Raw genomic sequence first — 56,146 nt, 5'->3', positions numbered from 1 at the left:
GCCAATTGATCCTGCCGGCGGTGACGCTCGCGATCTTCTCGCTGGCGCCGATCGCGCGGATGACGCGCGCCTCGATGCTGGCGGTGCTGGCGTCCGACTTCGTCCGCACCACGCGCGCCAGCGGCTTGTCGCCCGGCAAGGTGATCGTCACTTACGCCTTCCGCAACGCGATGCTGCCGGTCATCACCACGCTCAGCATGGTGTTCTCGTTCCTGTTGGGCGCCAATGTGCTGGTGGAAAAGGTGTTCGCCTGGCCCGGCATCGGCTCCTACGCGGTCGAGGCGCTGATCGCATCCGACTTCGCGCCGGTGCAGGGCTTCGTGCTGACCATGGCGGTCATGTACGTGCTGCTCAATCTGGTGATCGACATCCTCTACGGCGTGATCGATCCCCGCGTCAGGCTGGAGGGCTAGAGCATGAGCACCGTAGCTCCAACCGTCGAACCCGCAGGACCCGCCCGCACGTCGGGGCTTGCCGCTGCTTTTGAGCAGACCCGCTACGTCTTGAGCGAAAACAAGGTCACCGGCTTTGCCTTCGCGCTGCTGGTCCTGATCCTGTTTGCCGCGCTGTTCGGGCCCTACGTGGTGCCGTACGACCCGCTCGCCTCCGACACCGCGGCTGCATTGAAGCCGCCGTCGGCCGCGCACTGGTTCGGCACCGATCAGCTCGGCCGCGACATCTTCAGCCGCGTCATCGTCGCGACGCGGCTCGACACCTTCATCGCGGTCGCCTCCGTGGTGCTGGTGTTCCTGATGGGCGGGCTGGCCGGCATCGCCGCCGGCTATTTCGGCGGCTGGACCGACCGCATCGTCGGCCGCATCGCCGACACCATCATGGCGTTTCCGCTGTTCGTGCTGGCGATGGGCATCGTCGCGGCGCTCGGCAACACCGTGCAGAACATCATCATCGCCACCGCCATCGTGAACTTCCCGCTTTATGCCCGTGTCGCACGCGCCGAGGCCAATGTCCGCCGCAACGCCGGCTTCGTGCAGGCGGCGCGACTGTCCGGCAATGGCGAATACCGCATCCTGCTCGGGCACATCCTGCCCAACATCATGCCGATCATGATCGTGCAGATGTCGCTGACCATGGGCTATGCGATCCTCAACGCCGCGGGCCTGTCCTTCATCGGGCTCGGCGTCCGGCCGCCGACCGCGGAGTGGGGCATCATGGTCGCCGAGGGCGCAGGCTTCATGGTGTCGGGCGAGTGGTGGATCGCGCTGTTCCCGGGCCTCGCGCTGATGATCGCGGTGTTCTGCTTCAACCTGCTCGGCGACGGCCTGCGCGACATCGTCGACCCGCAGCGGAGGACGTGATGATGTGGACCTGGCTAACGCATGCGCGCTTTCTTCGCCTCTCCCCGCGTGCGGGGAGAGGCCGGGCCGCGTTAGCGGACCGGGTGAGGGGGGCGCTCCGCGCACTCCTCAGCCAGTTGTACGTGCCGATAGATGCCCCTCACCCCAACCCTCTCCCCGCAAGAGCGGGGCGAGGGGGCGCACTGGACAGGCGGAGAACATGATGCCTGTCCCGGTCCGGTGCCGTGCTACCGCTCCGCTCCTTTGCATGGGGTTGTTTTGCGGATTTTTGGATGACGCACCCTGTGAGGAGAGGTGCGCATGACCGCCCAGCCGCTGCTCGACGTCGGCGACCTCACGGTCGAGTTCACCACCCGCCGCGGCATCGTCAAGGCGGTGCAGCACGTCAACATATCCGTCGGCAAGGGCGAGACCGTCGGCATCGTCGGCGAGTCCGGCTCCGGCAAGTCGGTGACGTCCTATGCCGTGATGCGCATCCTCGATCGCGCCGGCCGGATCGCCGAGGGCTCGGTGATGTTCTCCGGTATCGACGTCAAGTCGGCCTCGGAGAGCCAGATGCGCGATCTGCGCGGCCGCGAAGTCTCGATGATCTTCCAGAATCCGCGCGCCGCGCTCAATCCGATCCGCAAGGTCGGTCACCAGATCGAGGACGTGCTGCGCCAGCATGTGCAGCAGGCGCAGGTCACCGATCGCGGCGAGAAGGCGGTCGAGGCGCTGGAGCAGGTCAAGATCGCGCGCGCACGCGAGCGCTACCACGCCTATCCGTTCGAGCTGTCCGGCGGCATGTGCCAGCGCGTGGTCATCGCGCTGGCGCTGGCCTGCAATCCGCAGCTTCTGATCGCCGACGAGCCGACCACCGGCCTCGACGTCACCACCCAGAAGGCGGTGATGGACCTGATCGTCGAGCTGACCCGGCGCCGGGCGATGTCGACGATCCTGATCACGCATGATCTCGGCCTCGCCGCCGCCTATTGCGACCGCGTCGTGGTGATGGAGAAGGGCCGTGTGGTCGAGACCGCCAAGTCGGCGGACATCTTCGCCGCGCCCCGGCATGCCTACACCAGGAAGCTGATGCGCGCGACGCCGCGGCTCGGGGTGTCGCTCCGGGATCTGTTGCCGGAGGAGGATTCGCTTGCCTCTCCCCGCGTGCGGGGAGAGGCCGACACGCTCGGCAGCGCACTCGCGCGCCAGAGCGTGGCGGGTGAGGGGAACCCTCCACGGGCCGTGCCTGCGGATGCGGCCCCTCACCCCAACCCTCTCCCCGTAAAGAACGGGGAGAGGGGGCGGATGGAGCCTCTCCTGTCAGTCGAAAAGCTCGTCAAGGAATACCCGCGCCAGGGCGCGGGCGGGATGCTGGCAAAGTTGTTCGGGCGCAAGCCGCCGGTCGAGGAAGACACCTTCCGTGCGGTCGACGGTATCAGCTTCTCGATCGATCATGGCGAGAGCGTCGGGCTGGTCGGCGAATCCGGCTGCGGCAAGTCGACGACGTCGATGATGGTGATGCGGCTGCTGGACCAGACCTCCGGCCGCATCATGTTCGACGGCGAGGACATCGGCGGCATCACGCCGCAGTCGTTCGCGCGGCTGCCGCGGCGCAGCCAGATCCAGATGGTGTTCCAGGATCCGACCGACAGCCTCAACCCGCGCTTCACCGCGGCGCGCGCCATCGCGGATCCGATCATGCAGCTCGGCGACATCCGCGGGCGCGACGCGCTCCGCACCCGCTGCGAGGAGCTCGCGCGGCTGGTCGGCCTGCCGGTCAATCTGCTGGATCGCTTCCCGCACCAGCTCTCCGGCGGCCAGAAGGCCCGCGTCGGCATCGCGCGTGCCATCGCGCTGCACCCGAAGCTCGTCATCCTCGACGAGCCGACCGCGGCACTTGATGTCTCGGTGCAGGCGGTGGTGCTCAATTTGCTGCAGGACCTCAAGCAGTCGATGGGCATGAGCTATTTGTTCGTGTCGCACGACCTCAATGTCGTGCGCCTGCTGTGCGATCGCGTCATCGTGATGCGCGCCGGTCGCATCGTGGAGCAGGGCACATCCGAACACGTCTTGGGCAATCCGCAGGATGCCTATACAAGGGAGCTGCTGACGGCGATCCCGCATCCGCCGCTGCCGGTGTCTTGACGCATGATCCGGAAGAGTGGGGGCCGGTTTTCCTCGCGACAAACGCGGAACGCGTTTGCGCGGAGATCATGCGCAAAATCGTTATTGGGAGCGAAATGACCGATCATCTCGACGACTATATGAACGCCGTCGCCCGCGCGATGGCGTTGCCGCTGGAGGACGCCTGGCGTCCGGCGGTGCGCGCCAATCTCGACGTCTCGCTGCGACTGGCGCGGCTGGTCGATGACTTCCCGCTGCCGGACGACGTCGTGTCGGCCGCCGTCTATTCGACCTGAGACCCCGATGTCCGAAACTCCCGTTCCCATGTCGGCCGCCGAGATCGCGCAGGCCGTATCGAGCCGCAAGATCACGGCTCTTGCCGCGACCGAGGCTGCGCTGGCGCGGATCGCAGCGCATGACAAGGTCCTCAATGCCTTCACCGACGTCACCGCCGATCGCGCGCGCGCCAGGGCCAGCGCGGTCGATGCCGCGATCGCCGCCGGTCAACCGGTCGGCCCGCTCGCCGGCGTGCCGTTCGCGGTCAAGAACCTGTTCGATGTGCAGGGCCTTCCGACCCGCGCCGGCTCGAAGATCAACCGCGACCTGCCGCCGTCGCCGCGCGATGCGACGCTGATCGAGCGGATGGAAGCGGCCGGTGCGGTGCTGGTCGGCGCGCTCAACATGGGCGAATACGCCTACGACTTCACCGGCGAGAATGTGCATGACGGCCCGTCGCGCAATCCGCATGATCCGGCGCGAATGACCGGCGGCTCCTCCGGCGGCTCCGGCAGCGCCGTCGGCGGCGCGCTGGTGCCGATCGCGCTCGGCTCCGATACCAACGGCTCGATCCGCGTGCCGTCGTCGTTCTGCGGCACGTTCGGCCTGAAGCCGACCTATGGCCGGCTGTCGCGCGCGCGGTCCTATCCGTTCGTCGCCAGCCTCGATCATCTCGGCCCGCTGGCGCGCAGCGTGAAGGATCTCGCGCTCGCCTACGACGCCATGCAGGGGCCTGATGCCGATGATCCGGCCTGCATTGTGCAGTCGGTCGAGCCGACCGTGCCGTTGCTTGCCAACGATATTGGCGGGTTGCGGGTTGCGATCGCCGGCGGCTATTTCCAGCAGAATCTGTTTCCGGAGGCGGCAGAGGCGGTCGCGCGTGTCGCGAAGGCGCTCGGTGCCGCGCGGACCGTGGAGCTTCCCGAAGCGGCGCGCGCTCGCGCCGCGGCCTACATCATCACCACCACCGAGGGTGCCGCGCTGCATCTCGATCGGCTGCGCAAGCGTCCCAACGATTTCGATCCGGCGGTGCGCGACCGTCTCATTGCGGGCGCGATGATCCCGGCGGTCTATGTCGACAAGGCGCAGAAATTCCGCCGCTGGTATCGCGCGAAGGTGATGGAGCTGTTCCAGTCGGTCGACGTGATCCTGGCGCCGGCGACGCCGTGCACCGCGCCGAAGATCGGTCAGGCCAGTTTCACGCTCGACGGCGTCGAGCTTCCGGTGCGCGCCAATATCGGCATCCACACCCAGCCGATCTCCTTCATCGGTCTGCCGGTGGTCGCCGTGCCGGTGCCGCTTGAGCCGCTGCCGATCGGCGTGCAGATCATCGCGGCGCCCTGGCGCGAGGACGTCGCGCTGCGGGTCGCCTATGCGCTGGAACAGATGGGCGTTGCGGCCGCGCCGGCGCCGAGAGGACTCTGATATGGAAATCGATATTCCCGACGTCGTCGCCGAGGTCACCGCGCAGTTCCAGCGATATGAGAGAGCGCTGGTCTCGAACGATGTTGCGGTGCTCGACGAGCTGTTCCGCGACGACCGCCGCACGCTGCGTTACGGCATTGGCGAGAACCTCTATGGCTATGCCGAGATCATGGCGTTTCGCGCCGGACGCTCGCCGGTCGGGCTGATGCGCAAGATCGAGCGGACCGTGATCACGACCTATGGCCGCGACACCGCGATCGCCTCGACGCTGTTCTACCGGGACAGCGCGCCGGGCAGAGTGGGGCGGCAGATGCAGACGTGGATTCGCTTCCCCGAGGGCTGGAGAATCGTCGCCGCCCATGTCAGCGTCATCGACGAACCCAAAGGTGCTTGAAGGGCGCTTGAGGATGAGTCTGGAAGATCTGCCGCAGGGCGCAGAATCCGAGATGACGGTGCGCCGCATCGATCGGCCGTCGTCGCTGGTCGACAAGGTCACCCGTGCCGAAGAGCTGCGGCTGCAACTCGCCGACGAGATCGTGCGTGGCACGCTGCCGCCGGGGGCCGGGCTCGATGAAACCGACCTTGCGCGGCGCTTCAACGTCTCGCGCACCCCGGTGCGCGAAGCGCTGCGGCAGCTTGCCGCCAGCGGCCTGATCGATGCCCGAGCGCATCGCGGCGCCGTGGTGGCGCGGCCCTCGCTTGAACGGCTCACCGGCATGTTCGAGGCGATGGCCGAGCTGGAGGCGATCTGTGCCGGCCTCGCCGCCGAGCGGATGACGGCGGCGGAGCGCCACGCGCTGGAAGCGATCCACGAGGAGTTGCGGGTGCTGAGCTACACCGGCAATCCCGAGCGCTTCCATGAGGTCAATGAGCGCTTCCACAACGCGATCTATGCCGGGTCGCAGAACGCCTACATCGCCGAGATCACCTTGGCGACGCGGGTGCGCGTGCAGCCGTTCCGCCGCGCCCAGTTCCGCAACCTCGGCCGTCTGGCAAAATCCCACGCCGAGCACGACCGCGTCGTCGTCGCCATCATGCGCGGCGACAAGACAGGCGCCGCCGCGGCGATGCGCGCCCATATCGAGCAGGTGCGCGGGGAGTACGAGACCTACGCGGTGTCGGTGTAGCTTCTCCTTAGCTCTCCCCCGAGAGAGCGGGGCGAGGGAGTGCGCCGCCGGAGCGGCTAGGCTTTCGCCCTCTCCGCCATGAATGCGCGCCAGCCGCCATAGGCGGAAATGTCCTTCGCGCCCTGGATCGCGGCGGGCTCGACGATGAAGCCCTTGGCCTGCCGTCCGTCGGCGAGCCTGATCGTACCGATCGACAGCGGCGGCGGGATCGCGGCGACGAACGTTCCGAATGCTGCCGGTGACATCGCCCACAGTTCGAGCTTGATCGCTGCGCCGGCATCGGCCTCGATGCGCAGCATGCCGGGCTTCGGCGGCGTGGTGTCGAGCGCGTAGAGCCTGTAGTCCGGTGCGGTGACCGCCTCTTCCAGCAGGCGCGCATCGAGCGTCGTCAGCTCGTGGTTCAGCGCCATGCCGGAGAGATGCGCACCGACCACCGCGATGGTGATGTCGTCGGAGCCGGCCTGCGTCGGCGCGGCGGTGAGCGGCGGCTGCGGAAGTGAATTGGCGCCGAGTGTAAGTCCGGTGTCGGCGTGAAACACGCGGCCGATGCCGGCAAGCTCGGCGTCGCGGCCGGCGCGCGCGAGCAGCGTGATGCCGAACGGCGCGCCGTCGGGCCGCATCGCTGCCGGCAGCGCCAGGCCGCACATATCGAGCAGGTTGACGAAATTGGTGTAGGTGCCGAGCCGCGAGTTCAGCTCGATCGGATTGGCGAGCACGTCAGCGGTAGAATACACGGTCGGGGCGGTCGGCAGCACGATCGCATCGAGTTGCGCAAGGCTGCGCTCGGCGATGCGGCGCAGCGCCTCGAGGCGGTACAGCGCCGAGAAGGTGTCCGCAGCGGTGGGGCGCGATCCGCCGACGGTGATCTCGCGCGTCACCGGATGGACCGCCTCGGGCGACGACGCGAGCAGGTCGCGGATCACGAGATACCGTTCCGCCACCCACGGGCCCTCATAGAGCAGCCGCGCGGTCTCGTAGAACGGCGCGAGGTCGAACTCGACGAGGTTGGCGCCGAGCGCCTGCCAGCGCTTGCACGCCTCGCCATAGGCCTCCTCGGCCTCGCGATCGCCGAAGAATTTCAACTGGCCGGTTTGGGGAATGCCGAGCTTCAGCTTGGCCGGAAAGCTCGCCAGCGGGGCCAGCGCCCGGTCGCGCGAATACGGATCGGACTTATCGGCCCCGGACATGACGGCGAGCGCGGCCAGCGCGTCGTCGACGGTGAGCGAGAAGATCGAGACGCAGTCGAGCGTGCGGCAGGCCGGCACGACGCCGGTGGTCGAGATCAGCCCAAGGCTCGGCTTGAGCCCGACGATGTTGTTGAGCATCGCCGGGACGCGGCCGCTGCCCGCGGTGTCGGTGCCAAGCGACAGCGGCACCAGGCCTGCGGATACCGCGACGGCGGAGCCCGAGCTCGATCCGCCCGGCACTAGATCGCCGCGCACCGGGTTCCTGGGAATGCCGTAGGGCGAGCGCACGCCGACCAGGCCGGTGGCGAACTGGTCGAGATTGGTCTTGCCGATGATGACGGCGCCGGCCGCGCGCAGTTTCGCGACCACGGTGGAATCCTGCTCAGGCAGATAGGAGAACGCCGGGCAGGCGGCGGTGGTCGGCAGGCCCGCGACGTCGATATTGTCCTTCACCGCGACCGGCACGCCGTAAAGCGGCAACGTCGGATCGGCGAGCCGCTCGGCCTCGGCAAGCGCATCCTTCTCGTCGCGCAGGCTGATGAAGATGGCGGGGTCGTTGTGCTCGCGGATGCGCTGGTAGCTGCGCGCCACGGTTTGGGCCGGCGTCATGGTCCCGGCGCGGTGCGCGGCGACGATCGCGGCGAGAGTTTCAGTCACGTGCTTGGCCTCATCTCGTGAGCGGGAGGCGTCGGACGCCATCCGCAAGGGAATTGCAGCCTGATCGAAGCAAGCAATGTGCCATTGTGTACAATTCGCCCGCGTCCGCCGCGAGACGGATTATTGCACAATATCAGTTGCTTGAAATACTCGTCGGGAAGGGACGCAGGCCGCTATGAGAGAGTATCTGCCCAATTTAAAGGCAAATCCGGTCAAAGCCGAAATCTCGTCGCGAGGTCAGGTGAAACAGGCGAGGATCTGCAGCAGCTGTTTGCGATTTTCCTTGCCGATCTTCTCGGCGACATGCCGCTCGTGCTCGGCGGCGAGCCGCTTGAACTGCGCCAGCGCGGTCTTGCCGCGCGCGGTCAGATGCAGCGCATGGGAGCGGCGGTCTGTCGCGGAGGGGACGCGGCTGACGAAGTCGCGGTCTTCCAGGCTGTCGAGCAGATGCACCAGCCGCGCGCGCTCGATCCCGAGCCGCTTTGCCACCGCCATCTGACTGAGGCCCGGATTGGCCCCGATCACGGTCATCACCGAATACTGGGTTGGGCGGATATCGACCGTCGCCAGCGTCTTGATGAAGTCCTGAAAGATCCAGAGCTGGAAGCGGCGCACCGCATAGCCGGCGTGACCGACCAGCGCGTCGAGGCCGATGTTGTCGCCGGCGTCGCCGTTGGGCGCCCCGCCATTTGCTCCATGCGACCTGGGGCGGCGGATCGCCGCTGCCGTTCCTGCCGCCTTGCGCGATGTCTTTTGCTGGCTCGCCATGAGTTCAGGCTAGCGCGCCCAAGGCGAGAGGGAAAGATTGTTGTTGACGACAACAATTGATGTCCGCAACATTATCACCAAAGAGCCCGGCCAGGACCGCGGCGCCGCACCATGTTGCGGCGCGATCCCGCAAAGACACGGGCGAGGAGGAAACCATGACGATGGCCGCCGCCGGCGGAGACAATCCGAGCAGCCTGTTCGCGACGCCCGCGATCGTTGCGGTCAGCCGCGACGACGGCAGCATCCTGGTCCGCTCCACCACGCCGCTGAAGCAAGGCGCCCGCTGCGTCGGCGACTGGCTGGAGCATTGGGCGCAGCAGGCGCCGGATCGCATCTTTCTCGGCGAGCGCGCCAATGCCGATGCGCCCTGGAGCACCGTCAGCTATCGCGACGCGCTCGGCATCGTGCGGCGGGCCGCATCGTGGGTGCTAGCGCGAGGGCTGAGCACGGAACGTCCGCTCGTCATCCTCTCCGACAACGGCATCGATCACGCGTTGTTCGCGCTCGCCGCGCAGCATGTCGGCGTGCCCTCGGCCGCGATCTCGCCGGCCTATTCCTTGATGTCGAAAGACTTCGACAAGCTGAAGAGCATGATCGAGCTGCTCGACCCCGGCGCGATCTACGTCGCAAGCACAAGGCCGTTCGCGGCGGCGCTTGCCGCAATCAAGCCGCTGCATCGCGCAACCATCGTCAGCGGCAATCCGGACGACGCCGACGCATTGTCGTTCCGTACCGTCGCTGCCACGCCGGAAGCGCCCGGGGTCGCCAAGGCGTTCGCGGCGGTGACGGCGGACACGATCGCAAAATTCCTGTTCACCTCGGGCTCGACGGGCACGCCGAAGGCCGTGATCAACACCCAGCGCATGCTGACCTCGAGCCAGCAAGCCAAGGCGCAGACCTGGACGTTCCTGGAGCAAGCGGGCGAGGAACTGGTGATCCTGGACTGGCTGCCGTGGAGCCACACCTTCGGCGCCAACCACAACTTCAACCTGGTGCTGCGCAACGGCGGCACGCTCTATATCGACGGCGGCAAGCCGGCGCCCGGGCTGTTCGCGACCTCGCTGGCCAACCTGCGCAGCGTGGTGCCGACGGTCTATTTCAACGTGCCGCGCGGCTTCGACATGCTGATCGCGGCGCTGCGCACCGACGACGAACTGCGCAGAAAATTCTTCGAGGGCACCAAATTCGCCTTCTATGCCGGCGCGGCGCTGCCGCAGAATCTGTGGGACGCGCTGGAGGACTTGTCGTTGCGGACGGTCGGCCGCCGGCTGCCGATGGTGTCGGCCTGGGGTTCGACCGAGACCTCGCCGCTCGCGACCGATTGCCACTTCCTGGCCAAGCGCTCCAGCAATATCGGCGTGCCGATCCCCGGCACCGAGCTCAAGCTGGTGCCGTCGGGCGACAAGCTCGAGGTTCGCGTGCGCGGGCCCAACGTCACGCCGGGCTACTGGAAGGCGCCCGAGCTCACCGCTGAGGCCTTCGATGACGAGGGCTTCTACAGGATCGGCGACGCCGTCACCTTCGCCGATTCCGCACGGCCCGATCTCGGCCTGTTCTTCGACGGCCGCGTGGCGGAGGATTTCAAGCTCAATTCCGGCACCTGGGTCAGCGTCGGCACCTTGCGCGTCGCCGGCATCGCGGCGCTGGCGCCGCTCGCGCAGGACATCGTCGTCACCGGCCACGGCCGCGACGAGGTGCGCTTCCTGGTGTTTCCGAACCTCGCCGCCTGCCGTTCGCTGGCAGGACTGCCCGAGAGCGCCGATGCGCGGGAGGTGATCGGCCATCCGGCGGTCCGTTCCGCGATCGGGCAGGGGCTGGCGACGCTGAAGGCGCAAGGCGGCCATTCCTCCGGCCATGCCACCCGCGCGCTGCTGCTGGCCGAGCCCGCCTCGGTCGACGGCGGGGAGATCACCGACAAGGGCTACATCAACCAGCGCGCCGTGCTGACGCGCCGCGCCGCAGCAGTGGCGGTATTGGAGGACGACGGGTCGGGTGAGGCGATCCCCTGCGCGGGCTTGTGAGCGATTTGTGCTTCTGACGCGCCAGCAGCGCGCCGCGTACACTGCCGTCGTCCCTGCGGAAGCATGGACCCATATTCCGCTGCTGATATTGTGAACAAAGTTCGTCGTTCCGCCGACATGCGATAATCAGCATTTGTGGTTATGGGTCCCGGCTCGGAGGCCGGGACGACACCGCGTTTGTGGCACGGATCATCCAAGTTTCAGCTGTCCAACCCGCCAGGTCCCCGCTGCTTCCACTTGCCGCGCTGCACGCGGCAGCGTTTTTAGTTGCCATAGCAACTAAGCTGTGCGAGGTTCCGCACCCATAGGGACAGGGCCGGTCAACGGCCACGCGTTTGGGAGGAGAATGTTGCGCAGCACGGCGCGAACGGCACGCATGGAAGATCGGGCGAATACTGTGGGGGCGCAGCGCGGCGACCATGGCACGGCTGCGCCGTCAGGTCGTGCCTTGGCCGGTGACGGCGCCGAGATTCTCGTGCAGCCGGCGCAGCAGCTCGATCAGCACCTCGCGCTCGTCCTTCTTCAGGCACGCCAGCAGCCGCCGCTCGCGCTCCAGCGCCGCGACGATGACCTTGTCATGGACGGCGCGGCCGCGCGCGGTCAGCGTGATCGAATGGGTGCGGCCGTCGTCCGGAGCGGTGCGGATGGTCAGCAGGCCGCGCTTCTGCAATGCCGCGAGGTTGCGGCTGACCGGCCCCTTGTCGAAGCCGATCACTTGGCAGATCCGGGAAGCGGGAATCCCCGGCTCGATCGCCAGTTGCGAGATGATCCGCCACTCGGTGACATTGACGCCGAAATTCTTCTGGTAAAACGCGGTGGCGCTGTTCGACAGCTTGTTGCCGATGAAGGTGATGAACGCCGGCACATAGCGATCAAGGTCCAGCAGCGGGCCGTCACTGGCGTCTGCGGGATCGGCCGGTCTCGGCCGGCGGGGCTTTCGGGGGAGGGGCTGGCTGCTCATCTCTCAAATCATCGCTGCGAAACTGTCCGGGAGCAATAGATATGCGGCCCGTGTTGACAAGATCAAACCTCGGGAGGTCCCGATGACTGCAACAGAAGCTGCGTCCGTCCCGCATCTCGACGTCGATCCGTTCGCGCTCGAGTTCTTCGCCGACCCATTCCCGACCCATGAGCGGCTGCGCGAGGCCGGGCCGGTGGTCTATCTCGACAAGTGGAATGTCTATGGCGTGGCGCGCTACGCCGAGGTCCATGCGGTGCTGAACGACCCCGCGACCTTCTGCTCCAGCCGCGGCGTCGGCCTCAGCGACTTTTCGAAGGAGAAGCCGTGGCGGCCGGCGAGCCTGATCCTGGAGGCCGACCCGCCCGCCCATACCCGGACCCGCGCCGTGCTGAGCACGGTGTTGTCGGCGACCGTGATGAAGCAGCTTCGCGGGCAATTTGCCGCCGCCGCGGAGGCCCGCCTCGATGCGCTGCTGGAGAAGCGCAGGTTCGACGCGATCGCGGACCTTGCGGAAGCCTATCCGTTGTCGATCTTCCCGGATGCACTCGGCCTGAGGCCGGAGGGCCGCGAGCATCTGCTGCCCTACGCCAGTCTGGTGTTCAATGCCTTCGGCCCGCCGAACGAGCTCCGCAAGGAGGCGATCAAGCGCTCGGCGCCGCATCAGGCCTATGTTGCCGAGCAATGCCAGCGCGACAATCTCACCCCGGGCGGCATCGGCGCCTGCATTCACGCCCATGTCGATACCGGAGCCATTACCGCGACCGAAGCGCCGCTGCTGGTGCGCTCGTTGCTGTCGGCCGGTCTCGATACCACCGTCAACGGCATCGGCGCCGCCGTCTACTGCCTCGCCCGCTTCCCCGACCAATTCCAGAAACTACTCGCCGATCCGACGCTGGCGCGCAACGCCTTCGAGGAAGCCGTGCGGTTCGAAAGTCCGGTCCAGACTTTCTTCCGCACCACGACGCGCGACGTCGAGCTCAGTGGGGCCAGCATTCCTGAAGGCGAGAAGGTGCTGATGTTCCTCGCTGCGGCCAATCGTGATCCGCGCCGCTGGGAAGCGCCCGACAGCTACGACATCACCCGTCGTACGTCGGGCCACGTCGGCTACGGTTCGGGCATCCATATGTGTGTCGGCCAGCTCGTCGCCCGTCTCGAAGGCGAGGTGATGATGGCGGCGCTGGCGCGTCGTGTCGCCAGGATCGACATCACCGGCGAGCCGAAGCGCCTTTTCAACAACACGCTGCGCGGGCTCAGCAGCCTGCCGGTCGAGATCACGCCGGCCTGACGAGACGCTCAAGACCAGCAAAAGGTCGATTGAGGAAACATGGGAGGGAGACGATGAGGGGCTTCGGGGTTGGGCGATCTAGGATTGGACTTGCGCTGGCACTGGCCTGCGCCGCGGGCAGCGCACGCGCGGAGATTTCCGGCGACGTGGTCCGCGTCGGGGTGCTCAACGACATTTCCGGCATCTTCCAGGACACCAACGGCATGGGTTCGGTGGAAGCCGCGCGCATGGCCGCGGAAGATTTTGGCGGTGGCGGCAAGGGCATCAAGGTCGAGATCGTCTATGCCGATCACCAGAACAAGGCCGACGTGGGCTCTGCGATCGCGCGCAAATGGCTCGATGTCGAAGGCGTCGATGCCATCGTCGACGTGCCGAACTCGGCGGTCGGGCTCGCCATCAACACCATCCTGCGCGACTCAAGGATGACGTTCCTGGCGTCGTCGACCGCGAGCTCCGATCTCACCGGCAAGGCCTGCTCGCCGAACACCATTCAATGGGTCAACGACGCCTGGGCCACCGGCAACACGACCGCGGCCGCGATGATGCAGCGTGGCGGCAAGGATTGGTACTTTGTGACCGTCGACTATGCCCTCGGCAAAGGCATTGAGGCCGAGGCGACCAACTACATCGAGAAGCACGGCGGCAAGGTTTTGGGCTCGAGCAAGCATCCGCTCGGCACCTCGGACTTCGCGTCGTTCCTGCTGCAGGCGCAGAGCTCGAAAGCAAAAGTGATCGGGCTTGCCAATGCCGGCGGCGACACCATCAACGCGGTGAAGCAGGCGGCCGAGTTCGGCATCCAGCAGGGCGGCCAGACCATGGTGGCGTTCCTGCTGTTCGTGAACGACATCCACGGCATGGGCCTGAAGGTCGCGCAGGGCCTGCAGCTGCTGGAAGCCTTCTACTGGGACATGAACGACGACACCCGCGCGTTCGCAAAGCGCTTCGCCGCCCGTCCCGGTATGAACGGCAAGATGCCGAGCGGCAACCAGGCCGGCGTCTACGCCTCGACGCTCGCCTACCTCAACGCGGTTGCCGCCACCGGCAGCGACGACGCCAAGGCGGTGGTGCCGCAGATGAAGACCTTCAAGGGCAAGGACAAGCTGTTCGGCGACACCACGATCCGCCAGGACGGCCGCGTCATCCATCCGATGTATCTGTTCGAGGTGAAGAAGCCGGAGGAGTCGAAGTACCCCTACGACTATTACAAGCTGATCGCGACCATCCCGGCCGACCAGGCGTTCCGCCCGCTGGCCGATGGCGGCTGCTCACTGGTGAAGTGAGCTCTTCGCCGCGAATGCTGCTGCGCTCCCTCTCCCCTTGTGGGAGAGGGCTGGGGTGAGGGGTATCTCTCCACGCGGCGTACGGACCGGAGAGACCGCAACCCCTCACCCGGATCGCATTGCGCTTCGCTTCATGCGTTCCGGCCTCTCCCACAAGGGGAGAGGCGGACCGAATGTGCGATGCGCTGTTCGTGAACTCGCTACGCCGCCTTCGAGCCCGCCACCTTCACCCGCGCCAGCATCTCGGCCGCCGTCATCACATGTGCCGTTGAGAATGCGAGGATCGTCAGCGTGGCGCGGTGTACTTCGTCGGCGGACAGCGCGCCCTGGCCGACATCGGGATAGTCGAACGTGCCGGTCGCGTCCGACAGGAAGACGACCTTGTAATTGTGGAACATGGCGTCGCGCGCGGTGGCGTGGCAGCAGTTCTCGGTCGTGGTCCCCGAGATGATCACCGTGGTGATGCCCCATTCACGCAGGATGAGATCGAGATCGGTGGCGAAGAACGCGCTGTAGCGGTGCTTCTTGATGACGTGCTCGCCGGGGGCGGGGGCGAGGTCGTTGAAGATCTCGACGCCCTCGCTGCCGTCGACCAGCGACGACCGGTCGGCGATCGGCGAATAGAGATCGTCATAGAGCCCCATGTCGCTGCCGTCGCGGCGATGCACATGCGCGGTGTAGATGACGCGGATGCCCTTGTCCCGGCAGGCCTTCAGGGTCTGCGCCAGCCGTGGCACCATGGCGGCGGCCTGCGCCGAACGCAGCTTGGCGCCCTCGGCCACGAAATCGTTCTGCATGTCGACGACGATCATGACGGTTCGCGCCGGATCGATGGTTTCGCATTGGTAGCCCATGTGGTGTCTCCTCCTGGTGAGAGACAATTTCTACGCCGGTTCCCGCGATCGTTCTTGGCTGCGCCGGCCAGTCGCTGGTCTCTGCTTGCCAGAAGGGAGGGCTGGACGCAGAATGTCGCGCTGCCGGGTTGGGCGGGAGCAAGGTCCGATGCAGACCCCAGATCACACAGTCGTCGCGCAAACGCTTGTCGCGCCGGGTGACAGTTTCGACCGCTGGCATCACGTCACCTGCCGCGAATTCTCGCTGACCGAATGCCGCCGCGTCGCCGACGAGGCGTTCCAGGCATCGATCTCGATCCGCCATCTCGGCCCGCTGGCCATCAACGACATCTGGTCTTCGACGCCGGCCGCCGACCGCATCCGGGTGATGCGCAGCGCGAGCGACGTCCGCAGGGATCCGCGCGACTATTTCATGCTGTGGCTCACGCTGCGCGGCGAGGTCAGCTTTGCCCAGGGCGGCCGCGACGTGCGCATGCGCCGGGGCGATCTGATGCTGCATGACCAGGCGCAGCCGTTCACGCTCGAATTCGCCCCGAGCGCGCGCGCGATCATGGTGTCGATCCCGCGGCCGCTGCTGCTCGTGCGCCTGCCGGATGCGCAGCGCCTGACGGCGCGGCGGGTCGGCAACGCGTCGAAAGTGGGAGCGCTGGCGGGATCGCTGATCCGCCGGCTGACGCGGCTCGATGACGCGGCCGGACCTGCGGCGATACGGCTTGGCGCGGCGGCGCTCGATATTTTCGCAACCACGCTGCAGACCGAGCTGACGGACGAAGGGCCACAGCGCGGCGACGAACGGCTGGCGCGGGTCAAGGCCTACATGCTGGCCAATCTCGACGATCCTGGGCTCGATCTCGATGCGATCGCCACGGCGCACAACTTGGCGCCGCGCACGCTCAATCGCCTGTTTGCGCGCGAAGGCACGACGCCGATCCGCTGGCTCTGGCAGCAGCGCCTCGCCGCCGCCTATCAGGCGCTGGCCGAGCGGCGCTTCAGTCATGTCACCGATGTTGCGCTGAGCTTCGGCTTCAGCGACGTCTCGCATTTCAGCCGCGCCTTCAAGGCCGCGTTCGGCCGCTCGCCGCACCAGGTGATGGGGTGAGAATGCGTACAGCGCTGAGAGGCTAAGACAGATTGTTATCCGTCATCCCGATGAGGTGCGAGCCTTGCGGCGCAAATTGCGGCGCTGGGCGAGCCTCGAAGGATGCACGGCCACTAGCGGGGCCGTCGATCCTTCGAGACGCGCGTGCCGCGCTCCTCCAGCGACAAAGGCGGAGCCTTTGCGCGGGGATGACGGATAACAGGATAGCGCAGTGCCGAGTCACCTACTGCGCGACCTTGCTGCTGCCTTGCGTGATCAGCCGTGCTGCGCGCTGGTCGCGGGTGTGGATCCAGAGCCAGTTCATCGCCACCGCAATCCGATGGCGCACGCCGATCAGGAAGTAGATGTGGGCGAGGCCCCAGATCCACCATGCCAGCGAGCCGCGCAGCTTGAGCCAGCCGAAATCGATCACCGCCTTCTTCTTGCCGATCTGGGCGAGGCTGCCGGCATGCTTGTAGCGGAACGGCGGCAGCGTCTTGCCGTCGAGCCGGGCCTTGATCAGCGCGGCGACATAGCGCCCCTCCTGCTTGGCGGCCGGAGCGATGCCGGGCACCGGATTGCCGTCGGGGTCCTTGATCGTGACGGTGTCGCCGACGGCGAAGACATCGGGATGGCCGGGCACGGTCAGATCCGGCTCGACCTGCAGCCGATGGGCGCGATCGGCCGGCGCGTTCAGCCACTCGGCGGCGCGCGAGGCGCGCACGCCGGCGGCCCAGACGATGGTGCGCGCCTCCAGCCTCTTGCCGCCGAACACCACGCCGTCGGCCGAGCATTCGGTGACCGGCTCGCCCAGCATCACCTCGACGCCGAGCTTTTCCAGCGACGCCTGCGCATAGGCCGAGAGATCGTCGGGAAATCCGGCCAGCACGCGCGGGCCGGCCTCGATCAGCACCACGCGCGCCTTGCGCGTGTCGATGTGACGAAAGTCTTGCGGCAGCGTGTCCTTGGCGAGGTCGGCGATGGTGCCGGCCATCTCGACGCCGGTCGGCCCGGCGCCGATGATGACGAAGGTCAGCAGCGCCGCGCGCTTGTCCGGATCGGTCTCGCGCTCGGCGCGCTCGAAGGCGACCAGGATACGCCGCCGCAGCGTCGTCGCGTCCTCCAGCGTCTTCAGGCCGGGCGCGAACGGCTCCCATTCGTCGTGGCCGAAATAGGCGTGGCGGGCGCCGGTGGCGAGGACCAGCGTGTCGTAGGGAATGCTGCCGCCGTCGTCGAGCTGCACCTGCTTCGCCGTGGCGTCGATGCCGCAGACATTGGCGAACAGCGTCGTCACCTCGGGCCGGTCGCGCAAGAGATAGCGGATCGGCCAGGCGATCTCGCTGGTGGCAAGCGAAGCGGTCGCGACCTGATAGAGCAGCGGCTGGAACAGATGGTGGTTGCGACGGTCGATCAGCGTGATCTCGACCGGCGCCCCTCTGAGACCGAAAGCGGCTTCCAGGCCGCCGAAGCCGGCGCCGACGATCACCACGCGATGAGGTTTGGCCGGCGCTTGCGTCATCTGATGTCGCTCCCGGTTTCGAACGGCTTCTTCGTTTGATTATGTATTCATTCGCAGCCCCATTCCAACACGAAATGCCTGATCGCCCGATAGCAAAACCCAATCGCCGCAAGCTTCACGCATCCTGCGGCGCGGCCGCGGCCACGGCCCGCCGCCGCATCGGCAGGAACAGTCCTGCGACCGCGCCGGCGAATGACAGCGTTGCGGCAAGGCTCATCGCCGACGCGAATCCGTTGGTGAAATGACCGGATGAATCGGCTGCGCCATTGGCGGAGAAGCTCGCCACCAGCGCCGCGATACCGAACATGCCGCCGAGGAAGCGGCCCATGTTGAAGACGCCCGACGCCTTGCCCATCTCGCTGACGGCGACCGCACCCAGCACCGCGTTCTGCGCGGCCGGCATCGCCATCGATACGCCGACGCCGGCGAGCACCAGCGGCGCGACCAGCGCCGAATAGGGCACTGCGGGGCTCACGATCTCGCTGATCCAGCCGAGCCCGATCGCCTGCATCAGCAGGCCGGTGACGACCAGCGTGCGCTCGCCGAACCGGTTGACCGCGGCGCCGGCGATCGGCGCGGTGACGAACAGCGTCGCCGTCCACGGCAGCAGACGAAGCCCGGCGCCGAAGGCGTCGAAGCCGAGCGCGATCTGCAGGAACTGCGGCAGCAGGAACAGCACGCCATACATCGCGGCGTAGAACAGCACGCTTGCGGCCATGCCTGACGCAAACGGCCGTGCCGCGAACAGCCGCATCGGCACCATCGGGCTTGTGGCACGCAGCTCCCACAGCACGAACAGCGCCGCCAGCGCGACGCCGGCGATCAGCGCGCCCGTCACTTCCGCGCTGGCCCAGCCGACGCCGTTGCCGCGCAGCAGGCCCCAGACCAGCGCCAGCGCCGCGAGCGCGACCAGCGTGAGGCCGGTGATGTCGAGCGGCGCCGTCGGCCCAAAACTTTCGCGCAGGCGCGTGATCACAAGGGCGATCGCGATCAGGCCGACCGGCAAGTTGATCCAGAAAATCCAGCGCCAGCCGAGATGCTCGGTGATGAAGCCGCCGATCGCGGGACCTATGATCAGCGCGCATCCGGTGATGCCGCTGAAAATGCCGAGCGCGCGGGGGCGCTCCTCCCGGCCGAACGCGCCGCTCAGGATCGCCATCGCCAGCGGCATCACCAGTGCCGCGCCCGCGCCCTGCAGGGCGCGGGCGGCGATCAGGGCCGCGGCGTTGCCGGCCAGCGCGCAGGCCGCCGACGCCACGACGAACAGGCCGATCCCGGCCGCGAACATCCTGCGCCGCCCGAAACGGTCGCCGAGCGCCGCGCCGGTCAGGAGCAGCACCGCGAAGGTCAGGTTGAAGGCATTGACGGTCCATTGCAGCGTCTCCACGGCGCTTCCGAAATCGGCGCGGATGGTGGCGAAGGCCGTGGTCATGATCATGGCGTCGAGCGCCATCATGAAGGATGCCAGCGCGGTGAGGCCGAGCACCCAGCGCTGTTCGGCGCGCTGCTGAGGGGTCTGCATGGTCGTTCTCCGTTGCCATGCCGCGAGATTGCGGCGCGCTTCGCCGGCAAGGACGAACCGGAACGGGCAAAGGATGCGGCCGAAGTTTATTTTTGCCGGACCGCATCCTTTGGCGGTTCGCGAACGTCCTTGGGTCTGAGGCGGCCGGTTCAGGCCGCAGAACCAGGCCAAGGAGGCTGCGATGAGACGGACCCTGATCAGGTACAAGGCGAAGCCGGAGATGGCGGAGAAGAATGCCGCGCTGGTGTCGGCCGTGTTCGCCGAGCTGAAGGCGGCGAGGCCCGACGGCGTGCGCTATCTGACCCTGCGGCTGGAGGACGATACCTTCATCCACATGGTCGAGACCACGGCCGAGGACGGTTCGAGCCCGATCCCGAAACTGGCCGCGTTCCAGGCGTTCCAGGACGGCATCCGCGATCGTTGCGCCGAGCCGCCGCTGGTTCGCAGTGCGGTGATTGTCGGGAATTATCGTATGCTGGATGAGCCGTGAACCGGCGGGCAGTGCACCGATCTGGCGGAGCCATCATGACGTCACCACACCAAGCGCCGGCCGCGACCGACGTCGACACGCTGTTGGCGGCGATGCGGCCGAGGCTGCATCGCTACTGCGCCCGCATGGTCGGATCCGTCATCGACGGCGAGGATGTGCTGCAGGACGCGCTGATCAAGGCGGTGGAAGCCTTCGGGTCCGCCGCGCCGATCCAGAATCCGCAAGCCTGGCTGTTCCGGATCGCGCACAACACCGCGCTCGATTTCCTCAGGCGGCGCAACCGCCAGGAAGCGCTCCACGCGCCGGAGGAGGTGGACATGATGGCCGGAGAGCTCGATGATTTGGGCCGCCGCGAGATCGCCGCGACCAGCCTGCGCACCTTCATGCGCTTGCCGGTGGCGCAGCGTTCCAGCGTGATCCTGATGGACGTGCTCGGCTGCTCGCTGCAGGAGATCTGCGGCATCATGGATTTCAGCCTGCCCGCGGTGAAGGCCGCGCTGCACCGTGGACGCACGCAGCTGCGCGAGTTTGCCAGCGAGCCGGACGACGCGCCGCGGCCCGGCCTGTCGCCGGCCGATCGCGTCAGGCTCAACGCCTATGTCAGCCATTTCAACGCCCGTGACTTCGACGCCATCCGCGCCATGATCGCCGATGACATCAGGCTCGAGCTCGTTAACCGCACGCGGCTGAACGGCAAGGCCGAGGTGTCGCGCTACTTCGGCAATTATTCGAAGATCGACGACTGGCACCTGGTGACCGGACAGGTCGAGGGACGGCCCGCGATCTTGGTGTTCGACCCGACCGCTCTGGACGCGCCGCCGCGATCGTTCATGCTGCTCGACTGGTCGGCCGACAAGGTTGCGACGATCAGGGATTTCCGCCACGCGTCCTATGCGATCGACGGCGCCGAATGGGCGGTGGACAAGGGGTAATCGGCCCTCGCCGCCAGCCTTTGGCTCAGTGATCGCGCGGCAAATTCCGCGTCGTCCCGGACAAGCCAACGGGTCGGCGCGAAGCGCCGCCCGATGACAGGCTCCGCGCGATCCGGGACCCATAACCACCAATGGGAATCGTCTTGGTCGCTGGGGCCCCAGCGCTCTTCAACAATCTGATCCTGTGGTTATGGGTCCCTGCTGTCGCGACGACGGCTGCTACCGCGTCTTGCCGCCGAACTCGCCGTTGGCGATCCGTGCGACGCGGCTACCGCCTGCGGCCGGCGTACTGCGTCTTTCAAACAGACCATCGCCGGTCTCGCGCGGCGATGGCGGGGCTTCTTCGTAATAGCCGCCGCTCCGCCAGACCAGCAGGACGATGTTCATTGCGCCATTGACGGCGGCGCCGACCACCGTTTCGGTGTGCTGATAGGTCAGCGCATATTCGGGAAATCGTCCGGCAATCGCCCTGTCGAGCACGAGGAGGGCGATCCATGCCGCCATCACGCAGACCGGATCCCAGCCCATGTCGCGCACCCGCATCGATTGCAGCATGAAGCAGATGACGAGCATGCCGTAGAAGGCAATGACCAGCACGGAGTTGCTCGATGCCTGCGCCAGCAGCACGTCCATACTGCCGCTCGCCGGTGCGTTGCCGGTGACGCCGTAGACCAACATCATAAAGCCGAGGCCCACCACGAAGGTGCAGAAGAAGAAAGCCAGTCGGCCCATCCGGGCATTGAAGCCGAAGATGTAATTCAGCATGTGACGCACCCCTTTGGCGGCAGCGTCGGCCAGGGATGCTTTCCGGACCATGAAGCCCGCAGGCGCTTGCCGGCCTGTGGTTTCCGGGTGCTTTACCGGATCGTTAAAGCCTGCTGCAGTGCGGGCGTGGGTCGTTGCGGAAGGCCGGTGCCTGCGACAATCGTTGCCCACGCAACCGGCATTATATTTCTTGCCATGGTCGATTTAGACGAATTATGATGCAAGGTGCTGGGGTATGCGCCGAAGGTTCTAAGTCAGCGCCGTCGGTTCATGCTTGCTGCAGACTTGCGATATCGCGCACAAAATACGTCACAGAACGACGCGCGCAAAGCGTGACCCCCCGGGCCCTCGTGATCGAGCCTCGTGGGATCTTTGGTTGAGGAGGGGAGTGAATATGAAAAAGGCATTTTGGCTGGCAGGCGCCATGGCTATGGCGCTGGCGCAGCCCGCGATGGCGGCTGACAGCGTCAAGATCGGCTTCGTCTCGACCTTCAGCGGTCCGACCGCCGTGATCGGCAACGACATGCGCAATTCCTTCGAGCTCGCGCTCGACCATCTCGGCCGCAAGATCGACGGCAAGCCGGTCGAGGTGATCTACGAGGACGACCAGCAGAAGCCGGATGTCGGCAAGCAGAAGACCGAGAAGCTGGTGCAGTCCGACAAGGTCGACTTCATCGTCGGCTACATCTGGTCGAACGTGCTGCTGGCGTCGCTGAAGACCGCGGTCGATTCCAAGACCTTCCTGATCTCGGCCAATGCCGGTCCGTCGCAGCTCGCCGGCGAACTGTGCTCGCCTTACGTGTTCTCGACCTCCTGGCAGAACGACCAGACCCCGCAAGCGGTCGGCACCTACATGAACCAGAAGGGCGTCAAGTCGGTGTTCCTGATCGGCCCGAACTACGCCGCGGGCAAGGACATGCTGGCCGGCGTCAAGAGCACGTTCAAGGGCCAGGTCGTCGGCGAGGAATATACGGTGTGGCCGAGCCAGCTCGACTTCTCCGCCGAGCTCACCAAGGCGAAGAACTCCAAGGCCGAGTCGATCTTCGTGTTCTATCCGGGCGCGGCCGGCGTGCAGTTCCTGAACCAGTATGCGCAGGCCGGCATCAAGCAGCAGATTCCGCTCTACACCGCCTTCACCATCGACGAATTGTCGCTGCCGTTGCAGAAGGACAATGCGCTCGGCGTTCCCGGCGCGCAGCAATGGGTCAACGACCTGCCCAACGAGGAGAACAAGAAGTTCGTCGCCGACTACCGCAAGAAGTATCCGGGCCTGCGGCCGACCTTCTACGGCGCCCAGTCCTACGACGCTGCCAACCTGATCAACAGCGCCGTGGTCGCGGTGAAGGGCGACCTGACGAAGAAGGACGCGATGAAGGCCGAGATGGAGAAGGTGAACTTCAAATCGGTGCGCGGTCCGTTCAAGTACGGCAACAACCACATTCCGATCCAGAACTTCTATCTGCAGGACGTGGTCAAGGACGCCGAGGGCCAGCTCTCGCTGAAGACGGTCGCGACCATCGTCAAGGACGACCAGGACCGCTTCCACGACAAGTGTCCGATGAAGTGATTGTCGGGCGTCTTTTTGGCGCGCGGCTTGCTTCTCTTTACCTCGCCCCGCTCTTGCGGGGAGAGGTCAATCGCGAAGCGATTGGGTGAGGGGCTCTTTCCCGGCATTCGGTTTGCGGAAAGAGCCCCTCACCCCAACCCCTCCCCGCAAGAGCGGGGCGAGGGAGAACCCGCAATGTGCAATGCGGCGGCGTGCTTGCGCTGCCGCTGTTTTGTTTCAGCCCGGTATGAAGGATCCATGTATCTCGTCGTCGAACAACTGCTGAACGGCCTGCAATTCGGCCTCCTGCTGTTCCTGCTGGCGGCCGGGCTGACGCTGGTGTTCGGCATCATGGACTTCGTCAATCTGGCGCACGGCTCGCTCTACATGATGGGCGCCTATTTCGCGGCGACCTTCGTGGCCTGGACCGGTAGCTTCGTGCTCGGCGCGCTGATGGCGCTGGGCGCCACGCTGCTGCTCGGCATCGCGCTGGAATATGTCGCGCTCAGGCATCTCTATGGCCGCGACCATCTCGACCAGGTGCTGGCGACGTTCGGTCTGATCCTGTTCTTCAACGACGCCGTCCGGCTGATCTGGGGCCCGGCGGGCCTCGCGCTGCCGCTGCCGGCCTGGCTCACCGTGCCGGTGCAGATCATTCCCGGCGTTTACTATCCGGCCTACCGCCTCATGATCATCGTGGTCGCGCTGGCGGTCGCAGCAATGCTCTATCTCGTCGTGATGCGTACCCGCATCGGCATGCTGATCCGCGCCGGGGCCTCCAACCGCGAGATGATCGGGGCGCTCGGCATCAACATCAAGCTGCTGTTCACGCTGGTGTTCGGCCTTGGCGCGGCGCTCGCCGGCCTCGCCGGGCTGATGCAGGCACCGATCCTCACCGTGCAGATCGGCATGGGCGAGAACATCCTGATCCTGGCCTTCGTCATCATCGTGATCGGCGGCATCGGCTCGATCCGCGGCGCGTTCATGGCCGCGATCTTCGTCGGCATCATCGACACGATGGGCCGCGCCTTCCTGCCGGACCTGCTGCGCAAGGTGCTAAGCGGGGCGGCGGCGTCCACCGCGGCGCCGGCGCTGTCCTCGATGCTGATCTACCTCCTGATGGCCATCATCCTTGTGCTGCGGCCCGAGGGGCTGTTCCCGGCGGCCAAACGATGATGCGAAAGCTCAACGTCTCCAATGCGGTCGCGGCGCTGATGTGTGCCGCCCTGATGCTGCTGCCGTTCTATTCGGCGGTCACGGGCAATATCTTCATCCTCACGCTGTTCACCCGGATCGTGATCTTCGCGCTCGCCGCCGCGAGCCTCAATCTGATCATGGGCTATGGCGGCATGATGAGCTTTGGCCACGCCGCCTATCTCGGCATCGGCGGCTATGCCGTCGGCATCCTCGCCGCCGAGGGGGTCGGCTCCGGCTTCATCCAGTGGCCGGTGGCGCTCGCCGTCTCGGCGCTGTTTGCGCTGCTGATCGGCGCGCTCTCGCTGCGCACCCGCGGCGTCTACTTCATCATGATCACGCTGGCCTTTGCGCAGATGGCCTACTACATCGCCTCCGCGCTGTCGCGCTACGGCGGCGACGACGGGCTCACCGTCTACAAGCGCAGCGATTTCGCCGGTCTGATCAACCTGTCGGATCGCAACCAGTTCTATTACCTCTGCCTGGCCTGCCTGTTCGGTGGCCTTTATCTGATCTGGCGCATCGTCAATTCGCGCTTCGGCCTCGTGGTGCAGGGCGTCCGCTCCAACGAGCAGCGCATGCAGGCGATCGGTTTCCATGCCAATCGCTACCGCTTGGTCTGTTTCGTGATATCAGGCACGATCTGCGGCCTGGCCGGCGCGCTGCTGGCCAACAACACCGATTTCGTCAGCCCCGCCGTGATGTACTGGACGCGCTCCGGCGATCTCATGGTGATGGTGATCCTCGGCGGCATGGGCTCGCTGTTCGGTCCCGTCATCGGCGCGATCGTCTATCTCCTGCTCGAGGAGCTGCTATCGCAGTTCACCGAATATTCGGGGCTGATCCTGGGCCCGGTGCTGCTCCTGATCGTGCTGTTCGCGCGCGGCGGCATCATGGGCCTGCTCGGGAGGATGCGCCGTGGTTGATTCCTTGCCTGATCCCTTGCTCCGCGTCGACAATCTGGTCCGCCGCTTCGGCGGCATCACCGCGACCGACAACCTCTCGATGGAGGTGGTGCCGGGCGAGTTGCACGCCATCATCGGCCCCAACGGCGCCGGCAAGACCACGCTGATCAGCCAGCTCACCGGGCAGGTGATGCCGAACTCCGGCACCATCCGCTTCGCAGGCCGCGACGTGACAAACCTGCCGTCCTACAAGCGCAGCCGCCTCGGGCTGGCGCGCTCGTTCCAGATCACCTCGCTGCTGAAGGATTTTTCCGCGATCGACAATGTCGCGCTGGCGGCGCAGGCGCATGACGGCCACTCGTTCCGCTTCTGGGGCAATGCGCGCAAGGAGCGGCATCTGCGCGAGTCCGCGCGCGCGGCGCTGGAGCGCGTCGGCCTCGGCACGCGCGCCGATATCGTGGTGTCGCAATTGAGCCATGGCGAGCAGCGCGAGCTCGAGCTCGCGGTCGCGCTCGCCACCAGGCCGCAGCTGTTGCTGCTGGACGAGCCGATGGCCGGGCTCGGCGTCACCGAATCGACGCGGATGGTTGCGCTGCTGAAGGAGCTGCGCAAGGAAGTCACCATCGTGCTGGTCGAGCACGACATGGAGGCGGTGTTCGCGCTGGCCGACCGCATCACGGTCTTGGTTTATGGCCGCGTCATCGCCTGCGACGTGCCGGACGCGATCCGCAAGCACGACGAGGTCAAGCGCGCCTATCTCGGCGAACAGCATGCGGTGACGCGCCATGGCTGAGACCAGGATGGCTAATACCAAAACGGCTGAAACCCTGCTTGAAGTGGATGGCATCGAGACCTGCTACGGGCTGAGCCAGGTGCTGTTCGGCCTGTCGCTCCAGATCAAGTCGGGCGAGATGGTCGCGCTGATGGGCCGCAATGGCATGGGCAAGACCACGACGATCCGCTCGATCATGGGCCTGACGCCGGCGCGGTCAGGCGCCATCCGCTTCGCCGGCGAGGCGGTGCGCGGCCTGCCGTCCTACAAGATAGCGAAGCTCGGGATCGGCCTGGTGCCCGAAGGCCGCCAGATCTTCCCGAACCTCACGGTGCGCGAAAATCTCGTCGCCGCGTCAGGCAATCGCTTCAGTGCCTCCGATCCTTGGACCATCGACAAGATCCACGCGCTGTTTCCGCGGCTCGCCGAACGCACGAACAATATGGGCGTCACGCTGTCCGGCGGCGAGCAGCAGATGCTGGCGATCGGCCGCGCGCTGATGACCAATCCGAAATTGCTGATCCTCGACGAGGCGACCGAGGGTCTTGCGCCCCTGATCCGCGACGAGATCTGGAGCTGCCTGTCGATGCTGAAGGAGCGCGGGCAGTCGGTGCTGGTGATCGACAAGAACGTCGGAAACCTCGCCCGCATCGCCGACCGCCATTACATCATCGAGCGCGGCCGCACCGTGTGGAGCGGCACCAGCGAACAGCTGGTCGCCGAGCCGGAGCTGCAGCACAAGTATCTCGGGATTTGAGCAGCAAGCATTGCCGTATCGCCGTCATCCTGAGGAGCCTGCGTAGCAGGCGTCTCGAAGGATCGATGGCCCGGCTGGTGGCCGTGCATCCTTCGAGACGCGCTACGCGCTCCTCAGACTCTCAGGATGACGGATCAGAGAGGCGGGCTGCCGCGGCTTATCGTGAAGAGCCTCGCAGCAGTCGTTTCGCTGCGTCGGCCGCTGCTGCGGCATAGGCGCGATCGCCATGCACCAGCATCAGGGAGATCGCGCCCTCGGACAGCAGCCAGATCTCGCGTGCGCGGCGGTCAGCCTCGCGGACGCCGGCGCGCTTCAGCAGCGCGCCGAGATGGGTTTCGAGCAAGGCCTTGTGCCGGCGCGCAATTGCGCGTGCGGGATGGCCGGGGAGATCGGCCAGCTCGATGACCAGCCTGGTGAATCCCGAGCCGGCCCATCGCGGCCTATCCGCCCAGACCGCGAGGTCGCGGAACAGGCCGTCGATGATCGCCGCCGGCGAGCCGGACAGCTTGTCGCCGAACGTCGCGAACGCGGCCAGGGCCAGTTCGTTCTGAGCTTCGAGCACGAAGGCGAGCAGCTGATCCTTGCTTTGAAAATGATTGTAGAGCGTGCGCTTCGTCACCCTCGTCGCCGATGCGATTTCGTCCATGCTTACGCGGCTATATCCGCGCTGTCGAAACAGGACGTATGCGGCAGCAAGGATGCGCCGCCGTGTCGGTTCTGCAGATCGCGCCATGCAGTCACCTCTTAAATATACCGGGTAGTGAATTTACATCGGTTGAAAAACCAATTGGAATGGCTTCCGGGATTTTTCGGCCCGCGCCAGCCAGCTTCCTCGCGCTGCGAAAGCCATTGCCATGCCCGATTCGTTGACGCTCAGGGAAATCAAAGCTCGTCCGGTGGTGCTCAAGCTGAAGCGGCCCGTGGTCGCGCGCATTGTCACGATATCGGAGTGGCCGCTCGTCCTCATCGATCTGGTGACGGAGGAGGGCATTGTCGGGCGAAGCTATCTCGAGCCTTACATCGTGAAATCGCTGCGATATCTGGTTCCGGCGTTGCATGATCTCGGCGAATTGCTCAGAGGTCGGAGCGTGGCGCCCGTCGAGTTGTTCGAGGCGGCGCGCAAATCGCTTCACTTTGTCGGCTATGAGGGATTGTCGATGATCGCGGCGTCGGGCCTCGACATGGCCGCGTGGGACGCGTTGGCGAAAGCCGCAAACAAGCCGCTGTGCGTGCTGTTGGGGGCGACGGTCGGCGCCGTGAGATCCTACAATAGCAACGGCCTTTGGCTGAAGGAGCCGGCCGCCGTCGCGGCCGAGGCTTTGGAATTGCGCGACGAAGGAGGGTTCTCAGCCCTGAAATTGCGCCTCGGCAGAAGCGATCCGCGCGAGGATCTGACGACCCTCGACGCCGTTCGAAAAGCAGTCGGGGATCGGATGCATTTGATGGTGGACTACAACCAGGGGCTAAATCTCGCCGAAGCCATCGAGCGGTGCCATGCGATCGATGATTATGGCCTCGACTGGATCGAAGAGCCCGTCGTCTATGACAATCTCGACGGACACGCCCGACTGGCGGCGGAGCTGAAGACGCCGATCCAGATCGGCGAGAACTTCTATGGTCCGAGGGAGATGCATAAGGCGATCGCGAGAAAGGCCTGCGACCTGGTGATGCCGGATTTCATGCGTATCGGCGGAGTGACGGGCTGGATGCGGGCGGCTGCGATCGCCGGCGCCGCGGGTATCCCCATCTCAACGCATCTTTATCCGGAAGTCGCCGCTCACGTCATGCGCGCAACCGAGACCGCTCACTGGTTGGAATGGCAGGACTGGGCCGATCCGATTCTCGAACGGCCGTATGAAATCAAGGATGGTCTTTTGCATATTCCCGACACGCCTGGTGTCGGTCTGGAATGGAACGAAGCGGCCGTCGCGGCTCACCTTGCAAGCGTCTAAAGCGCGATGAGATTGGGTTGAATCGTCATCGCGCTTTAGCTCTTTGTTTGAGCATGATCTTTGCGGAAAATCGCTTCACACTTTTCCGGATCATGCTCTAGAGCGGCGGAGCGCCTACGCCGACGCTTCCGTCAAAACATCTCGAAATATTCGCGGTGCTCCCAGTCCGACACCTCGGCCTGGAAGCGTTCGATCTCCGCGTTCTTGATGAAGACGTAATAGTCCACGAACTCCGGCCCCAGCGCCTGACGGAAGAACGGATCGTCGTTGAGCGCGAACACGGCCTCGCGCAGCGACTTCGGCAGCAGCGCGGCCTTGGCCTCGTAGGGCGTGTCGGCCGACGGGCCGGGGTCGAGCTTGCGGTCGACGCCGTCGAGGCCGGAGAGGATCTGGCTTGCCATGTAGAGATAGGGATTGGCGGCTGGTTCGCCGATCCGGTTCTCCAGCCGGGTTGCCGGATCGCCGGCGCCGCCGAGCACGCGGATCATCACGCCGCGGTTGTCGCGGCCCCAGATCGCGCGGTCCGGCGCCAGCGAATAGGAGCGGTAGCGCTTGTAGCCGTTGATGGTCGGCGTCGTGAACACGGTCGAGGCCCGGGCGTGCTCGATCAGGCCGGCGAGCCAGCCGCGGCCGAGCGCACTGAGCGGCTCGCCGGTCTCCTTGGCCATGAAGACGTTCTCGCCATTGGCGCGCGACACCAGCGACTGGTGCAGGTGCCAGCCGCTCGCGAACACGTTCGGCAGTTTCGGCCGGCACATGAAGGTCGCGTGATAGCCGTGGCGGCGCGCGATCTGCTTCACTGCCGAACGAAACAGTACCATGGTGTCGGCCGGCGCAAGACCGACAGTCGGTGCGAAAGTGAATTCGCACTGGCTCGGACCGAATTCGACCTCGACCGAGCGCAACGGCAGGTCGAGCGCGATGATGTCGCGGCGGATGATCTCGAGCGCCGGCTCCATCAGGTCGTAGCGCTGCTCGGTGAGGTATTGATAGCCGTGCGATAGCAGGCTGACCGACGGCGGCCGTCCGGGCTGGCCGGCATCCTCCGGCGCCATGTGGGCGTCGTCGAGCTTGAACAGGTGGAATTCGACCTCGAGGCCGGCGACGAAATCGTAGCCGCGGCCGGCGAGCTGATCGAGCACCTTGCGATAGAGGTTGCGGGTCGCGAACGGCACCGGCCGGCCGTCGCTGAAATAGAGGTCGCAGAGCAGCCAGCCGGTGTTTTGCGCCCAAGGCAGCACGCGGAAGGTGGTGGGGTCGGCGACCATCAGCACGTCGGCCGCGCCTTCCATCTCCTTCATGCCGAAGCCGCCGCCTGATGTGAACACCGGAAACACCGTCTTGTGCGAGGTGTCCTTGGCGAGCATCGTCGTGGTGATGGAGCAGCCGCTTTCCAGCGAGCGCACCGCTTCGCCGGCGATCAGCGTCTTGCCGCGCAGGATGCCGTGCTGGTCGGGGAACGACAGGCGGATGACTTCGAGGTTCTTCTCCTCGACGATGCGGCGGAGGCGTTGTGCGGCCTCCTTCTGCTCATCCGACCACAGGCCGTGACGCTCGACGAAGCTCACCGCGTCACTCCTTCACTTCTCCCTCGCCCCGCTCTTCGCGGGGAGAGGGTCGGGGTGAGGGGCTCTCTCCGCCGACTCGATATGCCGATAGACCTGTACCCCCTCACCCGAATCGCTAACGCGATCCGACCTCTCCCCGCAAGCGGGGCGAGGTGAAGGATACAATGCGGAGCCATTGATACCATCTTCACTCCGCCGCCGTCAGATGATGCACCTTGCCGGCGATCTCGCGCGGCACGGGAGCTGCCCATGGTGCGCCGCGGCGGCGCTTGACGTCGACTTCCATCCAGTAGAGCTCCCAGCCCTGGGTCGGGCCGATGCCGTCCATCGTGGCCGGGCCCTGGATACTGCGCGCGGAGGCGTCGTCGAGGAACAGCATCGGCTTCTCGCCGCCGGAGACCTTCTCGATCTCCTGCCGCAGCAGGCGGCGGTACTGCACGATCGCCTTGTCGCTCTGGCCGAGATGCTCGTTGGTGCGGTCCTGAATCGCCCCCATCGACTCCACTGCCCACTGGTCGTGGACATTGATGTCGGTGCCCATGCCGGTATAGGTCTCGGTCGCCTGCTCGTGCGGATCGAAGCCGTAATCGTTGCTCTTGTTCTTGCGCGACTTGTAGTCCGGCAGCGTATAGAGCTCGAGCCGCTGGTCGCGCATCTTCTGCTTGTCGACCGGCGCCGCATAGCTGGTGAAGATCGCGTACCAGTAGCAGTTCTCGTCGTCGACCGGCACGTGCCACTGTGTGATCGTCATCTCAGTCGACATCGGGATGACGAAGCCGTGCGGGAACAGCTGGTTGGTGACGCGCACATGGGTGCGCTCCGCGTCGAGCTCGCGCAGCGCAATCAGGCGCAGGCCATATTCGGTGTGCTCGACATTGATGATCGGCCGGTCATATTCGCGCAGGATCTTGGTCATCGGCATGTCGCTGCCGGCCGAGGCGCCGCGGAACTGCTTGCCGTAAGCCGCCGAGGTGTCCTCGTCCTCGAAGAAGCGATGCAGAAAGGAGGCGTGCGCCGGATCGATGCCGACCTCGAGCGCCTGCAGCCAGTTGCAGTTCATGTGGCCCTTGAACGCAAACGTATGGCTTCCGGGCGCAACGAAGCAGTCGAGCTCCGGAAAGGCGGGCGGGGCGCCTTCGCCGAGCCAGGCCCACAGGATGCCGCTCTTCTCGACTACCGAATAGGAGCGCTGCCTGATGCCCTTGCAGAGCTGCGAGCCGGCTGGCTCCGCCGGCGTCTCGATGCATTGGCCTGATGTGTCGAACAGCCAGCCGTGGAAGGCGCAGCGCAGCCCGCCATTCTCGAGCCGGCCGAAGGCGAGATCGGCGCCGCGATGCGCGCAGTGGCGATCGATCAGCCCGTAGCTTCCGTCCTCGCCGCGGAACAACACCAGGTTTTCGCCAAGCAGCCGCACCGGCCGAACCGGGCGCGGTCCTTCCAGCTCGTCGACCAGCGCCGCCGGCTGCCAGTAGCTCCGCATCAGCTTGCCGCACGGGTCCTTGCGCCCGGTGCGGGTGATCAGATCGTTCGCTTCCTGGCTCATCATGGCGGCATCTCCCGGATTTGGATTTGTTCGCCTATTGAACGAATGTGCGAATTATGCCATGTCTGTTTTGGACAGCAAGCGCAATTTTTGAACCGTTCAAAGCCGAGCCCCAATCTGAAACGCCATGCCCAAGCAGAAGCGGACCGATCAGGACGAGCGCGCCACCGACTTCGTCGAAGCGCTCGATCGCGGCCTGCGCCTGCTGCAGGTGTTCGGCACCGTGTCCGGCCCGGCAACGCTGAGTGATCTGGCGCGTGCCGCCGATCTGCCGCGCGCCACCGCGCGCCGCATCCTGTTCACGCTCGCGCATGGCGGCTTCGTTGCCACCGACGGCAAGCTGTTCACGCTGACGCCGCATGTGCTGACGCTGGCGGGCTCGTTCCTGCAATCCAACCAGGTGGTGACGGTGCTGCAACCGGTGCTCGACCGCATCGCGACGGCAGCGCAGGAGATCGCCTCGCTCGCCTTGCTCGACGGCGACGACGTCGTGTTCGTGGCGCGCTCGAGCCCGACGCGCGTGTTCTCCGCCGGTCTCGACATCGGCTACCGGCTGCCAGCGTTCTGCACCTCGGTCGGTCGCGCGATGCTCGGCCGGCTCACTGATGCCGAACTCGCGACGCGGCTGAAGGCGATGCGCCGCGATCCGGTGACGCCGCAGACCACGACCGATCCGAAGAGGCTGCTCGCCACCATCATCGCCGATCGCGCGCAGGGTTATTCACTGGTCGACCGCGAGGCCGAGCCGCATTTCCGCTCCATCTCGGTGCCGGTGCGCCGCTACGACGGCACCATCGTCGCCGCGATCAACATGGGCGCGCATGTCGATCGCGTACCGATGCAGGAATTGATCGACCGCTTCCTGCCGCTGCTGCGGGATGGTGCTGATGATGTGAAGAGCCGGCTGCTCTAAGGTAGTCCAACTTCGCTGACGATTTTCGTCATTGCGAGGAGCGATAGCGACGAAGCAATCCATGCATCCACGCGCGCGGAGAGATGGATTGCTTCGCTTCGCTCGCAATGACGGGGGTAGTGTTTCTTTTTGTGCTGTGAGATTACAGCGCCACGCTGCGCAGACCGAACGAGCGCGCCTCGTTCTGCAGTACCGGCCGCACGGAATCGATCAGCCGCGCGGCGGCGGCGTCGACCGAGAGGCCGGCGGTGTCGACCACCGCCGATGCGCGGGCGTAGAGCGGCTCGCGGCTGACCAGGATGTTGCGCAATTCCGCCATCGCCGAGCGGTCGTCGGCCATCGGGCGCAGATCGCCTTGGCGGCGCACGCGCGCCATGTGCTCCTCCGGCTCGGCCTTCAGCCAGATCGTGTAGAACGACGACAGGATCAAATCGAAGGTCAGCGCCTCGGAGACGATGCCGCCGCCGGTCGCCAGCACCATCAATTCCTTGCGCGCCAACAGCTGCGTCAGCGCGGCCTGCTCCATGCGGCGGAAGCCTTCCTGGCCGTACAGCGCGATGATCTCGGCGACCGAGAGGCCGTTCTGCGCCTCGATCTCCTTGTTGAGCTCGACAAAGCTCCAGCCGATCTTCCTCGCCAGCATCCGGCCGAGCGTGGTCTTGCCGGCGCCGCGCAGGCCGATCAGCGCAATGCCGGAGAACGAGGCGCGCCGCGGCGCCAACGGGCTGCTGCCGGCGAGCATGTCCTTGGCCTGCGCGATCTGGTTCGGCGACGCCTTGCGCAGCAGGTCGCGGATCACGGCCCAGTCCGGCACGGGCTCGCTGGAGGGGATCAGGTCCTCGAGATGCGCACCCATCGCGCCTGCGACACGGCGCAGCAGCACGATCGAGACATTGCCTTTGCCGCTTTCGAGCTGGGCGATGTAGCGTTCGGAAATGCCGGAAACCTTGGCGAGCACCTTGCGCGACATGCCGCGCAGGGCGCGCATCGTGCGCACGCGCTGGCCGAGCTGTTCAAGGAAGTCGGTTTCCGGGTCGTTGGCTGCGGTCATGATCCCTGTGCGACGCGCGGTCCTGACTGAATCAGACCGAGGTTCTAGGAAACATAGTGCCGATAAGGATTGACAGCAAGCCAACGTGGTGGCTTTGTATGAATTATAATTCTTAAATTCACAGGAGAGGGAAGCGTGGCACGTCCGGGTCCGAGGAGCGGAGCATGACTTACAACGCGGTCTCCTGGCTGCTCGACCGCAACGTCGATGAAGGCCGCGGCGACAAGGTCGTGTTCGACGATACGGTGTCGCAAATCACCTATGGCCAGTTGCAGCAGCAGACCCGCCGCGTCGGCAACATGCTGCGCCAGCTCGGCGTCCGCCGCGAAGAGCGGGTCGCCATGATCATGCTGGACACGGTCGATTTCCCGATCGTGTTCCTCGGCGCGATCCGCGCCGGCGTGGTGCCGGTGCCGCTCAACACGCTGCTGACCGCGGAGCAATACGCCTACATCCTCGGTGATTGCCGCGCCCGCGTGCTGTTCGTGTCGGAAGCGCTGCTGCCGGTCGTGAAGGACATCATCGCGCGGATGCCCGACCTCGAGCATGTGGTGGTCTCCGGCAAGGATGCGCATGGCCACAAGAAGCTGTCCGATGAGATCGCGCGCGAGAGCGACGTGTTCGCCACCGCGCCGACCCATGCCGACGAGCCGGCATTCTGGCTCTATTCGTCGGGCTCGACCGGCATGCCGAAGGGCGTGCGCCATCTGCATTCCAATCTCGCGGCGACCGCGGAGACCTACGCCAAGCAGGTGCTCGGGATCCGCGAGGATGATGTCGGCCTGTCGGCGGCCAAGCTGTTCTTCGCCTACGGGCTCGGCAATGCGCTGACCTTCCCGATGTCGGTCGGCGCCACCACGGTGTTGAACTCCGAGCGGCCGACGCCGGCGGTGATGTTCGCGCTGATGAACAAATATCACCCCAGCATCTTCTTCGGCGTGCCGACCCTGTTCGCGGCGATGCTGAACGACGAGGCGACCAAGGCGCAGTCCGGCGGCAATCGCCTGCGCGTCTGCACCTCGGCCGGCGAGGCGCTGCCGGAGTCGGTCGGCAATGCCTGGAAGACGCGGTTCGGCGTCGACATCCTCGACGGCGTCGGCTCGACCGAGCTGCTGCACATCTTCTTGTCGAATGCGCCCGGCGACATCAAATACGGCTCGTCCGGCCGTCCGGTGCCCGGCTACAAGGTGCGGCTGGTCAACGAGATCGGCGCCGACGTCGCGGACGGCGAGGTCGGCGAACTCTTGGTCGATGCGCCCTCGGCCGGCGAGAGCTACTGGAATCAACGGGCCAAGAGCCGCGCCACCTTCGAGGGCGCCTGGACCCGCACCGGCGACAAATACACGCGCGATGCCGACGGCCGCTACACCTTCTGCGGCCGCGCCGACGACATGTTCAAGGTCTCCGGCATCTGGGTGTCACCGTTCGAGGTCGAGAGCGCGCTGATCACCCATCCCGCGGTGCTGGAGGCGGCGGTCGTGCCGGAGGCCGATCCGGAAGGGCTGCTCAAGCCGAAGGCGTATGTCGTGCTGCGGCCCGACAGTTCAGTCGCCGGCCTGCACGAGGCGCTGAAGGAGCACGTCAAGCAGAAGATCGGCCCGTGGAAATATCCGCGCTGGATCGATGTGGTCGACAATCTGCCGAAGACGGCGACCGGAAAGATCCAGCGGTTCAAATTGCGGGAACACGAGCACTAGCTCCCCGCGTCGTCCCGGCCTAGTGCGCAATTGCGCACGGGAGCCGGGACCCATACGCCGCGGCCTTCGTTTCGAGAGGCGCTGTTCAACAGCTTTGCGCAACAACTAACGCCTGTGGTTATGGGTCCCGGCTTTCGCCGGGACGACGATGAGGAAGGCCTACCATGACAAACTTGAAACCCTCCGGCTTCCTCAGCATCGACGGCGCCGATCTCGAATACCGCATGATCGGTCCCTCGCCGGACGCGGCGCCGACCATCGTGATGCTGCATGAAGGCCTCGGCTGCGTCGGGCTGTGGGGCGACTTCCCCGAGAAGCTGCAGGCGGCGACCGGCGCCGGCGTATTCGTCTATTCGCGATCAGGCTATGGCGCCTCGTCGCCGGCGAAGCTGCCGCGTCCGGTCGACTACATGCATCGCGAGGCGTTCGACGTGCTGCCGAAATTGCTCGACCGGATCGGCTTCCGCCGCAGCTTGCTGCTCGGTCATTCCGACGGCGCGTCGATCGCGGCGATCTATGCCGGTGCGCATCAGGACCATCGCCTGCACGGCCTGGCGCTGCTGGCGCCGCACTTCATCGTCGAGGACATTTCGGTGAAGTCGATCGCCGAGATCAAGACGGCGTATGAGACCACCAATCTGAAGGAGAAGCTGGCGCGCTGGCACAAGGATGTCGACAACGCCTTTTATGGCTGGAACGGCGCCTGGCTCGATCCGGCATTCCGCGACTGGGATATCTCCGACTATCTCGCCTATATCCGCGTGCCCGTGCTGATCGTGCAGGGCGCGGCCGACCAGTACGGCACCATGCGCCAGGTCGAGATCGCCCAGGAGGAATGCTACTGCCCGGTCGATGTCACGGCCATCGATGGTGCCGGCCATTCGCCGCATCGCGAGGCGCCCGCGGTGACGCTCGAGGCGGTCGCCGAATTCGCTAAAGCGGCGCTGCGCGACGACCCGGCACTGGCGGCCTGACCTTTGGTGCCGATGCCAGGTCATTGGCCGAGCGTGTGAATTTCGCGAACATGAAACAAAATGCATGTTTTTGCGTTTTGAACTAGACCAGATCAAAAACATGCATTATTGTGCATGAAGACCTCGACGACGAACCTTCAAACGAACAACAGCAAGACAACAGATAAGGGTGGCCCATGGCTGGTGACGAGCGCGTCCTTGCAGGCGGGGCGAAGTACATCGACTTCCAGACCGACCCGTCGCGCTACCGGCACTGGAAGCTCGACGCTGCGGGCGACGTCGCGACGCTGACCATGGACGTCGACGAGAACGCCGGCCTGTTCGAAGGCTACCAGCTCAAGCTCAATTCCTATGACCTCGGCGTCGACATCGAGCTTGCCGACGCCGTGCAGCGGCTGCGCTTCGAGCATCCCGAGGTCAAGGTGGTGGTGATGCGCTCGGGCAAGAACCGGGTGTTCTGCGCCGGCGCCAACATCCGCATGCTGGCGGGCTCGACCCATGCCCACAAGGTCAACTTCTGCAAATTCACCAACGAGACCCGCAACGGCCTGGAAGACTCCAGCGAGAATTCCGGGCAGAGCTTCATCACCGTCGTCAACGGTACCGCGGCCGGCGGCGGCTATGAACTGGCGCTCGCGACCGACCACATCATGATGGCCGACGACGGCGCTGCCGCCGTCGCGCTGCCGGAAGTGCCGCTGCTCGCGGTGCTGCCGGGCACCGGCGGGCTCACGCGCGTCGTCGACAAGCGCAAGGTGCGCCGCGACCATGCCGATTTCTTCTGCACCATCGAGGAAGGCATCAAGGGCAAGCGCGCCGTTTCCTGGCGCCTGGTCGACGAGATCGCGCCGAACTCCAAGCTCGAGGGCAAGCTGGCCGAGCGCGTCAAGGAATTCGCCGCGAAGTCGAAGCGCAACGGCGCCGGCAAGGGCATCGCACTGGCGCCGCTGACGCGCACCATCGACGACAGCGCCATCCGCTATGGCTTCGTCAGCGTCGACATCGATCGCGCGGCGCGCATCGCCACCATCTCGATCAAGGCGCCGGAAACCACGGCGCCCGCCGACATCGACGGCATGATCGCGCAGGGCGCTGCGTTCTGGCCGCTGCAGGTCGCCCGCGAGCTCGATGACGCGATCCTGCATCTGCGCATCAACGAGCTCGAGATCGCGATGCTGGTGTTCAAGAGCCATGGCGACCGCGCCAATGTCGTGTCCTATGATGCGTTCCTGGAGGCCAACAAGGCGCACTGGCTGGTCAACGAGGTCAGGCATTACTGGAAGCGCGTGCTCAAGCGCATCGACGTCACCTCGCGCACGCTGGTGACGCTGGTCGAGCCCGGCTCCTGCTTCGTCGGCACGCTGGCCGAGCTCGTGTTCGCCGCCGACCGCTCCTACATGCTGATCGGCCAGAAGCAGGGCGACAACCGCCCGCCGCCGGCGATCGAGCTGACGGCGATGAATTTCGGGCCCTATCCGATGAGCCACGGCCTGACCCGGCTGCAATCGCGCTTCCAGGCCGATCCGTCGGATCTGGAGCGCGCGCAAGGCTCGATCGGCAAGGCGCTCGACGCGGAGGAGGCCGAGGAGCTCGGTCTCGTCACCTTCGCGCTCGACGACATCGACTGGGACGACGAGGTCCGCGTGTTCTTCGAGGAACGCACCTCGTTCTCGCCCGACGGTCTCACCGGCATGGAAGCCAATCTGCGCTTCGTCGGCCCGGAGACCATGGAATCGAAGATCTTCTCCCGCCTCACGGCGTGGCAGAACTGGATCTTCCAGCGGCCGAACGCGGTCGGTGAGGACGGCGCGCTGCGCCGCTACGGCACCGGCCAGAAGGCGCAATTCGACATGACGCGAGTTTAGGGGAGCACGGCCATGAACATCATGAACGTCGATTACTCGACCAAGATTCCGAACAATGTGAATCTCGCCGAGGACCGCCAGGTGCTCAAGGCGCTGGAAGGCTGGCACCCCGGCTACATGGACTGGTGGAGCGACATGGGTCCGGACGGCTTCCAGGAATCGCTGGTCTATCTGCGCACCGCCTATTCGGTCGATCCGCGCGGCTGGGCCAAGTTCGACTATGTGCGGATGCCCGAATATCGCTGGGGCATCTTGCTCGCGCCGCAGGAAGAGAACCGCGTCATCCCGTTCGGCGAGGACTATGGCAAGCCGGCCTGGCAGGAAGTCCCCGGTGAGCACCGCGCCATGCTGCGCCGCCTGATCGTGATCCAGGGCGACACCGAGCCGGCCTCGGTCGAGCAGCAGCGCCATCTCGGCAAGACCGCGCCCTCGCTCTACGACATGCGCAACCTGTTCCAGGTCAATGTCGAGGAAGGCCGCCATCTCTGGGCGATGGTCTACCTCTTGCAGAAGTATTTCGGCCGCGACGGCCGCGAGGAGGCGGATGATTTGTTGCGCCGCCGCTCGGGCGACGCGGATTCTCCGCGCATGCTAGGGGCCTTCAACGAGGCGACGCCGGACTGGCTGTCGTTCTTCATGTTCACCTACTTCACCGACCGCGACGGCAAGATGCAGCTGCACTCGCTGGCGCAGTCGGGCTTCGATCCGCTGTCGCGCACCTGCCGCTTCATGCTGACAGAAGAAGCCCACCACATGTTCGTCGGCGAGACCGGCATCACCCGCGTTGTGCAGCGCACCTGCGATGCGATGAAGGAAGCCGGCATCACCGATCCGAACGACATCGCCAAGATCCGCGCGCTTGGCGTGATCGACCTGCCGACCATCCAGAAGAAGCTGAACCTGCACTATTCGCTGTCGCTCGACCTGTTCGGCTCGGAAGTGTCGACCAACGCGGCCAATGCCTTCAACGCCGGCATCAAGGGCCGCTACAAGGAGACCACGATCGACGACGACCACCAGCTCAAGAGCTCGACCTATCCGGTCATGAAGATGGTGGACGGCCAGATCAAGATGGTCGACGAGCCGGCGCTGACCGCGCTCAACATGCGGCTGCGCGACGACTACACGCAGGATTGCGTCAAGGGCATGCTGCGCTGGAACAAGGTGATCTCGACCGCCGGCATCGACTACAAGCTCGCGGTGCCGAACACCGCCTTCCACCGCCAGATCGGCGAGTTCAAGGACGTCCATGCGACGCCCGATGGCCTCTTGATCGACGACGCCACCTGGGCCAAGCGCAAGAACGACTGGCTGCCGTCGACCGCGGACGGCGACTTCATCGCCTCGCTGATGAAACCGGTGACCGAACCCGGCCAGTTCGCCTCCTGGATCTCGCCGCCCAAGGTCGGCATCGACAATAAGCCGGGCGACTTCGAGTATGTGAGGATCGAGAGCTGATCGGCGCGAGCATGATCCGGAAAAGTGTGAAGCGGTTACCGAAGAGATCATGCTCAAACAACGGATAGGTCATGATGCGAAAATCGCATCGTGACCTAACAGTTTCTTTCCGCAGGGAGAGAACAGGAAGGGGCGAGCCGAAAAGGTCCCGGGGCTCGTCCCTTTCTTTTTGGTCAGATGCCGGTACGGAGGCGCGGCCTCAATCGTCATTTGTAAGTTCGTCGGGCCACATCTGCGCACCGTGAAGCACGCGCAAGATGCGAACAGTCTCACCGTCAACAAGGTACGCCGTGACATAAGGTGTGCGCGGGATGACCAACTCGCGCGTGCCGGCAACACGCCCGGGCCGGCCACAGGAAAGTCGAGCAGGCGCCGCGCAGCATCGGCAATCTGTTCGTCAACATGGACCGCCGCGCGAGGATTCTCGGCCTCGATGTAGCTGAAAATGTCGTCGCGATCGGATAACGCGAAGCGCGACCAGACGAGTTTCACCGCTTACGCCTTGTCGCTTTTCGAAGCGCGGCGGCGCGGCGTTGCGCGAAATGCGCTTCGACCTCGGAATCATCGAGACCGGGCCGGGCATCCGCCAACGCCTGGTGCACCTTCTCGCGAAACCAGCTGTCGTAAGCCTGGCTGTTGCTCACGAGTTCCAGTGGAAGCATTCCTTCATTGGCCGTGCGTGTCAGCAGAATCCGCACGGCGTCGGATACCGTGAGACCCATGTTCTCCAGAACCTCGGTGGCCTTTTCCTTTACGTCCGCATCGATGCGGGTTTGGACCAGGGCATTCGAAGCCATAGCGATCTCCTTCACTCATCCAATGTAATGCATTTGAATGACAAGCGCCAGAGGTGTCACAGCCCTATGGAAGCAGGTGAGCCAGCGACGAAAACGGCCCCGCCCTCCGGCGGAGCCGTTGCCGTAGGTCGGTCGCGCGGCTGCTTAGCCCGCGATCTCCAGCCCCGCGGTCGCGTAGACCACGCCGCCATCGACCGCGATGGTGTTGCCCACGACATAGTCGCCGGCGCGGGAGGCGAGGTAGATCGCGGTGCCCGCCATGTCCTCGTCGGTACCGACGCGCTTCGCCGGCACGCGCTTGGCGACTTCGTCGGCGTGGTCGCGCGCGGCGCGGTTCATGTCCGACTTGAAGGCGCCCGGTGCGATCGCGGTGACGTTGATGTTGTCCTTGATCAGGCGGGTCGCCATGCGGCGCGTCAGATGGATCACCGCCGCCTTGCTGGCGGCATAGGAATAGGTCTCCATCGGGTTGACGAAGATGCCGTCGATCGAGGCGATGTTGATCACCTTGCCTGGCTTGTCGTGCGTCGCCGCCGCACGCAGCGGCTTGGCCAGCGCCTTGGTCAGGAAGAAGATCGACTTGACGTTGAGGTTCATCACCTTGTCCCAGCCGCTCTCCGGAAATTCGTCGAAATCCGCGCCCCATGCCGCGCCGGCATTGTTGACGAGGATGTCGAGCTTCGGCTCGCGCTTGATGATCTCGCCCGCGAGCTTGTCGCAGCCCTCGACGGTCGAGATGTCGATCGGCAGCGCGATGCATTCGCCGTCATAGGCGGCGGACAGCTCCTGCGCGGTCGCCTCGCAGGGACCTGCCTTGCGTGCGGTGATGTAGACCCTGGCGGCACCCTGCGCGAGGAAGCCGGCCGCGATCATCTTGCCGATGCCGCGCGATCCCCCGGTCACCAATGCGACGCGGCCCTTCAGCGAGAACAGATCCTTGAACATGCGCTCCTCCATTGCGTTGCCAGTGGTTCTGGGCGCGCCCGGGGAGCGAGTCAAGGAGAGGGAAGGGATCGGTAGCCCGGATGCAGCGGAGCGAAATCCGGCAAAATGCTATCCGCGGATGCGACTGTCCCGGATTGCGCTTCGCTGCATCCGGGCTACGAAGAGTAGGTTACGCCGCGTCGATGCGGCGAAAGCCGTTCCACACTGCGGTGGCGGCGCCTGATGTCAGCACCGGCAGCAGGCGCGCGTCCTGGTAATTGCCGTTCAGCGAGACCCGCTGCAAGGCGGTCAGATGGTCGGCGCTTTCGGGAAACAGCATGCCCGGCCGCGTCGTCACCGCGGTCCGAAAGCCGATCGACCGGGCGAGGGCGAATTCACGCTGCCCGGCGGCGATCCGGTCGCCATAGGGATAGGCGAGATGCAATGCCGGCCGCTGCAGCGCATCCTCGATCCGCGCCCGGCTGGTCGCGAGCTCGAACGATGCGATGGTCTCGCTCTGCTTGGCGAGATTGCAATGGGTGATGGTGTGCGCGCCGATCGTCACCAGCGGATCCTCGGCGAAGCCGCGCAACTCGTCCCAGGACATGCAGAGCTCGCGCACGATGCCGGTCTCGTCGACCCCGTGACGGGCGCACAGCGCGGATATCTCGGCCTGCATCGCCTGCTCGCCGGGCAGTGAACGCAGCCAGTCGTGGATGCGGCCGAAGGCAGTCCGCTTGGCCTGCGCTGTCGCGGTGTCGATCCGCGTCATGGTGCCGTCGATCGGCACCTCGATCGCGGACGCCGCCGCGATCACCCGCTCCAGTGCGATCCACCACAATCTGCCGCAGCCCTCGGCGAAATCGCTCGCGACATAGACCGTGAACGGGGCGCCGAACTCGCGCATCACGGGCAGCGCGAAATCGCGGTTGTCGCGATAGCCGTCATCGAAGGTAAAGCAGGCGAAGCGCCGTGCGAAATTCCGTTCGGCGAGACGGCGATGCGCCTCGTCGATGCTGATCACGTCGACGTCGAGCGCGCGCAGATGTGTCAGCATCGCGCGCAGGAAGTCCGGCGTGACCTCGAGATGATGGTTCGGCTGGAACGCGTCGCCGCGCCGCGGACGGACGTGGTGCAGCATGAAGATGGCGCCGACGCCGGCGAAGATCGGCCGCAGCAGGATATGCGCACCCGAGAAATACAACGCCTCCATCCCGGCACGGATCACGGTGTTGCGGAGTTGTTTCATGAGGGCGCGGGCCGGCCGATTTGCATTCCGCGGCAAACTTAGCGAAAGACCACTGAAGAAACTGTTATCCCGGTCCGACATGGCGCCCCCGCCATGGCGCGTCATTTGGGGTTTGACAGTCAGCCAAGGGTTTGTTTTCTCTCTGGTTCCCGACCCCGCAGGACGCTGAATGCACGGACTTTTCAAGTGGAGTAGCAAGTGGTGGCCGGGGGTGATTCCACTGGTCGTGCTTTGGGGTATCGCGGCCTGGACGAGCACCACAACGGTCGAAGCGGACCTTGCCGCGCGCTCCAATGCCGCACTGAAGGACACAGTCCTCGACAAGCGCCGCATCAGCGTCGACGGCCGCGACGTTACGTTCGCGGCCAACGCCTTCTCCGAAGACGGCCGCCTCAGCGCGGTGGCGTCGGTCGAAGCCGTGCCCGGCGTGCGGCTGGTCAACGACGAGACCCGCCTTGTTCCCGAAGCCAAGCCCTTTGTCTGGTCCGCCGAACGCGACGTCGTGCGGGTCACGCTCGGCGGCAATGCGCCGCTGCCGTCGAGCAAGGGCAAGTTGACCGAAGCCGCGAAGGCCGGTCTCGGCGGCGTTGAGGTGGTGGATCAGATGGTGCTCGCCCGCGGCGCGCCGCTGCGGTTCGACGCGGCGGCGCTGCTGTTGCTCGACCAGATCGGCAAGCTGAAGGAAGGCAAGATCACGCTGACCGACAACAAGGTCAATCTCGCCGGCATGGCGCGCGAGCTCGGCGGACGCGAAGCGGTCGCCGCGGCGCTGAAGAACCTGCCGGAAGGCTATTCGATCGCCGCCAACGACATCAAGGCGCCGCCTTACGTGTTCCAGGCCTACAAGGACCCGGTTGCGGTGACGCTGACGCTGACCGGCTACGTGCCCGACAACAACGTGCATGCCGCGCTGGTCGCCGCCGCCGGCCGCAAGTTCTTCAGCGAGAAGGTGGTCGACAATCTCAAGGCCAGCATCGGCGCGCCGTCGGGTTTCGCGGCCGCGGTGGTGCCCGCGCTCGGCGCGCTGTCGCGGCTATCGACCGGAACGCTGGTGGTATCGGACCGCGAGGTGAAGCTGTCGGGCGATGCGCTCTACGATGCTGCCGCCGGCCAGATCCGCGACGGGCTCGGCAAGGATTTTCCGCAGGGCTGGCAGTACAAGGCCGAGGTCACGGTCAAGCCGGCGGCTGCCCCGGTCGATCCCACGGTGTGCCAGCAGCTGTTTTCCGAAATTCTCTCGAAGGGCAAGATCCGCTTCGAGTCCGGCAAGGCCGACATCGTGCCGGATTCCGCCGGCCTGCTCGACCGCCTGATCGAGACCGCGTTGCGCTGCCCCAATGCGACGATCGAGATCGCCGGCCATACCGACAGCGACGGCGAGGAGGCCGCCAACCAGGCACTGTCGGAACGCCGCGCGCAGGCCGTGGTGGATTACCTCGTGCGCGCCGGGCTGCCTGCCAGCCGCTTCACGCCGATCGGCTATGGCAGCACGCAGCCGCTGGCCGGCAACGAGAGTGAAGACGGCAAGGCGCAGAACCGCCGCATCGAATTCGTGGTGAAGTAGCGATGACCGTGCTCGCGACATTCTTCTGGGGTTGGCTGCTCGGCGCGGCGCTGCTCGGCTTTTGCATGGGCTGGATCGCGGTGGTGCATCGGGCGCGGGGGGTCTCGAAGGTCTGGATGCGCTGGCTGGCGCTGCTCGCCGCCGCGCTGGTGGCGGCGTCGTTCGCGCGAATCGTGCCCGGCCGGTTCGGCTACTGGCTCGATCTCTTCCTGGTCATGTTCGCGCTCTATCTCGTCGGCTGCGCGATCGGCTCCTGGCTGCGCGACTGGGTGGTTTCGCGCAGCAAGCCCGCGAGCTGACCTCAATCCCCTGATCCGACAGGCCTGAGCGGCGTCGCCAAGCGCAGGGCGAACTGCATTCGTTTTAGCGCTTGACATCAATACGTACGTACGTATTAAATCCTGTCCATGCCAAAACCCTCTCTCCGCGATGCCATCCTCGACGCCGGCCTGACGGAAATGTTCCGGACCGGCTATCACGGCACCAGCGTGCGCGACGTCACCGCCGCCGCCGGCGCGCCGCAGGGCTCCTTCACCAACCATTTCCGCTCGAAGGAGCTGTTCGCATCCGAGGTGCTGGACCGCTACTTCGTCTATGTGCGCGGCCTCGTTGCCGAAGCGCTGGGCGACACGACGCTGACGCCGCGCGAAAGGCTGAGGAGCTATCTCGATCTGATCACCGGCAAGCTCGCGCATGACGGCTTCACCCGCGGCTGCCTGATCGGCGATTTCAGCCTCGAGGCGTCGGGCTCGAGCGAGATGCTGCGCGAGCAGCTCGACGACATCTTCCGGGAATGGCGCGCGCCGTTTGCGGCCTGCATCGCCGAGGCTCAGGCCACCGGCGAGATCGCCTCCGACTTCGATCCCGATCAGCTGGCCGATTTCCTGCTCGCATCCTGGCAGGGCGCGATGCTGCGCATGAAGGTCGAACGCAGCGAAGCGGCGCTGACGCGTTTCAAGACGATCGCATTCCAAACCGTGTTCAAGGAGTTGCCATGACCAGATCCCCCGATATCAGCCTGCATCATCGCGCCGTGCTTGGGTCTACGATGGCCTATCGCGAGACCGGCCGCAGCGACGCGCCGCACGTGCTGTTCCTGCACGGCAATCCGACGTCATCCTACATCTGGCGTAACATCATGCCGCTGGTCGCCCCCGTCGGGCACTGCATCGCGCCCGACCTGATCGGCTACGGCCAGTCCGGCAAGCCCGACATCGGCTATCGCTTCCTGGACCAGGCGGACTATCTCGACGCGCTGATCGACGAGCTCGGCATCGCCTCGGCCTATCTCGTCGCCCAGGACTGGGGCACGGCGCTCGCCTTCCACCTCGCGGCACGCCGTCCGCAACTGGTGCGCGGGCTCGCCTTCATGGAGTTCATCCGCCCGATGCGCGATTGGTCGGACTTCCACCAGCACGACGCCGCGCGGGAGACGTTCCGGAAATTCCGTACCGCGGGCGTGGGCGAAGCGATGATCCTCGACAACAATGCGTTTGTCGAACGCGTGCTGCCCGGCTCGATCCTGCGCACGCTCGGCGAGGAGGAGATGGCCGCCTACCGCGCGCCGTTTGCGACGCGAGAGAGCCGCAAGCCGACCTTGATGCTGCCGCGCGAGCTGCCGATCGCCGGCGAGCCGGCCGATGTCGCCGAGGCGCTCACGGTGGCGCATGCGGTGCTCGCGGCATCGACCTATCCGAAGCTGCTGTTCGCGGCGACGCCCGGGGCGCTGGTGTCACCGGCCTTTGCCGCCGAATTCGCCAAGACGCTCAAGCATTGCGCGGTCATTCAACTCGGTGCGGGCGCGCACTATCTGCAGGAGGATCATCCGGAGGCGATCGGCCGCTCTGTGGCCGGCTGGATCGCCGGCGTCGAGGCTGCCTCCGCGCAGCGCCACGCCGCATGAGGGGCACGGAGCGCGTGACATGAGGGATGTCTCGATCACCTATTGCCGGCCGTGCGGCTACGAGAAGCGTGCCAAAGAGGCCGCGGCGCTGTTGCGCGAGCGCCTCGGCGTCGATGCGACGCTGATCCCCGGCAAGGGCGGCATCTTCCAGGTCAAGCTCGGCGACGAGGTTGTCGCCAGGCGCACGAAGGGACATTTTCCCGATGCCGCCGAGATCGTCGCCGCGGTCACGGCCGCGCGGGATTGATGATCGGCGGAGCGCCTCCCGGCGAGTACGGAAGATCATTCTCTATTCGGCCGTGCCGGTACTTCACCGTAGTTTTCCGGATGGCCTTGCGGACCGTTCGGCGGGCTAACTGCCGCACGCGCATGTCAAGTCTTGTCGAAGGCGGCGGGAAACGCGCATATTTGTGCACCCGCTGTCATGAATCATCCGTAATATCTTGAAGATGCGCGTTTTATTGTCTTTTGACGAATTCCACTCCGGTTTAAAACGCGCTACACGGGCCAGGGCACAGCGAAGCGCCGGCGGAGATCGCCCGGGAGCCGTCGTCGCGGGATCGCAATTCGAGGTCTAGATGCTGGAAGCAATACGCAGGGCGATGGCGTTTCTGCGCCAGAAGCAAATCCTGCATCGGCTGGGTGTTGTCATCAGCATCGCCGTCATCGGCATCGCCTGCTACGTCCTTTATCACATGCTGCGCGGCATCGACACCAACGAGGTGCTCGAGGCCATCAAGAGCACCGAGCCGCGGCAGATTGCCCTGGCGGGACTGTTCGTCGCGGCGGGTTACTTCACGTTGACCTTCTACGATCTGTTCGCGGTGCGCGCGATCGGCCACGCCCATGTGCCCTATCGCATCAACGCGCTCGCGGCCTTCACCTCCTATTCGATCGGCCACAATGTCGGCGCCAGCGTCTTCACCGGCGGCGCGGTGCGCTACCGGATCTATTCGGCGTGGGGGTTGAACGCGATCGACGTCGCCAAGATCTGCTTTCTCGCCGGGCTCACCTTCTGGCTCGGCAATGCCGCGGTGCTCGGGCTCGGCATCGCCTACCACCCCGAGGCCGCCGCCAACATCGACCAGCTGCCGCCCTGGCTCAACCGGGCGCTGGCATTCGCGATCATCACCGCGCTGGTCGCCTATGTGGTCTGGGTCTGGACCCAGCCGCGGGTGGTCGGCCGCGGCCCCTGGACGGTGACCCTGCCGGGTGGCCCGCTGACGCTGCTGCAGATCGCGATCGGCATCCTCGACCTCGGCTTCTGCGCGCTGGCGATGTACGTGCTGGTGCCGGACGAGCCAAATCTCGGCTTCGTCGTGGTCGCCGTCATCTTCGTGTCGGCGACCCTGCTCGGCTTCGCCAGCCACTCCCCCGGCGGCCTCGGGGTGTTCGACGCCGCTATGCTGGTCGGCCTCTGGCAGATGGACCGCGAGGACCTGCTCGGCGGTATGCTGCTGTTCCGGCTGCTCTACTATATTGCGCCGTTCGTCATATCTGTAATCTTGCTGACGTTTCGGGAGGTTATTGTCGGCGCCCGACTCAAACGGCTGCCGCAGGCTGATTCGGGTCCCCGCGCCGAGCCGCACCATGAGGCGGTTCTGGTTCGCAAGCGCGGTGACTCCGGGGTCTGATGAAGCGGCCCGATGCCTCCCGAGGGAAGGTCGCTATGACCGCGCCTGGGCGAGACATGAACCGACGGGATGAAAGCCGCCGCGATGGCAATTGACGATTCGCATTCCTCCATCTTCTCGCCCTGGCCCGACCGGTTGCGCCACTCCGCGCTGATCCTGCTTGCCGCAGCGCTGGCCTTGAGCGTGGTGGTCGCGCTCGGCGAATTGTCGCTGGTGCGCGCCTGCGCCGTGTTCGTCTGCATCGCGGCCGCGGCGCTGGTGCCGTGGCGGCTGCATGATGCCGGAACCTCGCGCGAGGATGTCCGCGGCGTCAATCCGGTCGAGGCCGCCGCCGTCAGCGCGGTCGTCGCCGGCATGCCGGATCCGGCCGTATTGCTCGATCGCGCCGGCCGCGTCATCCATCTCAACGCCGCAGCGGCGCAGCTCGCGCCTGCGCTGCGCAAGAACGAACTGGCGCAATTTGCCCTGCGCTCGCCGGAGATCATCACCGCGCTGCGCGAGGCGATCGCGACCACCGAGCCACGCCGCGCCACCTACACCGACCACGTTCCGGTCGATCGCTGGATGGAACTGGTGATCACGCCGGTGCCGGTGCCGACCCAGTTCGGCGGCACCGAGAAGTGCATGCTGATGACCTTCCACGACCTGACGCCGCTGCGCCGGGTCGAGGAGATGCGAGCCGACTTCGTCGCCAATGCCAGCCACGAGCTGCGCACGCCGCTCGCCGCCTTGTCCGGCTTCATCGACACGCTGCAGGGGCCGGCGCGCGAGGACGCGCGGGCGCGCGAGCGCTTCCTCGGCATCATGCACACCCAGGCGACCCGCATGGCGCGGCTGATCGACGATTTGCTGTCGCTGTCGCGGGTCGAGCTGTCGGCCCATGTGCGGCCCGAGGCCTCGATCGACATCGTGCCGATCATCCGCCAGGTCGCCGACGGGCTCGAGGCACTGGCCAGCGAGCGCCAGGTCGAGATCGAGGGCGACCTGCCTCAGGCTCCGGTCATGATCGCCGGCGACCGCGAGGAACTGCTCCGCCTGTTCGAGAACCTGATCGAGAATGCCCTCAAATACGGCGCCTCCGGGGGGCGCGTCATAGTGTCGCTGAATCAGGCCGTTTCGGGTGCATCGGGCGAAGGGGCCCCCGAAATCCGTGTCATGGTACGGGATTTCGGCCCCGGCATCGCCCCCGAGCACCTGCCGCGGCTGACCGAGCGCTTCTACCGGGTCGACGTCGGCGACAGCCGCAACCAGGGCGGAACGGGCCTCGGATTATCGTTGGTGAAACATATTCTTAACCGTCATCGCGGGCGTCTTTTGATCGAGAGCGTGCCGAAGAACGGGGCCACTTTTACCGCCTGTTTTCCCCGGCCGAAGACCCCGTTGCCAACTCAAAGCTAAGCGTTTTCAGAAGCTTAGTACTGTCATCCAACTGTCATCCAACCTTCGTAAAAGCAGCACCGACCGCTCCTAGATGGACCGGCGTGAGCGCGATCGGGCGCATTCGGCGCTTCGCTCACTGGATGGAGACCACCCATGAATTTCATCAAAGCAATCGTCGCAGCCGGCGTGATCGCCGCTTCGACGTCGGCCTTCGCTGCCGATATTACCGGCGCGGGCGCGACGTTTCCGTTCCCGATCTATTCGAAGTGGGCTGACGCCTACAAAAAGGAGACCGGCAACGGTCTGAACTACCAGTCGATCGGCTCCGGCGCCGGCATCAAGCAGATCCAGGCCAAGACCGTGACCTTCGGCGCCACCGACGCGCCGCTCAAGCACGAGCAACTCGAGAAGGACGGCCTCGTGCAGTGGCCGATGGTGATGGGTGCGATCGTCCCGGTCGTGAACCTCGAAGGCATCAAGCCGGGTGACCTGATCCTGTCGGGCGAAGTGCTCGGCGACATCTATCTCGGCAAGATCACCAAGTGGAATGACGCGGCGATCGCCAAACTCAATCCGAAGCTGACCCTGCCGGGCGATGCCATCACCGTCGTGCGCCGTTCGGACGGTTCGGGCACCACCTTCAACTTCACCGACTATCTCTCCAAGTCGAACGCCGACTGGAAGTCCAAGGTCGGTTCCGGCACCGCGGTCGAGTGGCCGGTCGGCGTCGGCGCCAAGGGCAACGAAGGCGTTGCCGGCAACATCAGCCAGACCAAGAACGCTATCGGCTATGTCGAGTATGCCTACGCCAAGCAGAACAAGCTGACCTACACCGGGCTGGTCAACAAGGCCGGCAAGACCGTGCAGCCGACCATGGCTGCCTTCCAGGCTGCCGCCTCGAATGCCGACTGGGCCAAGGCTCCCGGCTACTACGTGATCCTGACCGACCAGCCGGGCGAGGCCTCCTGGCCGATCACCGCGGCGACCTTCATCCTGATGCACAAGGACTCGACCGACAAGGCGGCCTCGCAGGAAGCGCTCAAGTTCTTCAAGTACGCCTTCGAGAAGGGCGACAAGGCGGCCGAAGAGCTCGACTACATCCCGATGCCGGACTCGGTCGTCAAGCTGATCGAGAAGACCTGGTCGTCGGACATCAAGAGCTAAGTCCGACGCTGCGACAGGGCCTGTGCCGACTCGATCGCGGCACAGGTTGAGCGACCAAGACCCGGTCTCCATCACCGCGGCAATAAGCGCGCGATCGAGGCCGGGTTCGCGCCTCAAGGGGCGTGGCTGGAACGACGACGCCCGGCCAAATGCGTCAGTGAAGATCGCTTCGGGGCGTAGCGGTTTGCGTGGCTTTTGCATACTAAAGAGGGGATTGGCGTGGCAGACATGGCTGTTCAGAGCGATGTGATGGAAGCCGCGGGACCTTACGATCGCGCCAAGGCCCTCAGCGCCTTCAAGCTCGGTGACCTCACCTTCTATTGGATCACCCGTATCTCGGCGATTTCGGTTCTGTTGATCCTCGGCGGCATCATCCTGTCGCTGATCGTCGGCGCCTGGCCGGCGATGAAGGAATACGGCTTCGCCTTCCTCTGGACGCAGCGCTGGGCGCCCTCGGCCGATCCACCGGTGCTCGGCGCGCTCGGCCCGATCTACGGCACGCTGATCACCTCGGTCATCGCGATGCTGATTGCCATTCCGGTCGGCATCGGCATCGCCGTGTTCCTCACCGAGCTCTGCCCGCAAATGCTGCGCCGCCCGATCGGCATCGCGATCGAGCTGCTCGCCGGCATCCCCTCGATCATCTACGGCATGTGGGGCTTCTTCGTGCTCGGCCCGTTCCTGGCCAACACCTTCCAGCCCTTCATGATCCGGATCTTCGAGGGCGTCCCGGTGCTGGGCGCGGTGTTCGCCGGCCCGCCGTCCTATCTCAGCCTGTTCAACGCTGCGCTGATCCTTGCGATCATGGTGCTGCCCTTCATCACCGCGATCTCGGTCGACGTGTTCAAGACCGTGCCGCCGGTGCTGAAGGAGGCCGCCTACGGCATGGGCTGCACTACTTGGGAAGTCGTTCGCAGCGTCGTGATCCCCTACACCCGCGTCGGCGTGATCGGCGGCATCATGCTGGCGCTCGGCCGCGCCCTCGGCGAGACCATGGCGGTGACCTTCATCATCGGCAACTCGTTCCGGATCTCGTCGTCGATCTTCGCGCCGGGCACCACGATCTCGGCGGCGATCGCCAGCGAATTCGCCGAGAGCGACGGCCTGCACCAGTCCGGCCTGATCCTGCTCGGCCTGCTGTTGTTCGTGCTGACCTTCTTCGTGCTCGCCGGCGCGCGGCTGATGCTGATGCGGCTTGAAAAGAAGGCGGGGAAGTAACGCCATGAACCCGATCTACAAATCCCGCCGCCGCAGCGACATCGTCATCCGCGCACTCTGTGTCGGCGCTGCGCTGTTCGGCGTTACCTGGCTGGCGCTGATCCTGATCACGCTGCTCTATAACGGCCTTGCCGGCCTCAGCGTGCAGCTGTTCACCCAGAACACGCCGCCGCCCGGCTCGACCGAAGGCGGCTTGCTCAACGCCATCGTCGGCTCGGTCATCATGACCGTGATCGGCGTCGGCATCGGCGCGCCGCTTGGCCTGTTCGCCGGCACCTACCTCGCCGAATACGGCAAGCACGACAAGCTGACCTCGGTGATCCGCTTCATCAACGACATCCTGCTCAGCGCGCCCTCGATCATCATCGGCCTGTTCATCTATGGTGCGGTGGTGGTGCCGATGCGCGGCTTCTCGGCGATCGCAGGCAGCCTTGCGCTCGCGGTGATCGTGATCCCAGTCGTGCTGCGCACCACCGAGGACATGCTGCTCTTGGTGCCCAATCCGCTGCGCGAGGCCGCCTCCGCGCTCGGCCTGCCGCGTTCGCTGGTGATCAAGCGGATCGCTTATCGTGCCGCGCGATCGGGTCTGATCACCGGTGTGCTGCTGGCGACCGCCCGCGTCGCCGGCGAGACCGCGCCGCTGCTGTTCACCGCGCTGTCGAACCAGTTCTTCAGCCTGGATCTGACCAAGACGATGGCCAACCTGCCAGTGACCATCAACAACTTCGTGCAGAGCCCCTACGCCTACTGGAAAGAGCTGGCGTGGAGCGGCGCGCTGCTCATCACATTCACCGTGCTCGCGTTGAATATCGGCGCGCGTATCCTTGGTGCCGAAAGGGCCGCAAAATGACCGAGCTTTCCGTCTCCACGACTGCCGCAGGCCACATTCCCCAGGTTCCGCTGCCGGAAGCGCCGCCGAAAGTCACGGTGCGCAACCTCAACTTCTATTACGGCGAGCACCACGCGCTGAAGAACATCAACCTGACGCTCGGCACCAACCGCGTCACGGCGTTCATCGGCCCGTCCGGCTGCGGCAAGTCGACCCTGCTGCGCATTTTCAACCGGATGTACGACCTGTATCCGGGTCAGCGCGCGGTCGGCCAGCTGATGCTGGACCAGACCAACATTCTCGACCCCAAGCTCGACCTCAACTTGCTGCGCGCGCGGGTCGGCATGGTGTTCCAGAAGCCGACGCCGTTCCCGATGACGATCTACGAGAACATCGCCTTCGGCATCCGCCTCTATGAGAAGATCTCGAAGTCCGAGATGGACGACCGGGTCGAGAAGGCGCTGCGCGGCGGCGCGCTGTGGAACGAGGTCAAGGACAAGCTGAACGCCTCCGGCCTGTCGCTCTCCGGTGGCCAGCAGCAGCGCCTGTGCATCGCGCGCACCGTGGCGGTGCGCCCCGAGGTGATCCTGTTCGACGAGCCGTGCTCGGCGCTCGACCCGATCTCGACCGCCAAGGTCGAGGAGCTGATCCAGGAACTCTCCGAGGACTACACGATCGCGATCGTCACCCACAACATGCAGCAGGCGGCGCGCGTCTCCGACAAGACCGCCTTCATGTATCTCGGCGAGCTGATCGAGTTCGACGACACCAACAAGATCTTCACCTCACCGGGCGATCGGCGCACCCAGGACTACATCACCGGCCGGTTCGGTTGACCGGCGCATGATCCGGAAAAGTGGAAACCGGTTTTCCGATCAGGTCATGCTAAAATTCAGGACACGAAGCCATGATCCCCGGGATCATGGTTGAGGGAGACAAGCGATGGCTTCTGAACATACCGCCAAGGCATTCGACAGCGACCTGCAGGAGTTGACCCGCCTGGTCGCCGAGATGGGCGGCCTGGTCGAACGAATGATTACCGAGTCGGTCGACGCGCTGATCCGTCGCGACGTCGCGCTCGGCAAGCGCGTGGTCGCCGCCGACATCGAGATCGACAATCTGCAGCGCAACATCGAAGAGCGCGCGGTGCTGACGATCGCGCGCCGCCAGCCGATGGCGATCGACCTGCGTGAGATCGTCAGCGCGATGCGCGTCGCCACCGATCTCGAGCGGATCGGCGACCTCGCCAAGAACATGGGCAAGCGCGTCGCGGCGCTGGAGAGCGATTTCCAGCCGCTGAAGTTGATCCGCGGCCTCGAGCACATGACCGACCTCGTGCTGTCGCAGGTCAAGTCGGTGCTCGACGCCTATGCCGCGCACGACCTGCCGGCGGCGATGAACGTCTGGAAGGGCGACGAGGAGGTCGATGCGATCTGCACCTCGCTGTTCCGCGAACTGCTCACCTACATGATGGAAGATCCGCGCAACATCTCGTTCTGCATCCATCTGATGTTCTGCGCCAAGAACATCGAGCGGATCGGCGATCACGCCACCAATATCGCCGAGACCGTGTTCTACATGATCGAGGGCCAGCAGATCACCGACAAGCGCCCGAAGGGCGACATGACCACTTTTGCCACCACGGTGCCGGGCAACTGAGGCATGATCGGCAAGCACGGAACCGGCAAGAGCGAAACTGGACGATCCTCGCGACAAATCGTTTCCGCGGGGACTATGCTCAAGGAAGTAAGCGTTTCGGTTTGCGTCTGGGCAACGGATCACCACAGAGAAAGAACTTAAACCGATGAGCGCACGCATTCTGGTAGTCGAAGACGAGGAAGCGCTGACGACGCTGTTGCGCTACAATCTCGATGCGGAAGGCTACGATGTCGAGACGGTGGGGCGCGGCGACGATGCGGATACAAGGCTGAAGGAGCGCGTTCCCGACCTCGTGGTGCTGGACTGGATGCTGCCGGGCCTGTCCGGCATCGAACTGTGCCGCCGCCTGCGGGCGCGGCCCGAGACCAAGCAGCTTCCGATCATCATGCTGACCGCGCGCGGCGAGGAAAGCGAGCGCGTGCGCGGGCTTGCCACCGGCGCCGACGATTACATCGTCAAGCCGTTCTCGGTGCCGGAGCTGCTGGCGCGGGTGAAGGGCCTGTTGCGCCGCGCCAGCCCGGAGCGGCTTGCGACCGTGCTGACCTACGGCGACATCGAGCTCGACCGCGAGAAGCGCCGCGTGGCGCGCTCGGGCCGTCCGATCGATCTCGGGCCGACCGAGTATCGCCTGCTCGAATTCTTCCTCGAGCATCCCGGCCGCGTGTTCAGCCGCGAGCAATTGCTCGACAGCGTCTGGGGCCGCGACATCTACATCGATGAGCGCACCGTCGACGTGCATATCGGCCGCCTGCGCAAGCTGCTCAATCCGGGCCGCGAGCAGGATCCGATCCGCACTGTGCGCGGCGCCGGCTACGCGCTCGACGACCGCTTTGCCAAGGCCGAGCCGCAGCCGTAACGGCCATGCGGCATTCATAAACCGCAACACGGCGTCGTCCCGGCGAAAGCCGGGACCCATACGCCGCGGCCAGCGCAATCGGCACGCGGCCAGACGGCTTTCTAACAACACCCATTCGTGGTTATGGGTCCCGGCCTGCGCCGGGACGACGCTGGTGATATAGCCGGGCTGGGTCACACAAAAAAATCCCCGCTTTCGCGGGGATTTGTCTTTGAGGTCTTCCGTCGTTTTCCCGAGTGCTCACTTGATCTGCGGTTTCGCCGACGGCCGGCGGCGATCGGCGGCGGGCTGGTAGGCGACGCGCGAGTGATGCGCGCAATAGGGCAGGCCGCCGAGCGCTTTGCCGCCGCAGAAGAAGAATTCCGGGCTCGAGGGATCGCCGACCGGCCAGTGACAGGTGGCCTCGTTGAGCTCGAGCAGCGACAGCCGCTGGCTCATCGGCACCACATTGTCGTAGGAGATCGGATCGGGCTCCATCTCGGCCTCGAAGGCGTGCGCCAGCGCGGTGTTGCCGCGCGAGACCGGGCGCGCCACCCGCATCATGTGCTGGGCGGGGCGGGCCTTGCGCTGCCGCGGCGCGGCCGTGGAGGGTGCCTTGGCGCGGCCGGAGAGGCCGAGCCGATGCACTTTGCCGATCACGGCGTTTCGCGTCACATTGCCAAGTTCCGCCGCGATCTGGCTGGCCGACAGGCCGGACTCCCAGAGCTTCTTCAGCTGCTCGACGCGATCGTCGGACCAGGTCAATACAGTCATCGCATTCTTCCCTTCGCGTAGCGCCGGCCAATCATTGGAGCGGCGCTGCGAGCCAATCTGGACAAATATCCCTGCGGCCAGAATCCCTTAGCCCTCGCCGGGCACGGTGTTGCGCCCGAACGTTTACGCGAGACACAAAGGCTACTTAGAGGGTCCAGTACCGCCGCACGAGATGTCGTACCCGACAGGCCAAACGCTACAATATGGCGTGACTCTGGCGCAAGAGTCCGCGGTCGTGCGTCCACATGTTCCCACACAGTTAAGCATCGCGATGAGGCTTTTCCACCGCACCGGAATGCTCCGGATTGCGCTCGTTTCGCATTGCAGGAAGGCCACTTCGTGGCGATTGACACTTACCGACCGCAGCATAGAATGCCCGCCACGTGCCGCCCGCAAAGGCGGCCGTTTTGTTTTCCGAAGCTGGCCGTTGCTGCGCTGGCGTCAAGGCGCGC

General features: G+C 65.5%; 51 protein-coding genes and 2 pseudogenes (1 of these 53 running past the window's edge). 37 read left to right on the top strand and 16 right to left on the bottom strand.

Annotated features, from left to right (window positions below):
- From ACVMIH_RS24200 to ACVMIH_RS24170, 7 genes and pseudogenes are all read left to right on the top strand, one after another.
- Positions 1-413: pseudogene (locus tag ACVMIH_RS24200) on the top strand (ABC transporter permease) (it extends 602 nt beyond the left edge of the window).
- A gap of 3 nt (positions 414-416) precedes the next feature.
- Positions 417-1,316, top strand: coding sequence for an ABC transporter permease (locus ACVMIH_RS24195; protein WP_253588692.1), 900 nt, complete (start codon positions 417-419; stop codon positions 1,314-1,316).
- A 300-nt stretch (positions 1,317-1,616) separates the two neighbouring features.
- On the top strand, positions 1,617-3,443 hold the full coding sequence (locus ACVMIH_RS24190) for a dipeptide ABC transporter ATP-binding protein (RefSeq protein ID WP_456863569.1): 1,827 nt from the start codon (positions 1,617-1,619) through the stop codon (positions 3,441-3,443).
- Positions 3,444-3,538: 95 nt separating this feature from the next.
- The gene (locus ACVMIH_RS24185; RefSeq protein WP_018269566.1) at positions 3,539-3,718 is read left to right on the top strand and encodes a DUF4089 domain-containing protein; all 180 of its coding nucleotides are present in this window, start codon (positions 3,539-3,541) and stop codon (positions 3,716-3,718) included.
- Positions 3,719-3,725: 7 nt separating this feature from the next.
- Positions 3,726-5,123, top strand: a complete 1,398-nt coding sequence (locus ACVMIH_RS24180) for an AtzE family amidohydrolase (RefSeq protein ID WP_229189673.1) — start codon at positions 3,726-3,728, stop codon at positions 5,121-5,123.
- A gap of 1 nt (position 5,124) precedes the next feature.
- On the top strand, positions 5,125-5,517 hold the full coding sequence (gene hpxZ / locus ACVMIH_RS24175; RefSeq protein ID WP_168859043.1) for an oxalurate catabolism protein HpxZ: 393 nt from the start codon (positions 5,125-5,127) through the stop codon (positions 5,515-5,517).
- Positions 5,518-5,530: 13 nt separating this feature from the next.
- On the top strand, positions 5,531-6,250 hold the full coding sequence (locus ACVMIH_RS24170) for a GntR family transcriptional regulator (protein WP_057019483.1): 720 nt from the start codon (positions 5,531-5,533) through the stop codon (positions 6,248-6,250).
- A 56-nt stretch (positions 6,251-6,306) separates the two neighbouring features.
- Here the strand turns inward: ACVMIH_RS24170 and atzF are convergent, their stop codons facing one another.
- Positions 6,307-8,136 (bottom strand): allophanate hydrolase, encoded by a 1,830-nt coding sequence (gene atzF, locus ACVMIH_RS24165; RefSeq protein WP_456863566.1) that lies wholly within the window; start codon positions 8,134-8,136, stop codon positions 6,307-6,309.
- A gap of 195 nt (positions 8,137-8,331) precedes the next feature.
- Entirely contained in the window at positions 8,332-8,862 is a 531-nt protein-coding gene (locus tag ACVMIH_RS24160) for a MarR family winged helix-turn-helix transcriptional regulator (protein ID WP_057019481.1), read from the bottom strand.
- Between the two features lie 155 nt (positions 8,863-9,017).
- Between ACVMIH_RS24160 and ACVMIH_RS24155 the strand changes: the two genes are divergently transcribed.
- Positions 9,018-10,883, top strand: coding sequence for a feruloyl-CoA synthase (locus ACVMIH_RS24155; RefSeq protein WP_456863561.1), 1,866 nt, complete (start codon positions 9,018-9,020; stop codon positions 10,881-10,883).
- A gap of 436 nt (positions 10,884-11,319) precedes the next feature.
- Here ACVMIH_RS24155 and ACVMIH_RS24150 read toward each other — a convergent pair whose 3' ends face one another.
- A complete protein-coding gene (locus ACVMIH_RS24150; RefSeq protein WP_082653966.1) occupies positions 11,320-11,844 on the bottom strand; it encodes a MarR family winged helix-turn-helix transcriptional regulator in 525 nt (174 codons plus the stop codon).
- Positions 11,845-11,926: 82 nt separating this feature from the next.
- Here ACVMIH_RS24150 and ACVMIH_RS24145 point away from each other — a divergent pair, with 82 nt between their 5' ends.
- Entirely contained in the window at positions 11,927-13,129 is a 1,203-nt protein-coding gene (locus ACVMIH_RS24145) for a cytochrome P450 (protein ID WP_456815086.1), read from the top strand.
- A 53-nt stretch (positions 13,130-13,182) separates the two neighbouring features.
- Positions 13,183-14,409: an ABC transporter substrate-binding protein gene (locus tag ACVMIH_RS24140; RefSeq protein WP_316396571.1), complete on the top strand. Its 1,227-nt coding sequence runs from the start codon at positions 13,183-13,185 to the stop codon at positions 14,407-14,409.
- A 200-nt stretch (positions 14,410-14,609) separates the two neighbouring features.
- On the opposite strand, the gene ACVMIH_RS24135 is transcribed toward ACVMIH_RS24140, so the two are convergent.
- Positions 14,610-15,263: an isochorismatase family protein gene (locus ACVMIH_RS24135; protein ID WP_076831037.1), complete on the bottom strand. Its 654-nt coding sequence runs from the start codon at positions 15,261-15,263 to the stop codon at positions 14,610-14,612.
- A 148-nt stretch (positions 15,264-15,411) separates the two neighbouring features.
- On the opposite strand from ACVMIH_RS24135, the gene ACVMIH_RS24130 reads away from it, so the two are divergent.
- Positions 15,412-16,362 carry an AraC-like ligand-binding domain-containing protein gene (locus ACVMIH_RS24130; RefSeq protein ID WP_229189668.1) on the top strand — a complete coding sequence of 317 codons (951 nt, stop codon included), beginning with the start codon at positions 15,412-15,414 and terminating at the stop codon, positions 16,360-16,362.
- 223 nt (positions 16,363-16,585) lie between these two features.
- Here the strand turns inward: ACVMIH_RS24130 and ACVMIH_RS24125 are convergent, their stop codons facing one another.
- Together ACVMIH_RS24125 and ACVMIH_RS24120 are read right to left on the bottom strand one after the other, a co-directional pair.
- Positions 16,586-17,860, bottom strand: coding sequence for an NAD(P)/FAD-dependent oxidoreductase (locus ACVMIH_RS24125; RefSeq protein WP_456863557.1), 1,275 nt, complete (start codon positions 17,858-17,860; stop codon positions 16,586-16,588).
- 115 nt (positions 17,861-17,975) lie between these two features.
- Positions 17,976-19,382 carry a DHA2 family efflux MFS transporter permease subunit gene (locus ACVMIH_RS24120; protein ID WP_456863554.1) on the bottom strand — a complete coding sequence of 469 codons (1,407 nt, stop codon included), beginning with the start codon at positions 19,380-19,382 and terminating at the stop codon, positions 17,976-17,978.
- 181 nt (positions 19,383-19,563) lie between these two features.
- Here ACVMIH_RS24120 and ACVMIH_RS24115 point away from each other — a divergent pair, with 181 nt between their 5' ends.
- Positions 19,564-19,872, top strand: coding sequence for a hypothetical protein (locus tag ACVMIH_RS24115; protein WP_057019474.1), 309 nt, complete (start codon positions 19,564-19,566; stop codon positions 19,870-19,872).
- 35 nt (positions 19,873-19,907) lie between these two features.
- Positions 19,908-20,804 carry a sigma-70 family RNA polymerase sigma factor gene (locus ACVMIH_RS24110; protein WP_253638518.1) on the top strand — a complete coding sequence of 299 codons (897 nt, stop codon included), beginning with the start codon at positions 19,908-19,910 and terminating at the stop codon, positions 20,802-20,804.
- A gap of 219 nt (positions 20,805-21,023) precedes the next feature.
- Here the strand turns inward: ACVMIH_RS24110 and ACVMIH_RS24105 are convergent, their stop codons facing one another.
- A complete protein-coding gene (locus ACVMIH_RS24105; protein ID WP_456863551.1) occupies positions 21,024-21,740 on the bottom strand; it encodes a hypothetical protein in 717 nt (238 codons plus the stop codon).
- Between the two features lie 223 nt (positions 21,741-21,963).
- Between ACVMIH_RS24105 and ACVMIH_RS24100 the strand changes: the two genes are divergently transcribed.
- From ACVMIH_RS24100 to ACVMIH_RS24080, 5 genes are all read left to right on the top strand, one after another.
- Positions 21,964-23,136, top strand: coding sequence for an ABC transporter substrate-binding protein (locus tag ACVMIH_RS24100; RefSeq protein ID WP_168859335.1), 1,173 nt, complete (start codon positions 21,964-21,966; stop codon positions 23,134-23,136).
- Between the two features lie 237 nt (positions 23,137-23,373).
- Positions 23,374-24,291: a branched-chain amino acid ABC transporter permease gene (locus tag ACVMIH_RS24095; protein WP_057019470.1), complete on the top strand. Its 918-nt coding sequence runs from the start codon at positions 23,374-23,376 to the stop codon at positions 24,289-24,291.
- The gene (locus tag ACVMIH_RS24090; RefSeq protein WP_456782798.1) at positions 24,288-25,235 is read left to right on the top strand and encodes a branched-chain amino acid ABC transporter permease; all 948 of its coding nucleotides are present in this window, start codon (positions 24,288-24,290) and stop codon (positions 25,233-25,235) included. The genes ACVMIH_RS24095 and ACVMIH_RS24090 overlap by 4 nt, the downstream gene beginning before the upstream one ends.
- A gap of 4 nt (positions 25,236-25,239) precedes the next feature.
- A complete protein-coding gene (locus ACVMIH_RS24085) occupies positions 25,240-26,007 on the top strand; it encodes an ABC transporter ATP-binding protein (RefSeq protein ID WP_456866542.1) in 768 nt (255 codons plus the stop codon).
- 7 nt (positions 26,008-26,014) lie between these two features.
- Positions 26,015-26,743 carry an ABC transporter ATP-binding protein gene (locus ACVMIH_RS24080; RefSeq protein WP_456863548.1) on the top strand — a complete coding sequence of 243 codons (729 nt, stop codon included), beginning with the start codon at positions 26,015-26,017 and terminating at the stop codon, positions 26,741-26,743.
- 157 nt (positions 26,744-26,900) lie between these two features.
- Here the strand turns inward: ACVMIH_RS24080 and ACVMIH_RS24075 are convergent, their stop codons facing one another.
- Positions 26,901-27,476 carry a TetR/AcrR family transcriptional regulator gene (locus ACVMIH_RS24075; protein WP_028340504.1) on the bottom strand — a complete coding sequence of 192 codons (576 nt, stop codon included), beginning with the start codon at positions 27,474-27,476 and terminating at the stop codon, positions 26,901-26,903.
- A 121-nt stretch (positions 27,477-27,597) separates the two neighbouring features.
- Here ACVMIH_RS24075 and ACVMIH_RS24070 point away from each other — a divergent pair, with 121 nt between their 5' ends.
- The gene (locus tag ACVMIH_RS24070) at positions 27,598-28,695 is read left to right on the top strand and encodes an enolase C-terminal domain-like protein (RefSeq protein WP_456863545.1); all 1,098 of its coding nucleotides are present in this window, start codon (positions 27,598-27,600) and stop codon (positions 28,693-28,695) included.
- 131 nt (positions 28,696-28,826) lie between these two features.
- Here ACVMIH_RS24070 and ACVMIH_RS24065 read toward each other — a convergent pair whose 3' ends face one another.
- The gene (locus ACVMIH_RS24065) at positions 28,827-30,263 is read right to left on the bottom strand and encodes a glutamine synthetase family protein (RefSeq protein WP_310882343.1); all 1,437 of its coding nucleotides are present in this window, start codon (positions 30,261-30,263) and stop codon (positions 28,827-28,829) included.
- 187 nt (positions 30,264-30,450) lie between these two features.
- A complete protein-coding gene (locus tag ACVMIH_RS24060) occupies positions 30,451-31,809 on the bottom strand; it encodes an aromatic ring-hydroxylating dioxygenase subunit alpha (protein ID WP_456863542.1) in 1,359 nt (452 codons plus the stop codon).
- A gap of 124 nt (positions 31,810-31,933) precedes the next feature.
- Between ACVMIH_RS24060 and ACVMIH_RS24055 the strand changes: the two genes are divergently transcribed.
- Entirely contained in the window at positions 31,934-32,719 is a 786-nt protein-coding gene (locus ACVMIH_RS24055) for an IclR family transcriptional regulator domain-containing protein (RefSeq protein WP_076831010.1), read from the top strand.
- Between the two features lie 142 nt (positions 32,720-32,861).
- On the opposite strand, the gene ACVMIH_RS24050 is transcribed toward ACVMIH_RS24055, so the two are convergent.
- A complete protein-coding gene (locus ACVMIH_RS24050; RefSeq protein WP_456782794.1) occupies positions 32,862-33,854 on the bottom strand; it encodes a helix-turn-helix transcriptional regulator in 993 nt (330 codons plus the stop codon).
- An 80-nt stretch (positions 33,855-33,934) separates the two neighbouring features.
- On the opposite strand from ACVMIH_RS24050, the gene ACVMIH_RS24045 reads away from it, so the two are divergent.
- From ACVMIH_RS24045 to boxB, 4 genes are all read left to right on the top strand, one after another.
- Positions 33,935-35,467 carry a benzoate-CoA ligase family protein gene (locus ACVMIH_RS24045; protein WP_456855135.1) on the top strand — a complete coding sequence of 511 codons (1,533 nt, stop codon included), beginning with the start codon at positions 33,935-33,937 and terminating at the stop codon, positions 35,465-35,467.
- Between the two features lie 164 nt (positions 35,468-35,631).
- The gene (locus ACVMIH_RS24040; protein ID WP_456863540.1) at positions 35,632-36,441 is read left to right on the top strand and encodes an alpha/beta fold hydrolase; all 810 of its coding nucleotides are present in this window, start codon (positions 35,632-35,634) and stop codon (positions 36,439-36,441) included.
- A 176-nt stretch (positions 36,442-36,617) separates the two neighbouring features.
- Positions 36,618-38,306 carry a 2,3-epoxybenzoyl-CoA dihydrolase gene (gene boxC, locus ACVMIH_RS24035; RefSeq protein WP_057019461.1) on the top strand — a complete coding sequence of 563 codons (1,689 nt, stop codon included), beginning with the start codon at positions 36,618-36,620 and terminating at the stop codon, positions 38,304-38,306.
- A gap of 21 nt (positions 38,307-38,327) precedes the next feature.
- Positions 38,328-39,764: a benzoyl-CoA 2,3-epoxidase subunit BoxB gene (boxB, locus tag ACVMIH_RS24030; RefSeq protein WP_076831085.1), complete on the top strand. Its 1,437-nt coding sequence runs from the start codon at positions 38,328-38,330 to the stop codon at positions 39,762-39,764.
- Between the two features lie 199 nt (positions 39,765-39,963).
- Here the strand turns inward: boxB and ACVMIH_RS24025 are convergent.
- The 4 genes and pseudogenes from ACVMIH_RS24025 to ACVMIH_RS24010 form a co-directional block, all read right to left on the bottom strand.
- Positions 39,964-40,256: pseudogene (locus ACVMIH_RS24025) on the bottom strand (type II toxin-antitoxin system RelE/ParE family toxin).
- On the bottom strand, positions 40,253-40,561 hold the full coding sequence (locus ACVMIH_RS24020; protein WP_253588712.1) for a type II toxin-antitoxin system RelB/DinJ family antitoxin: 309 nt from the start codon (positions 40,559-40,561) through the stop codon (positions 40,253-40,255). The pseudogene ACVMIH_RS24025 and the gene ACVMIH_RS24020 overlap by 4 nt, the downstream one beginning before the upstream one ends.
- Positions 40,562-40,705: 144 nt before the next feature.
- Positions 40,706-41,506, bottom strand: a complete 801-nt coding sequence (locus ACVMIH_RS24015) for an SDR family NAD(P)-dependent oxidoreductase (RefSeq protein WP_456863538.1) — start codon at positions 41,504-41,506, stop codon at positions 40,706-40,708.
- A 169-nt stretch (positions 41,507-41,675) separates the two neighbouring features.
- Complete coding sequence (locus ACVMIH_RS24010) at positions 41,676-42,734, bottom strand: polysaccharide deacetylase family protein (protein WP_316396594.1); 1,059 nt, start codon at positions 42,732-42,734, stop codon at positions 41,676-41,678.
- 169 nt (positions 42,735-42,903) lie between these two features.
- Between ACVMIH_RS24010 and ACVMIH_RS24005 the strand changes: the two genes are divergently transcribed.
- The 13 genes from ACVMIH_RS24005 (at position 42,904) to phoB (ending at position 54,941) form a co-directional block, all read left to right on the top strand.
- Positions 42,904-44,298, top strand: a complete 1,395-nt coding sequence (locus ACVMIH_RS24005) for an OmpA family protein (RefSeq protein ID WP_076830999.1) — start codon at positions 42,904-42,906, stop codon at positions 44,296-44,298.
- 2 nt (positions 44,299-44,300) lie between these two features.
- Complete coding sequence (locus tag ACVMIH_RS24000; protein WP_057019456.1) at positions 44,301-44,597, top strand: hypothetical protein; 297 nt, start codon at positions 44,301-44,303, stop codon at positions 44,595-44,597.
- 108 nt (positions 44,598-44,705) lie between these two features.
- Positions 44,706-45,296, top strand: coding sequence for a TetR/AcrR family transcriptional regulator (locus tag ACVMIH_RS23995; RefSeq protein WP_141339766.1), 591 nt, complete (start codon positions 44,706-44,708; stop codon positions 45,294-45,296).
- On the top strand, positions 45,293-46,201 hold the full coding sequence (locus ACVMIH_RS23990; protein WP_456863535.1) for a haloalkane dehalogenase: 909 nt from the start codon (positions 45,293-45,295) through the stop codon (positions 46,199-46,201). The genes ACVMIH_RS23995 and ACVMIH_RS23990 overlap by 4 nt, the downstream gene beginning before the upstream one ends.
- Positions 46,202-46,220: 19 nt before the next feature.
- A complete protein-coding gene (locus tag ACVMIH_RS23985; RefSeq protein ID WP_253638520.1) occupies positions 46,221-46,448 on the top strand; it encodes a SelT/SelW/SelH family protein in 228 nt (75 codons plus the stop codon).
- Between the two features lie 331 nt (positions 46,449-46,779).
- A complete protein-coding gene (locus ACVMIH_RS23980; protein WP_026192163.1) occupies positions 46,780-47,835 on the top strand; it encodes a putative bifunctional lysylphosphatidylglycerol flippase/synthetase in 1,056 nt (351 codons plus the stop codon).
- An 84-nt stretch (positions 47,836-47,919) separates the two neighbouring features.
- Positions 47,920-49,233, top strand: coding sequence for an ATP-binding protein (locus ACVMIH_RS23975; RefSeq protein WP_456863533.1), 1,314 nt, complete (start codon positions 47,920-47,922; stop codon positions 49,231-49,233).
- 135 nt (positions 49,234-49,368) lie between these two features.
- Positions 49,369-50,379 (top strand): phosphate ABC transporter substrate-binding protein PstS, encoded by a 1,011-nt coding sequence (pstS, locus tag ACVMIH_RS23970; protein WP_076830985.1) that lies wholly within the window; start codon positions 49,369-49,371, stop codon positions 50,377-50,379.
- A gap of 228 nt (positions 50,380-50,607) precedes the next feature.
- The gene (gene pstC / locus ACVMIH_RS23965) at positions 50,608-51,597 is read left to right on the top strand and encodes a phosphate ABC transporter permease subunit PstC (RefSeq protein WP_057019452.1); all 990 of its coding nucleotides are present in this window, start codon (positions 50,608-50,610) and stop codon (positions 51,595-51,597) included.
- Positions 51,598-51,601: 4 nt separating this feature from the next.
- Positions 51,602-52,447, top strand: coding sequence for a phosphate ABC transporter permease PstA (pstA, locus tag ACVMIH_RS23960; RefSeq protein WP_050386784.1), 846 nt, complete (start codon positions 51,602-51,604; stop codon positions 52,445-52,447).
- A complete protein-coding gene (gene pstB, locus ACVMIH_RS23955; protein ID WP_057019451.1) occupies positions 52,444-53,262 on the top strand; it encodes a phosphate ABC transporter ATP-binding protein PstB in 819 nt (272 codons plus the stop codon). The genes pstA and pstB overlap by 4 nt, the downstream gene beginning before the upstream one ends.
- 106 nt (positions 53,263-53,368) lie before the next feature.
- Positions 53,369-54,085, top strand: a complete 717-nt coding sequence (gene phoU / locus ACVMIH_RS23950; RefSeq protein ID WP_016844066.1) for a phosphate signaling complex protein PhoU — start codon at positions 53,369-53,371, stop codon at positions 54,083-54,085.
- A gap of 145 nt (positions 54,086-54,230) precedes the next feature.
- The gene (phoB, locus tag ACVMIH_RS23945) at positions 54,231-54,941 is read left to right on the top strand and encodes a phosphate regulon transcriptional regulator PhoB (RefSeq protein ID WP_016844067.1); all 711 of its coding nucleotides are present in this window, start codon (positions 54,231-54,233) and stop codon (positions 54,939-54,941) included.
- Positions 54,942-55,181: 240 nt separating this feature from the next.
- Here the strand turns inward: phoB and ACVMIH_RS23940 are convergent, their stop codons facing one another.
- Positions 55,182-55,694 (bottom strand): GcrA family cell cycle regulator, encoded by a 513-nt coding sequence (locus tag ACVMIH_RS23940; protein WP_076830977.1) that lies wholly within the window; start codon positions 55,692-55,694, stop codon positions 55,182-55,184.
- Between the last annotated feature and the right edge of the window lie 452 nt (positions 55,695-56,146).

The sequence above is a fragment of the Bradyrhizobium sp. USDA 4503 genome (genome assembly GCF_054055815.1).
The sequence above is the reverse complement of the archived record's forward strand: the minus strand, read 5'-3'. Positions and strand labels throughout refer to the sequence as shown.

Bases quoted from the DNA above. Each gene is read 5' to 3' on its own strand.
- ACVMIH_RS24010 (WP_316396594.1), bottom strand. From the start codon at position 42,734: ATGAAACAACTCCGCAACACCGTGATCCGTGCCGGGATGGAGGCGTTG.
- phoB (WP_016844067.1), top strand. From the start codon at position 54,231: ATGAGCGCACGCATTCTGGTAGTCGAAGACGAGGAAGCGCTGACGACG.
- ACVMIH_RS23985 (WP_253638520.1), top strand. From the start codon at position 46,221: ATGAGGGATGTCTCGATCACCTATTGCCGGCCGTGCGGCTACGAGAAG.
- phoU (WP_016844066.1), top strand. From the start codon at position 53,369: ATGGCTTCTGAACATACCGCCAAGGCATTCGACAGCGACCTGCAGGAG.
- atzF (WP_456863566.1), bottom strand. From the start codon at position 8,136: ATGGCGTCCGACGCCTCCCGCTCACGAGATGAGGCCAAGCACGTGACT.
- ACVMIH_RS23990 (WP_456863535.1), top strand. From the start codon at position 45,293: ATGACCAGATCCCCCGATATCAGCCTGCATCATCGCGCCGTGCTTGGG.
- ACVMIH_RS24040 (WP_456863540.1), top strand. From the start codon at position 35,632: ATGACAAACTTGAAACCCTCCGGCTTCCTCAGCATCGACGGCGCCGAT.
- ACVMIH_RS24005 (WP_076830999.1), top strand. From the start codon at position 42,904: ATGCACGGACTTTTCAAGTGGAGTAGCAAGTGGTGGCCGGGGGTGATT.
- ACVMIH_RS24160 (WP_057019481.1), bottom strand. From the start codon at position 8,862: ATGGCGAGCCAGCAAAAGACATCGCGCAAGGCGGCAGGAACGGCAGCG.
- ACVMIH_RS23940 (WP_076830977.1), bottom strand. From the start codon at position 55,694: ATGACTGTATTGACCTGGTCCGACGATCGCGTCGAGCAGCTGAAGAAG.
- ACVMIH_RS24000 (WP_057019456.1), top strand. From the start codon at position 44,301: ATGACCGTGCTCGCGACATTCTTCTGGGGTTGGCTGCTCGGCGCGGCG.
- ACVMIH_RS24090 (WP_456782798.1), top strand. From the start codon at position 24,288: ATGATGCGAAAGCTCAACGTCTCCAATGCGGTCGCGGCGCTGATGTGT.
- hpxZ (WP_168859043.1), top strand. From the start codon at position 5,125: ATGGAAATCGATATTCCCGACGTCGTCGCCGAGGTCACCGCGCAGTTC.
- pstS (WP_076830985.1), top strand. From the start codon at position 49,369: ATGAATTTCATCAAAGCAATCGTCGCAGCCGGCGTGATCGCCGCTTCG.
- ACVMIH_RS24140 (WP_316396571.1), top strand. From the start codon at position 13,183: ATGAGGGGCTTCGGGGTTGGGCGATCTAGGATTGGACTTGCGCTGGCA.
- pstC (WP_057019452.1), top strand. From the start codon at position 50,608: ATGGCTGTTCAGAGCGATGTGATGGAAGCCGCGGGACCTTACGATCGC.
- ACVMIH_RS24100 (WP_168859335.1), top strand. From the start codon at position 21,964: ATGAAAAAGGCATTTTGGCTGGCAGGCGCCATGGCTATGGCGCTGGCG.
- ACVMIH_RS24125 (WP_456863557.1), bottom strand. From the start codon at position 17,860: ATGACGCAAGCGCCGGCCAAACCTCATCGCGTGGTGATCGTCGGCGCC.
- pstA (WP_050386784.1), top strand. From the start codon at position 51,602: ATGAACCCGATCTACAAATCCCGCCGCCGCAGCGACATCGTCATCCGC.
- ACVMIH_RS24115 (WP_057019474.1), top strand. From the start codon at position 19,564: ATGAGACGGACCCTGATCAGGTACAAGGCGAAGCCGGAGATGGCGGAG.
- boxC (WP_057019461.1), top strand. From the start codon at position 36,618: ATGGCTGGTGACGAGCGCGTCCTTGCAGGCGGGGCGAAGTACATCGAC.
- ACVMIH_RS24190 (WP_456863569.1), top strand. From the start codon at position 1,617: ATGACCGCCCAGCCGCTGCTCGACGTCGGCGACCTCACGGTCGAGTTC.
- ACVMIH_RS24110 (WP_253638518.1), top strand. From the start codon at position 19,908: ATGACGTCACCACACCAAGCGCCGGCCGCGACCGACGTCGACACGCTG.
- ACVMIH_RS24045 (WP_456855135.1), top strand. From the start codon at position 33,935: ATGACTTACAACGCGGTCTCCTGGCTGCTCGACCGCAACGTCGATGAA.
- ACVMIH_RS24150 (WP_082653966.1), bottom strand. From the start codon at position 11,844: ATGAGCAGCCAGCCCCTCCCCCGAAAGCCCCGCCGGCCGAGACCGGCC.
- boxB (WP_076831085.1), top strand. From the start codon at position 38,328: ATGAACGTCGATTACTCGACCAAGATTCCGAACAATGTGAATCTCGCC.
- ACVMIH_RS24015 (WP_456863538.1), bottom strand. From the start codon at position 41,506: ATGTTCAAGGATCTGTTCTCGCTGAAGGGCCGCGTCGCATTGGTGACC.
- pstB (WP_057019451.1), top strand. From the start codon at position 52,444: ATGACCGAGCTTTCCGTCTCCACGACTGCCGCAGGCCACATTCCCCAG.
- ACVMIH_RS24135 (WP_076831037.1), bottom strand. From the start codon at position 15,263: ATGGGCTACCAATGCGAAACCATCGATCCGGCGCGAACCGTCATGATC.
- ACVMIH_RS24060 (WP_456863542.1), bottom strand. From the start codon at position 31,809: ATGATGAGCCAGGAAGCGAACGATCTGATCACCCGCACCGGGCGCAAG.
- ACVMIH_RS24080 (WP_456863548.1), top strand. From the start codon at position 26,015: ATGGCTAATACCAAAACGGCTGAAACCCTGCTTGAAGTGGATGGCATC.
- ACVMIH_RS24095 (WP_057019470.1), top strand. From the start codon at position 23,374: ATGTATCTCGTCGTCGAACAACTGCTGAACGGCCTGCAATTCGGCCTC.
- ACVMIH_RS23975 (WP_456863533.1), top strand. From the start codon at position 47,920: ATGGCAATTGACGATTCGCATTCCTCCATCTTCTCGCCCTGGCCCGAC.
- ACVMIH_RS23995 (WP_141339766.1), top strand. From the start codon at position 44,706: ATGCCAAAACCCTCTCTCCGCGATGCCATCCTCGACGCCGGCCTGACG.
- ACVMIH_RS24020 (WP_253588712.1), bottom strand. From the start codon at position 40,561: ATGGCTTCGAATGCCCTGGTCCAAACCCGCATCGATGCGGACGTAAAG.
- ACVMIH_RS24120 (WP_456863554.1), bottom strand. From the start codon at position 19,382: ATGCAGACCCCTCAGCAGCGCGCCGAACAGCGCTGGGTGCTCGGCCTC.
- ACVMIH_RS23980 (WP_026192163.1), top strand. From the start codon at position 46,780: ATGCTGGAAGCAATACGCAGGGCGATGGCGTTTCTGCGCCAGAAGCAA.
- ACVMIH_RS24145 (WP_456815086.1), top strand. From the start codon at position 11,927: ATGACTGCAACAGAAGCTGCGTCCGTCCCGCATCTCGACGTCGATCCG.
- ACVMIH_RS24155 (WP_456863561.1), top strand. From the start codon at position 9,018: ATGACGATGGCCGCCGCCGGCGGAGACAATCCGAGCAGCCTGTTCGCG.
- ACVMIH_RS24185 (WP_018269566.1), top strand. From the start codon at position 3,539: ATGACCGATCATCTCGACGACTATATGAACGCCGTCGCCCGCGCGATG.
- ACVMIH_RS24170 (WP_057019483.1), top strand. From the start codon at position 5,531: ATGAGTCTGGAAGATCTGCCGCAGGGCGCAGAATCCGAGATGACGGTG.
- ACVMIH_RS24195 (WP_253588692.1), top strand. From the start codon at position 417: ATGAGCACCGTAGCTCCAACCGTCGAACCCGCAGGACCCGCCCGCACG.
- ACVMIH_RS24180 (WP_229189673.1), top strand. From the start codon at position 3,726: ATGTCCGAAACTCCCGTTCCCATGTCGGCCGCCGAGATCGCGCAGGCC.
- ACVMIH_RS24075 (WP_028340504.1), bottom strand. From the start codon at position 27,476: ATGGCGCGATCTGCAGAACCGACACGGCGGCGCATCCTTGCTGCCGCA.
- ACVMIH_RS24070 (WP_456863545.1), top strand. From the start codon at position 27,598: ATGCCCGATTCGTTGACGCTCAGGGAAATCAAAGCTCGTCCGGTGGTG.
- ACVMIH_RS24055 (WP_076831010.1), top strand. From the start codon at position 31,934: ATGCCCAAGCAGAAGCGGACCGATCAGGACGAGCGCGCCACCGACTTC.
- ACVMIH_RS24130 (WP_229189668.1), top strand. From the start codon at position 15,412: ATGCAGACCCCAGATCACACAGTCGTCGCGCAAACGCTTGTCGCGCCG.